This window comes from Skermanella rosea (genome assembly GCF_016806835.2).
Lineage (GTDB): Bacteria > Pseudomonadota > Alphaproteobacteria > Azospirillales > Azospirillaceae > Skermanella > Skermanella rosea.
In genome coordinates, this window is the sequence record NZ_CP086111.1 from 5196325 (window position 1) to 5253176 (window position 56852).

General features: G+C 67.9%; 49 protein-coding genes, 1 tRNA gene, 2 pseudogenes and 1 other annotated feature (2 of these 53 only partly in view). Of the genes and pseudogenes, 27 read left to right on the top strand and 25 right to left on the bottom strand.

All coding sequences use genetic code 11. The features are described from left to right. A protein-coding gene (locus JL101_RS24285) for a GNAT family N-acetyltransferase (protein WP_203103258.1) crosses the window boundary here: on the top strand, positions 1 to 256 show its 3' portion. It extends 20 nt beyond the left edge of the window; the window shows 256 of its 276 coding nt (coding positions 21–276); the start codon falls outside the window, past its left edge; the stop codon is at positions 254 to 256. Between the two features lie 27 nt (positions 257 to 283). Here JL101_RS24285 and JL101_RS24290 read toward each other — a convergent pair whose 3' ends face one another. Together JL101_RS24290 and JL101_RS24295 are read right to left on the bottom strand one after the other, a co-directional pair. Further along, entirely contained in the window at positions 284 to 1411 is a 1128-nt protein-coding gene (locus JL101_RS24290; protein ID WP_203103260.1) for a type III PLP-dependent enzyme, read from the bottom strand. 412 nt (positions 1412 to 1823) lie between these two features. Next, the gene (locus JL101_RS24295; RefSeq protein WP_203103262.1) at positions 1824 to 2993 is read right to left on the bottom strand and encodes a pyridoxal phosphate-dependent aminotransferase; all 1170 of its coding nucleotides are present in this window, start codon (positions 2991 to 2993) and stop codon (positions 1824 to 1826) included. Between the two features lie 167 nt (positions 2994 to 3160). Here JL101_RS24295 and mtnK point away from each other — a divergent pair, with 167 nt between their 5' ends. Then, positions 3161 to 4465, top strand: coding sequence for an S-methyl-5-thioribose kinase (mtnK, locus tag JL101_RS24300; protein WP_228435129.1), 1305 nt, complete (start codon positions 3161 to 3163; stop codon positions 4463 to 4465). Positions 4466 to 4775: 310 nt separating this feature from the next. Here the strand turns inward: mtnK and xth are convergent, their stop codons facing one another. Beyond that, positions 4776 to 5567, bottom strand: coding sequence for an exodeoxyribonuclease III (gene xth / locus JL101_RS24305; RefSeq protein ID WP_203103264.1), 792 nt, complete (start codon positions 5565 to 5567; stop codon positions 4776 to 4778). A 176-nt stretch (positions 5568 to 5743) separates the two neighbouring features. Between xth and JL101_RS24310 the strand changes: the two genes are divergently transcribed. Beyond that, positions 5744 to 6163, top strand: coding sequence for a CopG family transcriptional regulator (locus JL101_RS24310; RefSeq protein ID WP_203103266.1), 420 nt, complete (start codon positions 5744 to 5746; stop codon positions 6161 to 6163). A gap of 54 nt (positions 6164 to 6217) precedes the next feature. Next, positions 6218 to 7462 carry an extracellular catalytic domain type 1 short-chain-length polyhydroxyalkanoate depolymerase gene (locus tag JL101_RS24315; RefSeq protein WP_228435131.1) on the top strand — a complete coding sequence of 415 codons (1245 nt, stop codon included), beginning with the start codon at positions 6218 to 6220 and terminating at the stop codon, positions 7460 to 7462. Positions 7463 to 7475: 13 nt separating this feature from the next. Here JL101_RS24315 and JL101_RS24320 read toward each other — a convergent pair whose 3' ends face one another. Further along, entirely contained in the window at positions 7476 to 8666 is a 1191-nt protein-coding gene (locus JL101_RS24320) for a response regulator (protein ID WP_203103268.1), read from the bottom strand. A gap of 366 nt (positions 8667 to 9032) precedes the next feature. Between JL101_RS24320 and JL101_RS24325 the strand changes: the two genes are divergently transcribed. Beyond that, positions 9033 to 9929, top strand: coding sequence for an alpha/beta hydrolase (locus JL101_RS24325; RefSeq protein ID WP_228435133.1), 897 nt, complete (start codon positions 9033 to 9035; stop codon positions 9927 to 9929). A 46-nt stretch (positions 9930 to 9975) separates the two neighbouring features. Here JL101_RS24325 and JL101_RS24330 read toward each other — a convergent pair whose 3' ends face one another. Then, positions 9976 to 10548, bottom strand: coding sequence for an ABC transporter substrate binding protein (locus tag JL101_RS24330; protein WP_203103272.1), 573 nt, complete (start codon positions 10546 to 10548; stop codon positions 9976 to 9978). Then, positions 10458 to 10928 carry a type 1 periplasmic-binding domain-containing protein gene (locus JL101_RS24335; protein ID WP_203103274.1) on the bottom strand — a complete coding sequence of 157 codons (471 nt, stop codon included), beginning with the start codon at positions 10926 to 10928 and terminating at the stop codon, positions 10458 to 10460. Before JL101_RS24335 ends, JL101_RS24330 begins: the two co-directional genes overlap by 91 nt. A 368-nt stretch (positions 10929 to 11296) precedes the next feature. Between JL101_RS24335 and JL101_RS24340 the strand changes: the two genes are divergently transcribed. Beyond that, positions 11297 to 12022, top strand: a complete 726-nt coding sequence (locus tag JL101_RS24340) for a hypothetical protein (protein WP_203103275.1) — start codon at positions 11297 to 11299, stop codon at positions 12020 to 12022. Between the two features lie 73 nt (positions 12023 to 12095). On the opposite strand, the gene JL101_RS24345 is transcribed toward JL101_RS24340, so the two are convergent. Then, complete coding sequence (locus JL101_RS24345) at positions 12096 to 13049, bottom strand: ABC transporter substrate-binding protein (RefSeq protein WP_203103276.1); 954 nt, start codon at positions 13047 to 13049, stop codon at positions 12096 to 12098. A gap of 314 nt (positions 13050 to 13363) precedes the next feature. Between JL101_RS24345 and JL101_RS24350 the strand changes: the two genes are divergently transcribed. From JL101_RS24350 to JL101_RS24375, 6 genes are all read left to right on the top strand, one after another. Then, positions 13364 to 14608 carry an MFS transporter gene (locus JL101_RS24350; protein WP_203103277.1) on the top strand — a complete coding sequence of 415 codons (1245 nt, stop codon included), beginning with the start codon at positions 13364 to 13366 and terminating at the stop codon, positions 14606 to 14608. Further along, positions 14605 to 15750 (top strand): alpha/beta fold hydrolase, encoded by a 1146-nt coding sequence (locus tag JL101_RS24355; protein WP_203103278.1) that lies wholly within the window; start codon positions 14605 to 14607, stop codon positions 15748 to 15750. Before JL101_RS24350 ends, JL101_RS24355 begins: the two co-directional genes overlap by 4 nt. 5 nt (positions 15751 to 15755) lie before the next feature. After that, positions 15756 to 19391, top strand: a complete 3636-nt coding sequence (locus JL101_RS24360; RefSeq protein WP_203103279.1) for an ATP-binding protein — start codon at positions 15756 to 15758, stop codon at positions 19389 to 19391. Positions 19392 to 19461: 70 nt separating this feature from the next. Then, positions 19462 to 20037 (top strand): histidine phosphatase family protein, encoded by a 576-nt coding sequence (locus JL101_RS24365; protein WP_203103280.1) that lies wholly within the window; start codon positions 19462 to 19464, stop codon positions 20035 to 20037. A 176-nt stretch (positions 20038 to 20213) separates the two neighbouring features. Continuing rightward, positions 20214 to 21779, top strand: coding sequence for a methyl-accepting chemotaxis protein (locus tag JL101_RS24370; RefSeq protein WP_203103281.1), 1566 nt, complete (start codon positions 20214 to 20216; stop codon positions 21777 to 21779). 393 nt (positions 21780 to 22172) lie between these two features. Beyond that, on the top strand, positions 22173 to 22664 hold the full coding sequence (locus tag JL101_RS24375) for a MarR family winged helix-turn-helix transcriptional regulator (protein ID WP_202684024.1): 492 nt from the start codon (positions 22173 to 22175) through the stop codon (positions 22662 to 22664). A 2-nt stretch (positions 22665 to 22666) separates the two neighbouring features. Here the strand turns inward: JL101_RS24375 and JL101_RS24380 are convergent, their stop codons facing one another. The 4 genes from JL101_RS24380 to JL101_RS24395 form a co-directional block, all read right to left on the bottom strand. Further along, positions 22667 to 23470 carry a gamma-glutamyl-gamma-aminobutyrate hydrolase family protein gene (locus JL101_RS24380; protein WP_203103282.1) on the bottom strand — a complete coding sequence of 268 codons (804 nt, stop codon included), beginning with the start codon at positions 23468 to 23470 and terminating at the stop codon, positions 22667 to 22669. A 126-nt stretch (positions 23471 to 23596) separates the two neighbouring features. After that, entirely contained in the window at positions 23597 to 24013 is a 417-nt protein-coding gene (locus tag JL101_RS24385; protein WP_203103283.1) for a flagellar basal body rod protein FlgC, read from the bottom strand. An 86-nt stretch (positions 24014 to 24099) separates the two neighbouring features. Then, positions 24100 to 25836, bottom strand: coding sequence for a stimulus-sensing domain-containing protein (locus JL101_RS24390; protein ID WP_203103285.1), 1737 nt, complete (start codon positions 25834 to 25836; stop codon positions 24100 to 24102). Beyond that, positions 25829 to 26530, bottom strand: a complete 702-nt coding sequence (locus tag JL101_RS24395) for a response regulator transcription factor (protein WP_228435135.1) — start codon at positions 26528 to 26530, stop codon at positions 25829 to 25831. The genes JL101_RS24390 and JL101_RS24395 overlap by 8 nt, the downstream gene beginning before the upstream one ends. Before the next feature lie 168 nt (positions 26531 to 26698). On the opposite strand from JL101_RS24395, the gene JL101_RS24400 reads away from it, so the two are divergent. The 4 genes from JL101_RS24400 (at position 26699) to JL101_RS24415 (ending at position 29889) form a co-directional block, all read left to right on the top strand. After that, entirely contained in the window at positions 26699 to 27487 is a 789-nt protein-coding gene (locus JL101_RS24400) for a HugZ family pyridoxamine 5'-phosphate oxidase (RefSeq protein WP_203103287.1), read from the top strand. Between the two features lie 53 nt (positions 27488 to 27540). Then, positions 27541 to 29154 (top strand): phosphoenolpyruvate carboxykinase, encoded by a 1614-nt coding sequence (locus tag JL101_RS24405; RefSeq protein ID WP_203103288.1) that lies wholly within the window; start codon positions 27541 to 27543, stop codon positions 29152 to 29154. Between the two features lie 194 nt (positions 29155 to 29348). After that, positions 29349 to 29570 carry a ribbon-helix-helix protein, CopG family gene (locus tag JL101_RS24410; protein WP_203103289.1) on the top strand — a complete coding sequence of 74 codons (222 nt, stop codon included), beginning with the start codon at positions 29349 to 29351 and terminating at the stop codon, positions 29568 to 29570. A gap of 76 nt (positions 29571 to 29646) precedes the next feature. Continuing rightward, positions 29647 to 29889, top strand: a complete 243-nt coding sequence (locus JL101_RS24415) for a hypothetical protein (RefSeq protein WP_201074958.1) — start codon at positions 29647 to 29649, stop codon at positions 29887 to 29889. A 129-nt stretch (positions 29890 to 30018) separates the two neighbouring features. On the opposite strand, the gene infC is transcribed toward JL101_RS24415, so the two are convergent. From infC to JL101_RS24430, 3 genes are all read right to left on the bottom strand, one after another. Beyond that, on the bottom strand, positions 30019 to 30618 hold the full coding sequence (gene infC, locus JL101_RS24420; protein WP_203103290.1) for a translation initiation factor IF-3: 600 nt from the start codon (positions 30616 to 30618) through the stop codon (positions 30019 to 30021). 75 nt (positions 30619 to 30693) lie between these two features. Further along, positions 30694 to 32658, bottom strand: coding sequence for a threonine--tRNA ligase (thrS, locus tag JL101_RS24425; protein WP_203103291.1), 1965 nt, complete (start codon positions 32656 to 32658; stop codon positions 30694 to 30696). A 58-nt stretch (positions 32659 to 32716) separates the two neighbouring features. Beyond that, positions 32717 to 33991 (bottom strand): glycosyltransferase family 4 protein, encoded by a 1275-nt coding sequence (locus tag JL101_RS24430; RefSeq protein ID WP_203103292.1) that lies wholly within the window; start codon positions 33989 to 33991, stop codon positions 32717 to 32719. Positions 33992 to 34004: 13 nt separating this feature from the next. On the opposite strand from JL101_RS24430, the gene JL101_RS24435 reads away from it, so the two are divergent. Next, on the top strand, positions 34005 to 34775 hold the full coding sequence (locus JL101_RS24435) for an alpha/beta hydrolase (RefSeq protein WP_203103293.1): 771 nt from the start codon (positions 34005 to 34007) through the stop codon (positions 34773 to 34775). Here the strand turns inward: JL101_RS24435 and JL101_RS24440 are convergent. After that, positions 34762 to 35079: a hypothetical protein gene (locus tag JL101_RS24440; RefSeq protein ID WP_203103294.1), complete on the bottom strand. Its 318-nt coding sequence runs from the start codon at positions 35077 to 35079 to the stop codon at positions 34762 to 34764. The genes JL101_RS24435 and JL101_RS24440 overlap by 14 nt on opposite strands. 148 nt (positions 35080 to 35227) lie before the next feature. On the opposite strand from JL101_RS24440, the gene JL101_RS24445 reads away from it, so the two are divergent. From JL101_RS24445 to JL101_RS24460, 4 genes and pseudogenes are all read left to right on the top strand, one after another. Beyond that, positions 35228 to 35317 (top strand) — tRNA-Ser (locus JL101_RS24445). Positions 35318 to 36365: 1048 nt separating this feature from the next. Next, positions 36366 to 38011: pseudogene (locus JL101_RS24450) on the top strand (ISL3 family transposase). A gap of 325 nt (positions 38012 to 38336) precedes the next feature. Continuing rightward, positions 38337 to 40445: a hypothetical protein gene (locus JL101_RS24455; protein WP_203099620.1), complete on the top strand. Its 2109-nt coding sequence runs from the start codon at positions 38337 to 38339 to the stop codon at positions 40443 to 40445. A gap of 162 nt (positions 40446 to 40607) precedes the next feature. Then, the gene (locus tag JL101_RS24460) at positions 40608 to 40856 is read left to right on the top strand and encodes a hypothetical protein (RefSeq protein WP_203099621.1); all 249 of its coding nucleotides are present in this window, start codon (positions 40608 to 40610) and stop codon (positions 40854 to 40856) included. 169 nt (positions 40857 to 41025) lie between these two features. On the opposite strand, the gene JL101_RS24465 is transcribed toward JL101_RS24460, so the two are convergent. After that, positions 41026 to 42231, bottom strand: a complete 1206-nt coding sequence (locus tag JL101_RS24465) for a tyrosine-type recombinase/integrase (RefSeq protein ID WP_267133538.1) — start codon at positions 42229 to 42231, stop codon at positions 41026 to 41028. A gap of 310 nt (positions 42232 to 42541) precedes the next feature. Here JL101_RS24465 and JL101_RS24470 point away from each other — a divergent pair. Next, positions 42542 to 43224 (top strand): annotated as a pseudogene (locus JL101_RS24470) (IS3 family transposase); the annotation flags it as partial. After that, positions 42826 to 42942: a sequence feature (AL1L pseudoknot), on the top strand. It overlaps the preceding pseudogene by 117 nt. A gap of 22 nt (positions 43225 to 43246) precedes the next feature. On the opposite strand, the gene JL101_RS24475 reads toward JL101_RS24470, so the two are convergent. The 3 genes from JL101_RS24475 to JL101_RS24485 all read right to left on the bottom strand — a co-directional run bounded on the left by JL101_RS24475 (position 43247) and on the right by JL101_RS24485 (position 44242). Continuing rightward, positions 43247 to 43492 carry a BrnA antitoxin family protein gene (locus JL101_RS24475; RefSeq protein WP_202684010.1) on the bottom strand — a complete coding sequence of 82 codons (246 nt, stop codon included), beginning with the start codon at positions 43490 to 43492 and terminating at the stop codon, positions 43247 to 43249. After that, a complete protein-coding gene (locus JL101_RS24480) occupies positions 43452 to 43724 on the bottom strand; it encodes a BrnT family toxin (RefSeq protein ID WP_203099623.1) in 273 nt (90 codons plus the stop codon). Before JL101_RS24480 ends, JL101_RS24475 begins: the two co-directional genes overlap by 41 nt. A 143-nt stretch (positions 43725 to 43867) precedes the next feature. After that, positions 43868 to 44242, bottom strand: a complete 375-nt coding sequence (locus tag JL101_RS24485) for a hypothetical protein (RefSeq protein ID WP_203099624.1) — start codon at positions 44240 to 44242, stop codon at positions 43868 to 43870. A 428-nt stretch (positions 44243 to 44670) separates the two neighbouring features. Between JL101_RS24485 and JL101_RS24490 the strand changes: the two genes are divergently transcribed. Next, entirely contained in the window at positions 44671 to 46944 is a 2274-nt protein-coding gene (locus JL101_RS24490) for a heavy metal translocating P-type ATPase (protein WP_228435137.1), read from the top strand. Positions 46945 to 46952: 8 nt separating this feature from the next. Here the strand turns inward: JL101_RS24490 and cysE are convergent, their stop codons facing one another. After that, the gene (cysE, locus tag JL101_RS24495) at positions 46953 to 47819 is read right to left on the bottom strand and encodes a serine O-acetyltransferase (RefSeq protein WP_323374687.1); all 867 of its coding nucleotides are present in this window, start codon (positions 47817 to 47819) and stop codon (positions 46953 to 46955) included. Positions 47820 to 47969: 150 nt separating this feature from the next. Between cysE and JL101_RS24500 the strand changes: the two genes are divergently transcribed. From JL101_RS24500 to JL101_RS24510, 3 genes are all read left to right on the top strand, one after another. Further along, on the top strand, positions 47970 to 48635 hold the full coding sequence (locus JL101_RS24500; RefSeq protein ID WP_203099626.1) for a cation transporter: 666 nt from the start codon (positions 47970 to 47972) through the stop codon (positions 48633 to 48635). Between the two features lie 114 nt (positions 48636 to 48749). Then, positions 48750 to 50078: an O-acetylhomoserine aminocarboxypropyltransferase/cysteine synthase family protein gene (locus tag JL101_RS24505; RefSeq protein WP_203099627.1), complete on the top strand. Its 1329-nt coding sequence runs from the start codon at positions 48750 to 48752 to the stop codon at positions 50076 to 50078. 87 nt (positions 50079 to 50165) lie between these two features. After that, positions 50166 to 50876 carry a hypothetical protein gene (locus JL101_RS24510; protein WP_203099628.1) on the top strand — a complete coding sequence of 237 codons (711 nt, stop codon included), beginning with the start codon at positions 50166 to 50168 and terminating at the stop codon, positions 50874 to 50876. 34 nt (positions 50877 to 50910) lie between these two features. On the opposite strand, the gene JL101_RS24515 is transcribed toward JL101_RS24510, so the two are convergent. The 4 genes from JL101_RS24515 to JL101_RS24530 are packed head-to-tail and all read right to left on the bottom strand — an operon-like array spanning position 50911 to position 54590. Beyond that, positions 50911 to 51786, bottom strand: coding sequence for a TauD/TfdA dioxygenase family protein (locus JL101_RS24515; RefSeq protein ID WP_203099629.1), 876 nt, complete (start codon positions 51784 to 51786; stop codon positions 50911 to 50913). Next, complete coding sequence (locus tag JL101_RS24520; RefSeq protein WP_203099630.1) at positions 51783 to 52667, bottom strand: ABC transporter permease; 885 nt, start codon at positions 52665 to 52667, stop codon at positions 51783 to 51785. The genes JL101_RS24515 and JL101_RS24520 overlap by 4 nt, the downstream gene beginning before the upstream one ends. Further along, complete coding sequence (locus JL101_RS24525; RefSeq protein WP_228435138.1) at positions 52664 to 53536, bottom strand: ABC transporter ATP-binding protein; 873 nt, start codon at positions 53534 to 53536, stop codon at positions 52664 to 52666. The genes JL101_RS24520 and JL101_RS24525 overlap by 4 nt, the downstream gene beginning before the upstream one ends. 13 nt (positions 53537 to 53549) lie before the next feature. Next, the gene (locus JL101_RS24530; RefSeq protein ID WP_203099631.1) at positions 53550 to 54590 is read right to left on the bottom strand and encodes an ABC transporter substrate-binding protein; all 1041 of its coding nucleotides are present in this window, start codon (positions 54588 to 54590) and stop codon (positions 53550 to 53552) included. A gap of 287 nt (positions 54591 to 54877) precedes the next feature. Here JL101_RS24530 and JL101_RS24535 point away from each other — a divergent pair, with 287 nt between their 5' ends. Beyond that, on the top strand, positions 54878 to 55945 hold the full coding sequence (locus JL101_RS24535) for an SDR family oxidoreductase (protein ID WP_203099632.1): 1068 nt from the start codon (positions 54878 to 54880) through the stop codon (positions 55943 to 55945). Between the two features lie 27 nt (positions 55946 to 55972). On the opposite strand, the gene JL101_RS24540 is transcribed toward JL101_RS24535, so the two are convergent. Then, a protein-coding gene (locus JL101_RS24540; RefSeq protein WP_203099633.1) for an SLC13 family permease crosses the window boundary here: on the bottom strand, positions 55973 to 56852 show its 3' portion. 872 nt of this gene lie beyond the right edge of the window; only the last 880 of its 1752 coding nucleotides appear in the window; its start codon lies beyond the right edge, outside the window; the stop codon is at positions 55973 to 55975.

Here is a 56852-nt window from a genome sequence, read left to right on the forward strand (position 1 = left end):
CAACCAGACCCGGAGCCGGTACGAGCTGGACGTGGAAGGCAAGACCGTCTTCGCCAATTACCGCCGGGTCGGCTCCACCCTCCAGATCCCCTATGTGGAAGCGCCCCCGTCCCTGCGGGGAACGGGGGCGGCCGGGAGGCTGATGCGCGGCGTCATGGAGACCGCGCGGAGCGAGGGGATGAAGGTCGTTCCGATCTGCAGCTACGCCGCGGCGTGGATCCGGCGCCACCCGGAGTTCCACGACCTGCTGGCGTAATCAAACAACCTTTAGATGTAGTGCCCGTTAGATGTAGTACTGGGACAGCGGCGCGAAGCCGTTGAAGTTGACCGAGGCATAGGTGGTCGTGTAGGCGCCGGCCGCATGGATCCGGATCCGGTCGCCGATCGCCAGGTCGAGCGGCAGCTGGTAATCGGCCTTCTCGTACAGCACGTCGGCGCTGTCGCAGGTCGGGCCGGCCAGGATCACCGAATCGGTGGCCCCGGACCGGGTCGTGACGATCGGGTACTGGATCGCCTCGTCCATCGTCTCGGCCAGGCCGCCGAACTTGCCGATGTCCAGGTAGACCCAGCGGCGGTTGTCGTTGGCCGACTTGGTCGAGATCAGCACGACCTCGCTCTCGATCACGCCGGCATTGCCGACCATGCTGCGGCCCGGCTCCACGATGGTCTCGGGGATGCGGTTGCCGAAATGTCGTCGGAGCGAGTCCAGGATGGCGTTGCCGTAGGCTTCCGACTCGGGCACGTCGCTGCGGTAGCGGGTCGCGAAACCGCCGCCGAGATTGACCATGCTGAGCGTGATGCCGAGCGCCTCCAGGTCATGGAACATCTCGGCCACCGTGCGCAGCGCGGTGTCCCACTGGGTCGGGTCCTTCTGCTGGCTGCCGACGTGGAACGACACGCCGTAGGGCACCAGCCCCTTGCCGGCGGCGGCGATCAGCAGGGTGCGCGCCATGGCGGGATCGCAGCCGAACTTGCGCGACAGCGGCCATTCGGCACCCTCGCCCGAGGTCAGGATGCGGCAGAACACCCGGCTGCCGGGAGCCGACTCGGCGATCTTGTCCAGCTCGCCGATGCTGTCGAAGGCGAACAGCCGGACGCCCAGCTCGTAGGCCTTGGCGATGTCGCGCTGCTTCTTGATCGTGTTGCCGTAGGAGATCCGCTCCGCCGTGGCGCCCGCGGCCAGCACCATCTCGATCTCGGGCACGCTCGCGGTGTCGAAGGACGAGCCGCGCTCGACCAGCAGCGACAGGATCTCCGGCGCCGGGTTGGCCTTGACCGCGTAGTAGATCTTCGCGTCGGGCAATGCGGCGGTCAGCGACCTGAAATTCTCGTCCACGATATCGAGGTCAACCACCAGGCACGGAGTTGCAGGCTGCTGCTCCGCGAAAAAACGAGCAATCTTCTCGTTCATCTCAGTCTCCCGAGAACCAGAAAGGAGTGATGTGATGGGTGTGTGGAGTACGGTCAGGCCGCCGTCGGCGCCGATGCGCAGACTGAACCTTCAGACCCGGTGGGGCCTGCACACAATCGACCGAGATGCGTGAGATGCGGCGGATGGGCGTGCGGCCCACCGACAACAACATGAAACATCGTATCCTCCAAGACGCCGCCTTGCTTAAGGGACGGTCGGGGGTTACACGTTCGTCGTTGCATAACCCCACTTGGAAGAACCGTGGGGGCCAGGGGCACGTGCTAGCGCGGAGCGATCTGATACACTGAAACCACTCCGCGCAAAAGGGTAAAATCGGCCTTCGGAGAAAAAAATTCCAGGGCGAAGCATCTTCGCGCCGGCGCTGATGTTTCGCCGCGTTGGGACCGGGTTTTCAGGCCGAGGCCGCATGCTCCGCGATGCGCCGGGCCGCCTCCTCGATCCGGCCGTCGGGAGCGGCCAGCGAGATCCGCAGGTGCCCGGCGGCGCTGGGGCCGAAGCCGTCGGACGGCAGGACCGCCACTCCCTGCCCCTCCAGCAGGCCGTAGGCGAACTCGTCGGAGGTGCGGCCGGTGCCCCGGACGTCCAGAAGGACGAACATGCCGCCCTCGGGCCGGGACGCGCGGAGGCCAGGGACGTTTTCCAACAGGGAAACCATGATGCCGGCCCGGCGCCGGTAGGCCTCGGCCATCTCGCCCACCTCCGGGCAGTCCGCCGTGAGCGCCGCCAGCGCGCCGTCCTGGATGAAGGGCGGTCCGCCGTAAAGCATGCACAGCACCAGCCGGGACAGGTGGCCGGCCAGTTCCGCCGGGCCGATGATCCAGCCGAACCGGAAGCCCGGCACCGCGTGCGACTTGGACAGGCTGGACACCACGACGGTGCGCTCCGCCATGCCCGGGAGGCTGCGTGGGCTGACATGGGGTCCCGCATAGGCCAGGTCGGCATAGACCTCGTCCGACAGCAGCCACAGGTCGTGGCGCCGGCAGAACTCGGCGGCGGCCTCGACCTCGGCGCGGGTCATCACGGCGCCGGTCGGGTTGTGCGGGCTGTTGAGCCAGAGCACCCGGGTGCGCGGGGTGACGGCGCGCTCCAGGTCGTCGGGATCGAGGTGGAAGCCCCGCTCCGGACGCAAGGCCACGTTGACGATCGACGCACCCGCGGCGCCGGCGACCGCCTCGTAGGTCGCGTACATCGGTTCCGGCGCGATCACCTCGTCGCCCGGCCCGGCGAGGCACTGCATCGCGCAGTAGAGGCCGGCCTGGGCGCCGGGCACCACGACCACGTCGTCCGCCGGGGTCGGGACGCCGGTGCGCTCCTGGTGGCGGGCGGCGATCGCGGCGCGGACCTCGGGATAGCCCGCCATCGGCGAATAGGTCGTCCGGCCCGCCCTCAGCGACTCGACCGCCGCGTCGATCACGCGGGCCGGCGGGGGCATGTCGGGGTCGCCGACGGTCAGCATGATGACGTCCCGCCCCTGCCGGGCCAGTTCGCGGGCGCGCCAGTGGATGCTCCAGGCGTCCGAGCCCTTGCCGGAGATCCGGCCGACCAGGGGAGAGAACCGCATCGCCAAGGTCCCTTCACGGCGGGGGGTTGAAAGCATGGGGAAGCAATAACCGAACCGGGAGATTTCTCAATCGCTCATAGCGCGAAGCCGGGTTGCGGTTGCCAAGCTTGACCGGACGCGGGAAACTCCTCCCCGAAAAGAAGAAAAGCCGGACAGGAGAAGGCCCCGTGACGCTGGACCCCGACACCTCGAGGAATCGCCCCCTGGAAACCCCGCCCGGATACCGCGCCCTGGACGATTCCAGCCTGCCCGGATACCTGGCGCGGATCGACGCGGTCGCCGCCCGCCTGGGCGGCGGGCCAGCGGACTGGCAGGTCCGCGAGGTCGGCGACGGCAACCTGAACCTGGTGTTCATCGTCACCGGCCCGGCCGGCGGGGTCGCGGTCAAGCAGGCCCTGCCCTATGTGCGGCTGGTCGGCGAGAGCTGGCCGCTGCCGCTGAGCCGCGCCTTCTTCGAGCACGAAGCGCTGACGGCGCAGCGCGCGGCGGCTCCGGCCCAGACGCCCGGACTGTTCCATTACGATCACGAAATGGCCTTGACGGCGATGGAGCTGCTGCGGCCGCACGTCATCATGCGCAAGGGTCTGGCGGCCGGCATCCGCTACCCGCGTTTCGCCGGCGACATAGCATATTTCATGGCCCATACGCTGTTCGGCACCTCGGATCTGGCGCTGCCCGCCGCCGAGAAGAAGCGGCGGATGGCGGTGTTCTGCGGCAATACCGCCCTGTGCCGGATCACCGAGGATCTGATCTTCACCGATCCCTACCGGGTCGCCGAGCTGAACCGCTGGACCTCCCCCCAGCTCGACGGGATCGCCGCCGAATTCCGTACCGACACGGCCGCCAAGGCCGCCGTTTCGGAGCTGAAAGGAAAGTTCCTGACCTCCGCCGAGGCGATGATCCACGGCGACCTGCACACCGGGTCGATCATGGTGACCGAGTCGGACACCCGGGTGATCGATCCGGAGTTCGCCTTCTACGGTCCCATGGGGTTCGACGTCGGGGCGGTGATCGGCAACCTGCTGCTGGCCTTCTTCGCCCAGGCCGGCCACGAGACAGAATCCGACCGGCGCGACGGTTACCGGGCCTGGATCCTCGACCAGGTGCGGGAAGTCTGGATCCGGTTCGAGGCGACTTTCCTGGAGCTGTGGCGGGAGCACCCGACCGGCGACCTCTATCCCGCCGGCCTGTTCGCCGATGCCGCGGGGCAGGCGGAGCTGGAACGGGTCCGGACCGCCTACATGGCGCGGCTGTTCTCCGATTCGGTGGGGTTCGCCGCCGCCAAGATGATCCGTCGCATCCTGGGCCTCGCCCATGTCGAGGAGTTGGAGACCATCGCCGATCCGGACCTGCGCGCGGCCTGCGAAACCCGGGCACTGCGGCTGGCACGCGACATGCTGGTCAACCGGAGCAGCTATCCCGCGATCGGCGACGTCACCGCCGCAGCATCCTCCCTGGAGAAACAGGGTTAATCCACTTGCGGAACAACCTGTTGCCGTACCGTAACTACCTCTGGCGCAAAGGATTTTCCCCAAGCCCCGTTTTCAGGGGGCCAAGTCGTTGTCACGACACCTAAATTTCGCCACTTTCCGCCCCTATATCCGTCCCATGCGAAGGGTCCCTACAGCGCGGTCACCAAGACCGACGAACAGCCCTTCACGCAGGCGCCCTCATTAAAGGGCGTCTCCAGCCTGGCCCCGGCTGGATCTATCGGCCACCGCATGAGCCCCCCGCGGTGGCCGTTTTCTTTTCCGGCTCCGGAAGCGGCCCCGGCCGGCTCCCCTACACGTCCAGGTCGATCAGCACCGGCACGTGGTCGGACGGCTTCGGCTCCCAGCCGCGCGCATCGCGCAGGACCTCGTGGCCGCGCAGGCTGCCGGCCAGCGGCTCGGTGACCCAGATATGGTCCAGCCGCCGCCCGCGGTCCGCCGCCGACCAGTCCTTCGCGCGATAGCTCCACCAGGTGTAGAGCTTCCGGTCGTCCGGCACGAAGCGGCGCACAGCATCCACCCAGCCGACCGACCGCTGCATCGCGGTCAGCCGCTCGACCTCCGCCGGAGTGTGCGAGACGACGTCGAGCATCTGCTTGTGCGACCAGACGTCGTGCTCCAACGGTGCCACGTTGAAGTCGCCGACCACGACCATCGGCCGGTCCGGCGTCCGCTCGGCCGCCCACCACGCCGTCATCTCGTCCAGGAAGCGCAGCTTGTGCTCGAACTTGGGGTTGACCGCCGGATCGGGAACGTCCCCGCCCGAGGGGATGTAGACGCTGTGGATCTCGATCCCGTCGACCACGGCGATGGCGTGGCGGCAGTCCTGACGCTCGCACCAGTGCTGCACGCAGCCGCCGGAGAGCGGCCGGCGCGACAGGATCGCGACGCCGTTGTAGCTCTTCATGCCGTGGATCCGGGCATGGACGTAGCCGCGCTCCGCCAGGGGAGCCAGGGGAAAGGTCTCGTCGACCGTCTTGGTTTCCTGAAGGCAGATGACGTCGGGGTTCTTCTCGTCGATCAGGCGCAGCAGGAGGTCCAGCCGCAGCCGGACGGAGTTGATGTTCCAGGTGGCGATTCGCAAGGCAGGCTCGGGACGGACACGGGACGGGAAAGGGTGGCTCGGCACCATACAGCATCGTGCCCCGGCCGCGCCGGAATAATCCGCCCCCGGCAAGGCGCATCGTTCGCCGTCCCTTGACATTCCATGCCGCCCACCCGAACTACCATCCCACTGGATGGCAAATGGATGGAAGAGAGATGGCAAACAACGTGCAGGACATTCGGCCGAAGGGGCCGGACAGCGAGAAGATCACGATCAACCTGGGCTACGTGGACCTGGGGCACGTGGACCTGCTGGTGCAGGAGGGGTTCTACTCCAACCGGACCGATTTCATCCGGACCGCCATCCGCAACCAGATCGAGCGCCACGCCGACGTCGTCCGGCAGGCCGTGACCCGCAAGAGCGTGGACCTCGGCCTTCGGCACTTCACCCGCGCGGATCTCGAAGCGGCGCGGGACGCCGGACAGATGCTCGACGTCCGCGTCCTGGGACTGGCGACCATCGCCCAGGACGTCACGCCGGAACTGGCCCGCGCCACCATCGCCTCGCTCACCGTCCTGGGCGCCCTGCATGCCAGCGCCGCCGTCAAGTCGGCCCTGGCCGACCGCATCAAGTAACGCCTCTCCGGCCCGACTCCCCGGACCGACCCCCGGGAACAGAAAGCACACGACATGAACAGCAGATTCTCCTCCGGCATGCCTCCCGAATTCGCCGAGGCGACCCGCCTGACCGGCGCCGGCAAGCTTGCCGAGGCCACGGCCCTGATCCAGCGACTGCTGAACGGCACCGGCGGCGAGGCGCCCGCCGCCTCCGCGCCGGCATCCTCGTCCGCCACCGTGATCGACATGGAGCCGGTGCATCTCGACGGGGAGAAGCCGCGGCCCGCTCCCGGGCCGTCCGCGAAATTCGCGGGCAGGCTGCATCCGCGCCCGCGCTCCGGCCCCCTGCCCGGTCTGGCCGAAACCCTGCGCGGCCTTGCCGCCCGGGGCATGCCGGCCGGCTTCGACATCGGCGGCGGGTTCCCCCGGCCGGCCTCCGATCCGCTGCCGGATGGCGCCTCCTTCGAGGCCAGATCCCATGCCGGCCCGGCCGGGACGCGGGACTACAAGCTCTACGTGCCCGCCAACCGCACCGGCCGGCCCATGCCGCTGGTCGTGATGCTCCACGGCTGCACCCAGTCGCCCGACGATTTCGCGGCCGGGACCCGTATGAACGCGGTGGCGGAGGAGCTTGGCGTCCTGGTGGCCTACCCGGCGCAGCCTTCCTCCGCCAACGCGCAGAAATGCTGGAACTGGTTCAAGCCGGAGGACCAGGGCCGCGACCGGGGCGAGCCCTCGCTGATCGCGGGGATCACCCGGCAGGTCATGCGCGACCACCCGGTGGATCCGGAACGCGTCTATGTCGCCGGGCTGTCCGCCGGCGGGGCGACCGCCGCGATCCTGGGCGCGGCGTATCCCGACCTCTACGCCGCGATCGGTGTGCATTCGGGCCTGCCCAGCGCCGCCGCCCGCGACCTGCCCTCCGCCTTCGCCGCCATGCGGCAGGGGGCTCCGGGGACGGGCACCGGGAGCGGCGGCAGGGCGGTGCCCGCCATCGTCTTCCACGGCGACCGGGACGGCACCGTCCATCCCAGCAACGGCGACGCGGTCGCGGCCCAGGCTGCGGCGGGTAAGGCGGGGCTGCGCGCGACGGTCGAGCGGGGCCAGGCGCCGGGCGGGCGGGCGTTCAGCCGCACCGTCCACGCGGACCCTTCCGGCCGCGTGCTGTGCGAGCATTGGACGATCGCCGGGGCCGGGCACGCCTGGGCCGGCGGCAGCCCGTCCGGGTCCTATACCGATCCGACCGGACCGGACGCGACGCGGGAGATGCTGCGCTTCTTCCTGTCGCACCGGAACGACCGGGCGGGGACCGCCTGAAGCGGGAGGAGGTTCAGCCGCGCAGCCGAAGGGCGACGATCGTGACGTCGTCCTTCGGCGCCCCTGCGCCGGTGAACGCGGCGGCATCCTCGCGCAAGCTGGCGGCGACGACTTCCGGCGCGGCGGACAGCAGGCTTTCCAGTACGCCGCGCAGCCGCTGTTCGCCGAAGGTGGCTCCGGCGGCATCGGTGGCGTCCGCCAGGCCGCGGGTATAGACCACCAGCCCGTCGCCGGGCTGGAGCGACAGTTCGCCGCCCGAAGCCCCCTCTTCCGCCCCCTCTCCGCCGAGCGGCGGGCCGCGGCGGCCGGCGAGCGGCAGCACGCCCAGAACGCCGCTCAGCACCACCGGGGCCGGCATTCCGGCATTGGCGTGGCGAAGGGCTCCGCCCCCGGGCGGGAACAGGCCGACGAACAGTCCGACCGGGAATCCCCCGTCGAGTTCGCGGCCGACCGAGGCGATCACGGCGGCCGGATCCGCACCCTTCTCCACGGCGGCGCGGGCAAGCGCCCGGACGCGCGCGGCGGTCAGCACGGCGGCGACCCCGGAGCCGCCGCCCGCCAGGCCGGAGACGGTGCCGACCAGGAAACAGGTGCCGCCGCCGGGCGCCGTCAGGACGTCGTGGAAGTCTCCGCCCAACCCGGGTTCCGCGCCGCCGGCGCCCGGTTCCGCCAGCACCGCGGCGTCCACCGGGAAGCCGGGACCGGAGGGCGGGAATCCCTGCCGGGCCAGGGCGGTCCGCAGCGCCCGCGCGGTCCGCCGGTCGAGCGCCTGGCTCTCGCGGGCGACCGCCGCCTCCTGCCGGAGCCGGCGCCGCTCCAGGCAGGCATCCACCCGCTGCTGAAGCTGCATCACGTTGAAGGGTTTCGCCAGGTAATCGGTGGCCCCCATCTCGATGCACTGGATGGTGTCTTCCATGTTGGTGATCGCCGAGATCACCACGACGGGAGTGTTGGCCAGCAGCCCTTCCTTCTTCAGGCGGCGCACCACCTCCGTCCCGCCGATCCGGGGCAGGTTGAGGTCGAGCAGGATGAGGTCGAAGCTGTTGGCTTTCGCCAGGTCGAGCGCCTGGCGGCCGTCGTTGGCGACGGTCAGTTCGGTGAAGCCGGCCTTGCGCAGGTAAAGCTCGATCAATTGCTGGCTGAACTCGTCGTCCTCGACGACGAGCAGACGCTCATTCCGGGATGCGGTGACGGCTTGGGCCATGGGAGGAAACCTCAATCATGCGTGGTCACCGGCGGCATCGGAGCCTGTCCCCCGGCCTTGCCATTAGGGCGGCGGGCCGCCGGTTGCTGAAAAAGACGAGAATGAAATTCATGGTGTTGCGGCAAAGCTTCCGAAGCCGACACTACTTTGCAACCCAAGTTAATCAGTATTCTAAGTGATATTTCGTATAGGTGCAATGGATTTCACCGCCTCCCTCTTTAATCCTCCCTACCATGCCAACGCAACCATGGCTAATGTGCGATACCCGGCATGATGACCCGGAGCAGCGCGTTGGGCCGGGACTGCGCGGAGAGGGGAACGGAAATGAAGCGATTTGGATCGAGGTTTGCTGCCCTGGCGACATCCATGGGATTGCGCTCAGGCGTCTGGGCCGGTGCCGCACTCGCCGCATCGCTCGCGGCGGCGCCGGCGATCGCGGGTACCGTGCTCGAACAAAGCCTGGCCTCGCCGACGCTCGGCCGCGACTACCGCTTCACGGTCTACCTGCCGGACGGCTACGCCGACTCGTGCCTGTCCTATCCGGTGCTCTACCTGCTGCACGGCGCCAACGGCGACGAGCACGACTGGCTGGTCAAGGGCAAGGCCGAATCGACCCTGGACTCGCTGATCGCCGAGGGAGCCATCGCGCCGATGGTGGTCGTGATGCCCGGCCACAAGCAGATGTGGTGGGTGGACGCCAATGCCGAGAAGTCCCAGACCGTGCTGATGACCGAGTTGCTGCCCGAGGTCGAGCGCCGGTTCCGCACCATCGCCGACCGTTCCGGCCGCCTGGTGGCGGGCCTGTCGGCAGGCGGCCTTGCCGCGGCGCGCCTGTCGTTCGAGCGTCCCGACCTGTTCGCCGCGGCCGGCGCGCTGAGCCCCGCGGTCTATGAACCGCTGCCCCCGGCCACATCGTCCGCGATGAAGGACCCGCCCTTCCAGAAGGACGGCAAGTTCGACCCGGAGACGTGGCAGCGCCTGGGCTGGCGCATCCTGTTCGATGCCTACCGCGCCCAGCCGCTGGTGGTCCCATTCTACATCAACAGCGGCGACATCGACCGGTTCGAGATCGCCTACCATGCCGCCGTGCTGTTCCGGGACCTGCACCGCCACCAGCCGGGCAAGGCGGTCTTCCGGGTGGTCGCCGGCGACCATGAATGGCCGGTCTGGGCCAGCACGCTGGGCGACGCGCTGAAGTACCTGTCGGGCCATGCCAGCGCCCCGGTCGAATCTCCGCCCGCGGCGTGCCCGCCGAAGAAGTAACGGCGGGCCGTGAGGGAATGGCCGACTCGGGGTTCGGCCATTGCCTTCACTTCTCCAGCAGGGCGTCGTCCGGCGGCGCGATGCCATGGGCGGCTGCGGCGGCGCTGGATATCATGAGCCGCGGCTGAGGGAGCACGACCGGGGTGGTCCGGGGATCGGCTCCCTTCAGGATGTCGGCGGTCAGGTCTGCCGCCGCCTTCCCCATGTCCTTGACGGGGGGCGAGTAGGCCGCCAGCCAACCGCGTAGGATGAAAGTCTGGGTGCCGCCGAACAGGCGGATGCGATCGCCGATTGCCGCTTGGATGTCGGCGGCCTTGGAGGCGATGTAGCTATCGGCGCCGGAATACAGGGCATCGGCCTTGAGCCGGCCCGATCTGATCTCTTCCATCACCTCCTCCAACGAGTTTCCGGTGGCGGCGGCCCGGCGCCGTATCACCTCGACCCCATGGTTTCTGCCCCAGTCCACGATCTGGTCGGCGATCAGGTTGGAGTTCGGCTCCTTGGGATTGAAGAGCACGACGAGGGACTTCAGTTTCCCCAGGCGGGAAAATGCATCGAGTTGATCCGGGATCGGTACACCGTTGATAACGCCCGTGACGTTGGTGCCCGGCTGATCCATGGATTTGACCAACTGACCGGATACGGGATCGAATACCACGTTGACACGATCGGCACTCGGTCCTTGATGAACTGTGTCGCCGTCCGTGTCACTGTCGTTCCGAAGGAATAGACGATGTCGATCTTGCCTGACGCGATATCGTCTTCCATGCTTCTGAGGTGAGTCACGACGGCATTGCGATCCTGCTGGGCGTCCAGTTGCACGAGCTTGGCATTGATCCCCAGGGTTTGGAGTCGATCCAGATAAGCCTCTTCCGGCTCCGTGATGCCGCGCCAAAGAAGCATCACGATCTTCGGTTCAGCAGCATGACTGTCCGGCGCAAGTTTGGGGTTCAGCACCTGCATACAGAGCAGTGCCATCAGGGTACGCCCTAGCTTCATCCTTGCCTCCAGGATTTTCCGAGTCTCCGCAGGGTAACGCGATCGGCTCAGACGCCTGTATAGCAGAGAGCTCCGGCAAGTTGAAAACAATAAAAAACCTTCAATTATAAGTATTTAGGAAACGAAAACTGCATTACTAGATTGAAATTTTGTTTCTACCCGAACTGAACATTTACAACAGTCACGCCTGTTTAACTTTCTCTGCGGATTATCCCGTTTCAATGAAAAGCTCAGACAACTGGTACTTTCCGATCGTTGCACCGAAGCGAAGCAGTGACTGCCCCGTCGTCCAGAGGACCCGGCACAACCGCTTCCGACGCGCTTTCACGACGCTCGAAGTGGCCAAGGTCATTCATGGAGAATAGTTCATGTCCGATTTGATGAGATTGGCAAGGCACCACGCTCTTTACCGGATACTCGCGGCGCCGATCCGCTCCTGGCCCCACCAGCACCTCTTCATCGAAGATGTCTTTCCCAAGGAATTCTATGCCGAACTGCGCCGCCGCATGCCGGCACCGGAGGCATACGAATCCCTCTCCAAGACCGGAAAGGTCGCGGATGGGGACTACGACATGAGGGCGGGGTTCCTGCTGAAAGAAGACCACCTCGCCCGCGTACCGGGAGAGGTCGCGGCGTTCTGGTCCGGCCTCTTCAACGAAGTCTTCAACAAGGAATTCGCCGACGCGCTGCTGACGCGGCATGCCCCGGACATCACCGCGCGGCTCGCGCGCGAAGGTGCCCCATGGCCCGAAACCATCCGCCGGGACATGCTCCTGGTCCGCGACTCAAGTTCCGACGGCGTGAAGATCCACACGTCCGATCCGAAGAACCTGCTGACGCTGCTGTTCTACCTGCCGGAGGATGATCGTCACATCGAGTGCGGCACGACCCTGTACCTGCCGAAGGATCGTGGCTTCCATTGCTGGGGTGGGCCGCACCACGATTTCGAGCAGTTCGACCGCGTCGCGACCATGCCATACAAGGCCAATTCACTATTCATGTTCGTCAAGACAGACGATTCGTTCCACGGCGTCGAGCCGATCCGCATCCCGAACCTTCGTCGGGACCTGCTGCTGTTCTACATCCACCGCTGACCGGACAGGCAATGGGGCCGGCGGCGATCTGCCATCCGGCCCCATCCGAACGTTCGCGAAGGAGTTCAGGCGATCAGTTCTCAAGAACCGCGTCGGCCGGCGGCGTGACGCCGTGCTTCGCCGCCGCAGCCTTGGAAATGAAGAACTTCGGCGTCGGCAGCACGACCGGCAGTGTGCCCGGATTCGCGCCCTTGAGCACCTTCGCCATCAGTTCGGCGGTCGATGTCCCCATGTCGTTGACCGCAGGCGTGTAGGCGGCAAGCCAGCCCGCCTTCACATAAGTCTGGGTTCCGCCGAACAGCGGGACCGTGCCACCGACGGCGGCCTGGATCTCGCCGGCGACCGAAGCCAGGAAATTGTCGGCACCGGCGAAGACCGCATCCGGCTTGACGGCGCCGGAGGAGATTTCCGCCAGAACCTCCTGAAGCGAGTTGTTGCCCGGGGTGACCCGGCGGGACGTTACGTTGACGCCGTGCTTCTCGGCCCAGTTGCGGACCTCGTTCTCGACGATGTTGGAGTTGGGCTCGCGGGAGTTGAACAGCACCAGAAGGGTCCTGACCGGCTTCAGCTTGGTGAAGGCGTCGAACTGCGCCGCGATCGGCACCCCGTTGGTCACTCCCGTGACCGTCCCGCCCGGCTCGTTGAGCGACTTCACCAGTTTGGCGCCGACCGGATCGAACACGATGTCGAAGACGACCGGCACGCGGTCGCGGATCACGCCGGTGGCAACCTGCGTGGCGACCGTGCCGTAGGTATAGACCGCGTCGAAAGACTTGTTCGCGATATCAGCCTCAAGCGCCTGCATGCCGGCGGCAAGCGTGCCGCGATCCTGGTTGGCATTGACTTCGCGATAGGTGGCCTTGATTCCCAGTTCCGCAAGCTTGGCCTGGAAAGCCTTCTCGGAATCGGTGATTCCCTTCCACAGGACGAGCAGAACACTCTTATCCTCCGCCGCCGCCGGAACGGCGGAAAGCGGCAATGCGACGACTGCGCCCAGCAGGGCGGCAAACAGGAGCTTCGCCTTCATGATGCAACCCCTAATAACATATCAAGGTATCTGATTCTACTCAGAGTCGCATAAATGGTAGCTTGGCTGCCCGAAAGGGGCAATTCAAAAATCTCATGCGCGAAAAAAAAGGTTGTAAGTTATATAATTATACCATAAATTTAAGTTAGAATATTTCATGCTCTTAATCCTGTATAGTTGTGTGGTTCATGATCCCCCCAAAGCTTTTGAGCGCTTCTGGAATGACCACTCCACCTGAAGGCGATCCACCCGCTGAAGGGGAGCGCCTGAATGCTTCCTGCGCGATGTCCGGGCGTCACAGGCGTGAACTCCGCATGATCTGCGGAGCGTTCTTCCTTTTCGTCACCGCCGATGCCTTTTCCAACGCCTTCCTTCCCGTGCATGCCCGCAACCTTCCGCTGGCGTGGCCTGGCCTTTCGCCGGAAATGGCGAGCGGCCTGCCGGTGTCCGCCTTCTGGCTGATGGTGGCGGCCGCCCAGTTGACAACCGGCCTCTGGGAGCGGGGCCGCCCTCACCGGACGCTGATCCTGGCCGCCATGGTCCTGTCGGGCACCGGCCTCGCGCTGACCGGCTTGGCCGGAACGGTTCACGAATTGATCCTGTGGCGGGGGGTCAGCGGGTTCGGATACGGCATCGTCATGATCCTGGCCCAGGACGGCATCCTGCGGACGATGGGGCCGGAAGCGCGGACCCAGGCCTCGGGAAAGTATCTCAGCGCCTTTTTCGCCGGGACGATCTGCGGCACCCTGACGGGCAGCGCCGTCGCCGCCGCGGCTGGGTTCGGCAACGCCTTCTTCGCCGCCGCCGCCGTCACGGCCTGCGCGCTGATCCTGACGCTGTTTCTGGACAACCACCGCGAGACGGCCCCGCGACAGCCATTCCGCCCGCTGGTGCTGCTGCGTAATCCGCTGCTGGTAGCCCTGGTCGCCTTCGCCGCCGTGCCGTCGCGCCTGCTGATCGCCGCCTTCCTTTACTATCTGCTGCCGCTGTACCTCCACGACGCCGAGGCGTCGCCGACCGAGACGGCCCGCATCGTCATGATCTATTCCCTGATCCTGGCGCTGACCGCGACGGCGTGGTCGCGGCTGGTCGACCGCACCGGCCGGCCGATGCTGTTCACGTCGGCCGGCATCGTCCTGTCGGCCGCGTCGATGATGGTCATTCCCGTCTGGGGACCGGGGGGCGACGGCGCGGCGCTGTCCGGAATGGCGGCCGCGGTGGCGGCCGTGGCCCTGCTCGGGACCGCGCAGTCGATCGGCATGTCGCCCCAGGTGACGGTGCTGTTCCGGGTGGCCCGCGCGGAGATCGACCGGTTCGGCCGCACCCCCGTGCTCGGCATCTACCGCGTGTGCGAGCGGGTCGGCCTGTTCGTCGGCCCCATGGCGGCGGCCTGGCTCGTCGGAGGCTACGGCTACGGTCCGGCGCTGGCGGCGCTCGGCGTCCTGGCGGCGCTTTCGGCGGCGGCGCTGCTGGCCGCCTTCGCGCTGGCCCCCACTCCCCTGCCGGAGGGCCCCGCGGCCCGTCCGGACGAAGCATCCGAGCAGGAGACGACAGTATGACTTCGGCTATCCATGAAGGTTTCGCCCCCGACGACCTCGCGGTGATCCCCGACGGCTCCGGCAACGAGGGCGGCTTCTCCCTGCTGTCGTGGGGCGACGCGATGACTTGGGAAGAATACGATCTGCTGGCCGGGCGGACCGCGGCGCCGTTCGAAGGCCGGTTCGACCAGTGCTTCTACAACTACATCCATCCCAAGCGGCTGCAGGGGCACTGGCCGGCCCACCAGGTCAAGGATACCCCGATCCGGCTGGCCTTCACCGACTGGGGCGACCCCGACGGGCCGCTGGTGATCTGCGTCGGCGGCATCGCCAACACGGCGCGGCGCTGGGACTACCTGGCGCTGGGGCTGTGCGAGGATTTCCACGTGGTCTGCCTGGACTGGCCGGGGCGCGGCATGAGCGGCTGGATGCCGACCCAGGGCGACTACACGATCGAGACCAACGTGGAGGCGATGATCCAGCTGCTCGACTACCTGGACTGCCCGCGCGCCAGCATCATCGGCTCCTCGCTCGGCGGCAGCGTCAGCATGGCCCTGGCGGCCCGGCGCCCCGACCTGGTGGAGCGGCTGGTGCTCAACGACATCGGCCCCTACATGCCGGCCGAGCGGCGGCGGCGCCGGGCCGAGGCGGTCGCCCGCCACTATGTCTTCCGGCGGCCGGCCGACCTGTTCCGGCGCCTGGGCGCCTCGGCCAAGAACGAGGGTCCGGTCACCGAGGACGAGCTGCTGCACAACACCTTCTTCCAGACCAAGTGGTCCGACGGGCACGGCGGCCGGATCTACCGGCACGACCCCAGGGCGCTCCAGGCCTATGCGGAGGAGGCCCAGGTCAGCCTGGACCAGCGGGAGGACTGGGCCCGGCTGGAGCTGCCGGTGCTGGTGCTGCGCGGGATGGTGTCGGACGCGCTGCTGCCCGAGACGGTCGAGGAGATGACCGCCAAGCCCGACGTGACCGCCGTGTTCGTGCCCAACACCGGGCACACCCCGGCGCTCAGCGACGTCAACCAGATCCATTTCGTGCGCGAATGGCTGCTCGGGCGCGGCCCGGACCATCATTTCACCTGCCTCAACCCGCCGGCGACCCCGCGCCACCTGTTCGCCGGCGCGCCGGTCCCCGCGGTCCAGCCGACCCAGAGGGCGTGAGCGCCATGACGGCTCGACCGGCCGTCCAGCAGGCGCCCCGCGGGGCGGACGCCGTCCCGGGCGACAACGGCGCCGGCGAGGTGCCGGGCGTCGAGGGGCTTCGGCTCAAGATCGACTCGGTGCTGGGCAACCTGCCCGGGCACGACCTGACGGTCGAGAGCGACACCCCGGTCGAGCGGATCGAGGAGCTGTTCGCGGCCCACCCCACGCTGCCGGGCATCCTGCTCAGCCGGAGCGGGCGCCATGCCGGCATGGTGCCGCGCGGCCGGTTCACCGAATGCCTGGCCCGGCCGCTGGGGCGCGAGTTCTACGCCGGCCGGCCGATCGCGCAGATGGTCAGCACGGAGCGGATGCAGGCGCTGCGGCTCGACTCCAACGACCGGCTGGAGATGGCGGCGCAGATCGCCCTGCTCCGGCCGGGCGGCCAGTCGTACGAACCGGTCGTCGTGGCCTTCCCGGACGGCCGCCACTGCGTGCTCGACATGCAGGTCATCCTGCTCCAGCTCGCCCGCTTCTACGACATCGCCACCAGCCAGAACCGCGGCCTGCTGGAGAACGTCCAGGCCTATGCCGCCCGGCTGGAAAGCACGCTGGACGAGTTGCGCCGGACCGAGGAGCGGCTGGTCCTGGACATCCAGGTGCGCGAACGGACCGAGCAGCATCTGCGCGACAACCGCATCCGCCTGCTGCGCCAGACCACGGCATTGCAGGAGATCGCGAAGCTGGACGCGATGCGGCTGTCCGACTTCGACCGCGCGCTGACCAACATCACCGGCGTGATCGCCATGACGCTTCGGATCGACAGCGTCAGCATCTGGATCATGGAGGAGGGCGCCGACGGCCCGGCGCTGACCAGGGTCGCCCAGCACCAGGCCTGCCGCGCCGCGGCGGGCGACGAGACCGGCGGCGGCGCGCTGCCGCTGAACGACTATCCGCTCTACCGCCGGGCGCTGATGCGCGACCGCTCGCTGGTGGTCGCCGACGTCGAATCGGACATCCGCGTCGCCGAGCTGCTCGACCCGGTGCTCCGCCCGTCGGGCGTCACCTCGCTGATGCATATCTGCGTGCAGGTCGAGCAGCGCCAGGTCGGAGTCGTGCGCTGCGAACACCGCGGCGCTCCCCGCACCTGGGCCGACGACGAGGTCAACTTCGTCGAGGCGGCGATCAATTTCGTGGCGCTGGTCACGATCGGCCGGGAGCGCAAGCAGGCGGTCCAGGCGCTGCACGACAGCGAGCTGCGCCTGCTCCACCTGCTGGAGACCAGCCCGGTCGGGGTCTGCATCATCGACCGCCAGGGCCGCATCCATTTCTCCAACCCCAGCCTGTGCGACCTGTTCGGCCGCAGCCGCGACCAGCTGCTGACGACCGACTTCGAGGGGCTGTACCTGGACCCGGCGCAACACGGCGATTGCCTGGAGGTGTTCGACGCCAACGCCTGCGTGCGCGGCGTCGAGACAGCGTTCCGGCGGGCCGACGGCGAGATCCGCTGGACCATCATGTCGTGGGAGCCGTCGGTGCTCGACGGCCGTGGCGTGATCGTCGTGTGGCTGTTCGAGATATCCGGCCTGAAGGAGGCCGAGTCGTCCCTGCGCCAGGCGAAGGAGGAGGCCGAGGCCGCGACCCGGGCCAAGTCCACCTTCCTCGCGACCATGAGCCACGAGATCCGCACGCCGATGAACGGCGTGCTGGGCATGCTCGACATCCTGAGCCGCAGCCGGCTGGACAGCGACCAGCGGCGCTCGGTCGCGGTGATCCGCGAAAGCGGCGTGTCGCTGCTCAGCATCATCGACGACATCCTGGACTTCTCCAAGGTCGAGGCCGGGCGCCTGGACCTTGAGCAGGTGCCCATGACCCTGACCGACACGGTGGAGGGCGTCGCCGCGACGCTGACGCCGGCGGCCTGGCAGAAGGGGCTGCGCCTCGTCACCTTCATCGATCCGGCGATACCGCGCTGGCTGATCGGCGACCCGATGCGGCTGCGCCAGATCCTGTTCAACCTGGTCGGCAACGCCATCAAGTTCACCACGGGCGGATCGGTCACGCTGAGGATCGACCTGGACGGCGTTCGCGACGGCAGGGCCAACGTCCTGGTCCGCGTCATCGACACCGGCATCGGGCTGACCCCGGAGCAGGCGGCCCGCCTGTTCCAGCCCTTCACCCAGGCGGAAAGCTCGACCACCCGGCGGTTCGGCGGGACCGGGCTCGGCCTGTCGATCTGCCGGCTGCTCGCCCAGCTGATGGGCGGCACCATCGGCGTGGACAGCGTCCCCGGCAAGGGCAGCGCCTTCCGGGTCGAACTGTCGCTGCCGGTGGTCGAGGGCGCCTGGACCGAGCACGCCATGGGCCTGGTCGACCTCGACGGGGTCGGGGTGGTCGTGATCGTGCCGGAGGAGGACGAGCGCGCCGTCGCCATGCGCTATCTCCAGGCCGACGGCGCCGCGGTCGCGGGCTTCGCCGACGCGGCCTCGGCGGCTTCCTGGATGACGGCGACGAAAGCGGCATCCCCGGACCGCACCATGGTGATCCTGCTCGACGCGGGTGCCGCGGCCGGCTCCGCCCTGCCGGCGGTGCCGCGCGTGAAGCTGGGCTCCGACGCCAAGCCGTTCCGGCGCGGCGGGCTCAACCGGATGGTCGCGGTCGCCGCCGGACGGCTGTCCGAGGACAGCGCCGACCAGCCCGACGCCGGGATGCTGGAGGAGCAGGTCACGCTGGCTCCCGGCGGGCCGATCCTGGTCGCCGACGACCACCCGATCAACCGCGAGGTCATCGTGCTCCAGCTGGCCCAGCTCGGCTGCGAGGCCGACGCGGTCAACGACGGCGTCGAGGCGCTGGCGGCCCTGGACCGGCGGCCCTACGTGCTGCTGCTGACCGACTGCGACATGCCGGAGATGGACGGCATGCAGCTGACCATGGCGATCCGGGAACGCGAGACCGCCGGCGGCCCGAGGCTGCCGATCGTCGGCATCACCGCCAACGCCCATGCCGGCGACGTGGAGCGCTGCATCGCCGGGGGCATGGACGACTGCCTGACCAAGCCGGTCGAGACCATGCGCCTGGGCCGGGCCCTGGCGCGCTGGCTGCCCGAGGCGGACGCCGAGCCCGACGACGATGACGGCGATGGCGATGGCGGTGATGGCGGCGGCGATGGCGGCGACGGGGAGGCCCGGGCCGACGGCGGGTGCGACGACGCCGACCGCGACGCGGACTTCGGCGATGGGGGCGACGCCGAGGACGGCGACGCGGAACCCGCCGGGGCGGCGCCGCCGGCAACCTCCCCGGCCCCCTCCCCGGCCTCCTCCTCGGCCGCAGAGCCGCCGATCGACACCCGGGGCTTCCGCGAATTGCTGGGCGACGACCATGAGGCGATCCGCGGGCTGCTGGGGCGCTACCTCCAGGCCAGCGCGCCGGTCCACGACGCGCTGGCCGGGGCGATCAGGTCCGGCGAGCCGGCCGACGCCGTCAAGCGCCACGCCCACAAGCTGAAAGGCGCCTCCGGGATGGTCGGCGCGGCGGCGCTCGCCGGCGTCTGCGAGGACCTGGAGCGGGCGGGAGCCGCCGGGGACGCGGCGGCGATCGCCGACCACGGTCCGCGCCTCGCCGAGGAATGGAGCCGCGTCGCCCGCTTCATCGAACAGTTCTGATCCGGGCGGCGCAGCGTGGCCGGCCGGTCGATATCCCAACCTCCCGATCAACGCTGCGAAGGGAAGCGAGATGGCCGACATCGTCGAGGCGGGGCGCGCCCTGCTCTTCATGCGTCACGGCGAAACCGAGTTCAACCGGCGAAAGGTGCGCTGCGGCGGGGACGTGGACATCCCGCTGACCGAACTGGGCGAGGGGCAGGCCCGCGCGGCGGGCGAGCTGCTGCGGGCGTCGGCCGGCTCGATCGACGCCATAGTCGCGAGCCCGCTCCGGCGGACCCGCCGCACCGCCGAGATCGTCCGCGAGGTCGCGGGCATCGCCTGCCCGGTCACCTTCCACGACGGGCTGGTCGAGCGCCGGCTGGGCGGCTGGAACGGGCTGGACATCGCGGCCACCCAGCCACTGCTCGACGCCGGGGAAGATCCTCCCGGAGGCGAGACGGAGCCAGATTTCCGCAACCGGGTAGGCGCCGCCCTCGCGGACATCCTGGCCCGCCGGGACAACCTGCCGCTGCTGATCGGCAGCAAGGGAGTGGCGCGCGTCCTCTCGATCCTGCTTGCGGCGGATCAGCGCGGGCCGGCGCGGAACGCCGAGGTGCTCCGGTTCGACCTGCCTGCCCGGGGATGGTCGGGAACGCCGGTTCCGTGAGGATTTCCGCGGGCCGCCTGCGGCGACACGGGCACGACCCGGAGAGGTGCCGATTATCGTGTCACGGAACATTTATATTGGTGATATTAAAATTTCAGTGGCAATTTCAGATTTATGCTCTCCTGGGGACGCTCTAAGCGGTCAGGACGCGCAAAGCGAGCAAGGGGATTCATGGAATGCTGAGCTTCTACAACCGCAGCCTGATGATCAGGGTTATCGTACCGATCGTCATCCTGCTGACGGCCATCGCGCTCGGCACCACCGTAGGCGTCGCCTACATGAACATGACCAAGGCGCAGAACGCCCTGTCCGAGCGCGCCCAGATGGTCACCAAGGTGCTGGTCGGCGGCGCCGGCGAAGCGGTGTGGAACATGGACGTCGGCGCGGGCGAGGCGACCCTGGCCGCGCTCGAATCCGACCCCGACTACCTGGGCAGCGCCATCTCCGACAAGGACGGCCGGGTCTTCGCCAGCCACGGCGCCGCCGCGACCGACGATGACGGCGCGATCGTCCGGCGGGCCGACATCGTGCGCGGCAGCGGCTCGCGCGAGGAGACGATCGGCTCGGTCGAGGTCCGGCTGTCCCCCCAGCGCATCTACGACGACATCCGCGACCAGACGATCCACATCGCGGGCGTCTGCGCCGCAGCCCTCCTGCTGGTCTGCGGCGTGCTGGTGCTGATCGTCCGCGGGCTGACCCTGCCGATCGTCGACATGACCTCGGTCATGACGACGCTGGCTTCGGGCCGCACCGAGGTCGAGGTGCCGGCGACCAGCCGCAAGGACGAGCTGGGCCGCATGGCCGCCGCCGTGGTGACCTTCCGCGAGAACGCGATCGAGAAGGCCCGGCTGGAAGCCGAGCAGATCCGCCTGCGGGCGGAGGCGGAGGTCCAGCGCCGCCAGGCGCTCGCCTCGGTCGCCGAGAGCTTCGACACCGACGTCGGCCAGCTGCTGGCGAGCGTCAACCGGACCGCCGGGGAGATGAGCCACGCCGTCGGCGACGTGGCGGCCAGCGCCGGGGACAACGCCAGCCTCACCCGGGAAGCCGCCTCGGCCACGACCGAAGTCACCTCCAACGTCGAGACGGTCGCGGCCGCCGTCGAGCAGCTCGCCGCCTCGATCTCCGAGATCTCCAGCCAGGCCCACGCCTCCCACAACGTCTCGGGCAGCGCCAACGAGCGCGTCACCGGCACCGTGGAGCGCATGAAGAAGCTGGTGGACGACGCCAACCGCATCGGCGACGTGCTGACCCTGATCTCCAGCATCGCCGGCCAGACCAACCTGCTGGCGCTGAACGCGACGATCGAGGCGGCGCGCGCCGGCGAGGCGGGCAAGGGCTTCGCCGTCGTCGCGACCGAGGTGAAGAACCTGGCCGGCCAGACCGCCAAGGCGACGGACGAGATTTCCCGGCTGGTCGGCGCGATCCAGGCTTCGACCGGCGACGCCGCGCGGGAGATCGACGGCATCGCCGGGGTGATCGTCAGCATCAGCGAGATCAGCGCCTCGATCGCCGGCGCGGTCGAGCAGCAGAACGCCGCGACGGAGGAGATCAGCCGCGCCGTCCAGCAGGCGGCGGGCGGTACCCAGCGGCTCCGGTCCAACATGGAGGGGGTCGCGCAGTCGGCCCAGCGCAACGGCCAGGCGGTCCACCGGCTGCACGAGGGGATCCGTAGCCTGGAGGACAGCTTCAACGCGGTCCAGGTCCAGATCGACCATTTCGTCGGCCGGCTGACCGCGGGATGACGGCCCCGCGGGAACGCCCGGCCAAGGGGGTGGCCGGGCGCTGAAGCTCCGCTGCGGGAGCCCGGATGCGGCAGGGGAAACCGGTGGCCGGGCGACTGCCTCCAGGGGAAGAGGCCTCACTTCGTCCAGCAAGGTGGCGGAGCGGCCGGTTCCGACCAATGCGTAAGGCGCATACCAGGTATGCGTCAAAATGTGCACGTCCCCCTGCGACATGGTAGCGGTTGCAACCCGCGCGCAAGGTGCGTTACGAGGGCATCACCATCCTCTTATTTTAGCGATATGCGATAAACCATACCGGAAGGCCTTTCATCCGACCGACGCGGGGACCGGACCGGCACCCCGCTCCGCGCACCGGCGCCTCGACGCGCCGGGAGCCACATCGAGGGAGCAAACTTGCCTGACACCGCGAGACCACAAGTCCTGAAGCGTCCGCGCGCCCGGGATACCCGCCAGCCGAAGCTTGCCCTCGGCCTGCTGCCCGATCTGGTCGGCTACAACCTGCGCAAGGCCCAGATCGCCGTGTTCCAGAACTTCCAGAGCGCGGTGGCCCCCCACGACATCACGCCCGGACAGTTCGGCGTCCTGATCCTGATCTGCGAGAACCAGGGCCTCAGCCAGTCGGAGCTGGGCACGGCGGTCGGCATCGACCGCTCGACCATGGTCGCCGTGATCGACCGCCTGGAAAGCCGCGGCTGGGTCGTGCGCGCGCCCTCGCCCAACGACCGCCGGTCCTACGCGCTGGAACTCAGCGCCGAGGGCGCCGCCCTGGTGGAGGAGTTGATCCCCCGGGTCCGCGCCCATGAGCGCGCCATGGTCAAGGACTTGAGCAAGGCGGAGCAGTCCGTCCTGATCGACCTGCTGACCCGGATCGCCCGGACCGGCTGAGCTCAGGCCCGCGGACGATCCGCCCTCCGGGCGCGATCCGCGCAGGCCGCGCCGAAGGCCCGGAACAGGGCGGTGCTGTCCGGGCATTCCCAGAAGCGCCATTCCGGGTGCCACTGGACCGCCAGCGCGAAGGCGGCGGCCCCGGTCACGCTGACCGCCTCGATGATCCCGTCGGGCGCCACGGCCTCGACGCTCAGCCCGTCGGCGAGGCGGTCGATCGCCTGGGCATGGATCGAGTTGACGCGGATTTCCCCGGTCCCCGCCCCGTCGCCCGCCCCGTCAGCCACGATGCCCGCCAACACCCCGCCCGGCGTCAGGCGCACCGGATGGACCTTCGCGTATTGCTCCTCCACCGGCCTTGTATCGTCGGCGCGGTGGTCGAGGCGGCCCGGCAGTTCCTGGACCCGCTGGTGCAGGGTGCCGCCCAGCGCGACGTTCAGCTCCTGGATGCCGCGGCAGATCGCCAGCACCGGCACCGCCGCCGCGATGGCCGCACGGATCAGCGGCAGGGTGGTGGCGTCCCGGTCCGGATCGTGCAGGGTGCCGGCGATGCTGGCCGGCCCGCCGTACCGCGCGGGTTCCACGTTCGACGGGCTTCCCGTGACCAGCAGCCCGTCGAGCCGGGCCACCAGATCCTCCAGGTCGAGCGAGCCGCCCAACGCCGGAATCACCATCGGCAGCGCCCCGGCGCCGTCGGAGACCGCACGGATATACTTGTCCCCGGCGATATGGAACGGATGGTGCCCCAGGGGACGGATGCAGGCGGGAATGCCGACGAGCGGGAGGGGCTTGGAAGCCGCGGACATGGGCGGATCACTCCGGGAAAAACGACTCGGAAAGGGCACAAGGGGGGATCATTTGGCGAACAGGGTCCGAATCGGGAACCAAAACGGAATGACCGGGCTGTCCGACCGCGCCCGGACCGGTCACTCCTAGGCCTGCATCCTCAGCAGGTCGCGCGTCATGTCGTCGGTCGCGCGGACCACGGACAGGTTGGCGGAGTAGGCGCGCGAGCCCAGGATCTGCTGGCCGAACTCCGCGCCGACATCGACGTTGGGAACGCCGACCATGCCCTTGGCGTCGGCGTCCGGCGACGACGGATCGTATTCGGCGACGAGCGGCGTGGACAGCGGCTTCACGCCGCCCCGGACGCCGGCCCCCTGCCCCTCCGGGCCGCGGACGTCGCCCTGGGTGGCCTCGACCGGGACATAGGGCGACCGCGCCCCGTCCGCCGCTCCGGCCGGCCCGGCTTCCGGAAGCCTGCCGGTGGTGCGCGCGTTGGCGATGTTCGACGCGCTCGCGTCGATCCGCCGGGTTTCGACCGCCGCGCCCGAAAGCGCGATTCCCATGATGCCGCTCATCGCCGCCGCCTTTTGCAACCATCCACACGATAATCGCGAACGGCCGCCCGCGGCAAGGTCCGGATGGGCGCGGCTCAGGCGCGCGGCAGGCGCACCGTGAAGACCGCGCCGCGGACCGCGTCCAGCCCGTCGCGGCGGTTGCGCGCGAAGATCTCGCCGCCGTGGGCGTCGACGATCTGCTTGGAGATGCTGAGCCCCAGGCCGGAATGGGTGCCGAACTTCTCGCCCGCCGGCCGTTCCGTGTAGAACCGGTCGAAGATCGCGTCCAGCTTGCCCTCCGGGATGCCGGGGCCGTCGTCCTCCACCGTCACCTCGACCCGCTCGCCCTCCGGGGTGCCCCGGACCACGGCCGCCCGGACCGTCACGGTGCCGCCCGGCGGCGAGAAGGAGACGGCGTTGGCGATCACGTTCTGGAAAACCTGCACCAGCCGCCCCTCCAGTCCGGGCACCGTCAGGTCGCCCGCCGGGGGCAGCTCCAGCACGACGCGGGGAGCCTGGCGCTCCGCCGCCGTGGTCTGGTGGATGTCCGCGAGCATGCGCAGCATGCGGCCGATATCCACCGGCTCCGCCTCGGCCCGGCTCAGCTCGGCGTCCAGCCGGGACGCGTTGGAGATGTCGCTGATCAGCCGGTCCATGCGCTGGATGTCGTCCTCGATGATCGACATCAGCCGGCGCTGCTGGTCCGGATCGCGCACCCGCGCCACCGTCTCGACCGCGCTGCGCAGGCTGGTCAGCGGGTTCTTGATCTCGTGGGCGACGTCGGCGGCGAAGCTCTCGATCGCGTCCATCCGCTGCCACAGGGCCGCCGTCATGTCGCGGAGCGCGCCCGACAGGTCGCCGATCTCGTCGCCGCGGCGGCTGAAGTCCGGGATCTCGTGATGCCTTCCGTGGCCGCGCCGGACATGGTCGGCCGCCACCGCCAGCTTGCGGATCGGCCGGGCGATGGTCCCGGCGAGATAGAAGGACAGCAGCACCGTGACCGCCAGCGCCACCGCGAACACCTTGAGGATGTCCAGGCGGACCGAGCGGATCGCCGCGTCGATCTGGGCGCCGCCGCGCGACAGCATGACCGCGCCCAGCACCTGCTTGAAGCGCTGCACGGGCACCGCGACGGTCAGCATCATGCCGTGGTCGTGGGTGGTCCAGACGCTGGCGCTCACGTCGCCGGACAAGGCCCGGACGACGTCGGCGTACTTGTCCGCGACCTGGACCGGCCCCTCGCGGAACACCGGGAACTTGTCGCGGGACGGCAGCGCGTTGACGATGTTGTCGTACAGGTCGATCGCGAAGCGCGTGATCGGGCCGCCCTGGACCGGCGGCGGCAATTCCTCGATCTGCACGACTCCGCCGGGACCGATCAGCACGCGGCTGTCGGCGACCAGCGTGCCCGACGGATCGAACAGCCGGGTGCGGGTGTCGGTCGTCTCGACCAGCCGGCGGACCATCTGGCGCGCCAGGTCGTGGGACAGTTCGTTGGTCTCGTCGCCGCCGCGGGTGACCGCGGCTTCGCCGATGGCGCCGGCGAAGATCCGGGCCTCGGTGCGCAGCGCCTCCAGCTCGCTCTCGATCAGCCGGTCCTGGTAGCGCCCGAGATAGAGCAGCCCGCCCACCAGGATGGCGAGCGCCAGCACGTTGACCGCCAGGATGCGCAACGTCAGCGGCGAAAGGGTCCGCCGGTACCGGCGCGGCTGGGCCCGGTCGGCCCCGTCGCGCCGGCGGGCCTCCGCCGGGTCGGCCCGGGACTGGGAAGGGGATCGCGACCCGGTCGGGACCGCCGACCGCACCCGGGAGGCCACGCCGTCGTCAGGCATCGCGGTATCGGTAGCCGACGCCGTACAGGGTCTCGATCTGGCCGAAGTCGCCGTCTATCGCCTTGAACTTCTTGCGAAGCCGCTTGATGTGGCTGTCGATCGTGCGGTCGTCCACATAGATGTGCTCGCCATAGGCGGCATCCATCAGCTGGTCGCGGCTCTTGACGTGCCCGGGGCGGGCGGCCAGGGCCTTGACCAGCAGGAATTCCGTGACCGTCAGCTCGATCGGCTGGCCCTTCCAGGTGCAGGCATGGCGCGCCGGGTCGAGCACCAGGTCGCCGCGCACGATCACCGCGCTGGGCTCGCCCCCGGCCGACTTGTCCCGGCGCATCTGCTCCCGGCGCAGCAGCGCCCGGATGCGCTCGATCAGCAGGCGCTGGCTGAACGGCTTCTTGATGTAGTCGTCGGCGCCCATGCGCAGGCCCAGCACCTCGTCGACCTCGTCGTCCTTCGAGGTCAGGAAGATGACCGGCAGGCCGCTGACCTGGCGCAGGCGCGACAGCAGCTCCATGCCGTCCATGCGGGGCATCTTGATGTCGAGCACGGCAAGGTCGACCGGCTTCGCGGTCAGGCCCCGCAGGGCCTCGTCGCCGTCCGCATATGTCCGGACCTCGAAGCCCTCGGCTTCCAGCGCGATCGACACCGACGTCAGGATGTTGCGGTCGTCGTCAACCAGCGCGATAGTTTGCGGCAACGTTTGCCTCCTCTGCACCTCGAAGTGGAGCATCCGTCGGGATGCGGAAAATCCCTCTTCCGCGCCGGCACTGTGGTTTGCCAATATGGCACCATTGCGGCGCGAAAAAGGGCTGGCTCACCCCATCGACAGGGGTTCGGCCGCCCCGGAAAGAGGCGGGTTGCTTCGATGAATACCAGCACCGGACCGGGCCAGGCCCCGGACCCCGCCCCGAGTCCCCGACCCGGCCCGGATCCCGCCGTCGCGGCCCGCCGCGTGATGCGCGCGGCCGACCGGGCCACCCTGTCCACCGCCCAGCGCGACGGGGCCGGCTGGCCCTATCCGTCGCTGGTGCTCACGGCGCTCGACCACGACGCCTCTCCCCTGCTTCTCCTCTCAGATCTGGCGGACCACACCGCCAACATCAAGGTGGACCCGCGCGTCGGGCTGCTGTTCGACGGGACGGCCGGCCTGGACGAGCCCCTGGCCGGCTCCCGGGTGTCGGTGCTGGGCCGGGCGGAGCGGAGCACGGACCCGCGTCATCGTGTCCGTTTCCTGGCGCGACACGAAAGCGCATCCTTGTACGCCGGATTCGGTGATTTCGCGATCTACCGGATCACGGTCGAACGCGCCCACCTGGTGGCGGGTTTCGGCCGGATCCGGTGGATCGCGGGCGACGACCTGCTTTTTCGTCTCCCAGATATCGAGACACTGGCGTTGCGGGAGGCGGATATCGTACAGCATATGAACGAGGACCACGCCGACGCGGTCGAGCTGTACGCGACCGTGCTGCTGGGCCGGGAAGGCGGCGGCTGGAAGCTGACCGGCATCGATCCCGACGGATGCGACCTGCGCCTGGGGGGCCGGACGGCCCGGATGGATTTCGGCCGCCCCGTGTTCAATGCGGAGAGTGCCCGGAAGGAACTCGTGGATCTGGTCCGGCAGGCACGCCGGACTCGAGGGGAAACTCAGGCCTGACGACCTAAGGCCGACTGTAATCCGGCAAACCGGACAGAAAATACGTGGAGAGAATGACCGTGAAGCAATTCGGACCGACCATCAGCAGCAACGGCCTTGACTATCTGGGCCTGTCCGGCCTCAAGGCGGCGCACTGGAACTACAGCGCGGCCGGGCTCTATGAACAGGCGCTGGTGAGGGGCGAGGCGACGCTCGCCAAGGGTGGACCGCTGGTGGCGATCACCGGTCAGCACACGGGCCGTTCGCCCAACGACAAGTTCATCGTGCAGGAAGATTCGACCAGCGGCGACATCTGGTGGGGCAACGTCAACAAGCCGATCACCGAGGAGCAGTTCGACCGGCTCCACGGCCGGGTCGCAGCCTATCTGCAGGGCCGCGAGGTGTTCGTCCAGGACCTCTACGCCGGCGCCGACCCGGAATACCGCCTGCCGGTCCGCATCGTCACCCAGCACGCCTGGCACAACCTGTTCGCCCAGAACATGTTCATCCGCCCCTCGGCGGAGGACCGGATGCATTTCGCGCCGGAGTTCACCGTGCTCCAGGTGCCCGACTTCAAGGCCGTGCCGGAGCGTGACGGCACCCGGTCCGACGTCTTCATCCTGTGCAACTTCGCGAAGCGCCTGATCCTGGTCGGCGGCACCTCCTATGCCGGCGAGATCAAGAAGGGCATCTTCAGCGTCATGAACTACCTGCTGCCGGCCAAGGGCGTGCTGCCCATGCACTGCTCGGCCAATATCGGGCCCCAGGGCGACACGGCGGTGTTCTTCGGCCTGTCCGGCACCGGCAAGACGACGCTGTCGGCCGACGGCAGCCGCACCCTGATCGGCGACGACGAGCACGGCTGGTCCGAGACCTCGGTCTTCAACTTCGAGGGCGGCTGCTACGCCAAGGTGATCCGCCTGAGCGCCGAGGCCGAGCCGGAGATCTACGCCACCACCAGCCGGTTCGGCACGATCCTGGAGAACGTGGTGATGAACCCGGACACCCGGGTGCTCGACCTGGACGACGGCCGCTACACCGAGAACACCCGCGCCTCCTATCCGCTCGACTTCATCCCGAACGTCAGCGAGACGGGCATCGGCGGCATCCCGCAGAACATCGTGATGCTGACCGCCGACGCCTTCGGCGTGCTGCCCCCGATCAGCAAGCTGACGCCGGACCAGGCCATGTACCATTTCCTGTCCGGCTACACCGCGCGCGTCGCCGGGACCGAAAAGGGCGTGACCGAGCCGCAGGCCACCTTCTCGACCTGCTTCGGCGCCCCCTTCATGCCGCGCCACCCGGCGGTCTACGCCAAGCTGCTGGGCGACAAGATCGCCAAGCACGGCTCCAACGTCTGGCTGGTCAACACCGGCTGGTCGGGTGGCGCGTACGGTACGGGCAAGCGCATGTCGATCGGCCACACCCGCTCGCTGATCCGCGCGGCGCTGGAGGGCAACCTGGCCGACGCGCCGCACCGCCCCGACCCCAACTTCGGCCTGTTCATCCCCGAAGCCTGCCCGGACGTGCCGGCCGACGTGCTCCAGCCCAAGAACACCTGGCACGACAAGCGCGCGTACGACGAGACCGCCCGCGAGGTCGCCAAGCGCTTCGAGGCGAACTTCAAGCAGTTCGCCGACGAGGTCGAGCCGGGCGTCCGCGACGCCGGGATCAAGGCGGCGGCGTAAGGCCGGGAGGTCACCAAGGACAGAAAAGGCCGGGGAGCACGCTCCCCGGCTTCTTTCGTTTGATCCGCATGACTTTGATCGTCATCGATACCAACGTCTTCGTTGCCGGATTGCGCTCGGCCGGCGGGGCCGCTCGAGAAGTCTTGCGGCGGACGCTACAAGATGACGCCGGCCGAATGCCTGGAGCTTCTGCAATGAGTACGCTGACGATCCGTTTGACCGACAATACCGCCGAACGGCTGGAGGCGCTTGCCCGCAGCCGTGGACTCAGCGTGAACAGCCTGATCGAGGAGAGGAGCGTCCAGGCGCTGGCGGCATGGGACGCCGAATGCCGTTTCAGATCGATGGCGGCCGAAGGAGATACAGCGCAGGCCCTATCGATCCTGGAGCGGCTTGATCATCAGTCCGCCGAATAGGCTAGACGCCCTACCCGGAACAACCACACCCCACACGTGTTCATGAAGCAACGCAGACAATTCGAAAGGTTGCTTCATGTTTTCCCTGACCGGTTCGGGTCTTCGACGTGCCGCCCTGGGTGCCTTCCTGGTCCTGGGCGTTCCCATGCTCGCGGCTTGCGACAACGAAGGCCCGGCGGAACGTGCAGGCGAGTCGATCGACAACAGCGTCAGCAACGCCGCCAAGCAGACCGGCGAGGCGATGGAGAATATCGGCAACGCCATCCAGGACAAGAGCCAGGAAGTGCGCCGGGACATGAACGACGACAAGCCCAACTGACCGGCCCAGGCCGTCGGACCATACTCCTGGAAGATCAGGCCCTGAAAACGCGAAAGCCCGCCGAACGGCGGGCTTTCGTACGTTTGCGGCCTGGGAGCGGATCTCCCCAGGCCCAATCCGGTCAACGCGTCATCGGGGAGCCAGGACCATGATCATCTGGCGACCTTCCAGCTTGGGCATCTGCTCGACCTTGGCCATTTCCTGGAGATCGTCGCGCACCTTGACCAGCACGTTCATGCCTAGGTCCTGGTGAGCCATCTCGCGGCCGCGGAAGCGCATGGTGACCTTCACCTTGTCGCCTTCCTCAAGGAACCGACGGGCGCTGCGCATCTTGACGTCATAGTCGTTGTCATCGATGTTAGGACGCATTTTGATTTCCTTAACCTCGATGATCTTCTGCTTCTTGCGCGCCTCGTTGGCCCGTTTCTGCGCCTCGTACTTGAACTTGCCATAGTCGAGGATCTTGCACACCGGCGGATCCGCATTCGGGGAGACCTCGACGAGGTCGAGCCCTGCTTCTTCCGCGGCGATCAACGCCTCGCGGAGCGAAACGACTCCGACCATTTCGCCGGCGGCATCCACCAGGCGGACGGAGCGGACATTGATTTCCCGATTGACCCGCGGCCCATCACGGGACGGTGTGGAGTCGGCATTTGGTCTGGCTATGGAATAGTCTCCCTCGTTGGAACCGGCGCCCGGCGTTTCGGTCTGTCCCGGGCGGGGGTTCATGACCCGCCGGGACCCAGGCGACCGGAATTGTAGTCATCCCAGGCCGCGAACGACCTGACCTGGATCACTCCAGGATTAGAATGGTGATTCCGGCGCGAGATTGCCAAGGGGCGACCTCGCTTCGGCCACAATTGTATTGACAGCGGCGTCGAGAGCAAGAACTTCCTGATCCTTGCCCCCCAAACGGCGTAATGCCACGGTCCGCTCCTCGGCCTCGCGCTTGCCCACCACCACCATCAGGGGCACCTTCGCGAGGCTGTGTTCGCGGACCTTGAAGTTGATCTTCTCGTTCCGGGTGTCAAGCTCCACCCTGACTCCGGCGCGCCGAAGCTCGTTCGCCACCTCGGCGGCATAATCGTCCGCCTCGTTGGTGATGGTCGCCACGACCGCCTGGAGCGGGGCCAGCCAGAGCGGGAACTTGCCGGCATAGTGCTCGATCAGCATGCCGATGAAGCGCTCCATCGACCCCAGGATGGCGCGGTGGAGCATGACCGGCCGATGCCGCTGGCCGTCCTCGCCGACATACTCCGCGTCCAGCCGCTCCGGCAGGACGAAGTCCACCTGCAGGGTGCCGCATTGCCAGTCGCGGCCGATCGCGTCGCGCAGCACGAACTCCAGCTTCGGGCCGTAGAAGGCACCTTCGCCGGGGTTCATGGTGTAGGGCAGGCCCGCGGCCTCGATCGCCTCGCGCAGCGCCGCCTCGGCCCGGTCCCACACCTCGTCGGTGCCGGCGCGGGTCTCCGGACGGTCGGAGAACTTCACCGACACGTCGGTGAAGCCCAGGTCCTTGTAGACGCTCAGCAGCAGGTCGCAGAAGGCGATGCTCTCCGACGTGATCTGCTCCGGCGTGCAGAAGATGTGCGCGTCGTCCTGGGTGAAGGCGCGCACCCGCATGATGCCGTGCAGGCTGCCCGACGGCTCGTTGCGGTGGCACGAGCCGAACTCGGCCATGCGGAGCGGCAGGTCGCGGTAGCTCGTGATCCCCTGCTTGTAGATCTGGACGTGGGCCGGGCAGTTCATCGGCTTCAGCGCCAGCACCTTCTCGTCATCGGCGTTGGCGGTGAACATCGCTTCCCGGAACTTCTCCCAGTGGCCCGAGGCCACCCAGAGCGCCCGGTCGATCAGCTGCGGCGTCTTGACCTCGACATAGCCGGACCGCTGCAGCCGCGCGCGGACATAGTTCTCCAGCGTGCGCCACAGGGTATAGCCCTTGTCGTGCCAGAAGACGCTGCCGACCGCCTCCTCCTGGAGGTGGAACAGGTCCATCTCCCGGCCGAGCCGCCGATGGTCGCGCTTCTCCGCCTCCTCCAGCTGGTGCAGGTGGGCCTTCAGCTCCTTCTCGTCGCGCCAAGCCGTGCCGTAGATGCGCTGGAGCATCTCGTTGCGATGGTCGCCGCGCCAGTAGGCGCCCGCCACCTTCATCAGCTTGAAGCCCTGGCCGAGCCGGCCGGTGGACGGCATGTGCGGCCCGCGGCACAGGTCCAGCCACTCGCCCTGGCGGTAGACCGTGATGGTCTCCGTGTCCGGCAGGTCGCGGATGATCTCCGCCTTGTACTTCTCGCCCCGCTCCTCGAAGAAGCGGATCGCCTCGTTCCGGTCCCACGCCTCGCAGGTGAAGGGCGCGTCGCGGGACACGATCTCGCGCATCTTCGCCTCGATCTTCTCGAGGTCGTCGGGCGTGAACGGCTCCGCCCGGGCGAAGTCGTAATAGAAGCCGTTGGCGATCGCCGGGCCGATCGTGACCTGGGTGCCGGGATACAGCGTCTGGACGGCTTCCGCCATAACGTGGGCGGCGTCGTGGCGGATCAGGCCGAGGACGTCCGGATGGTCGCGGGTGACGATCTCGACGGCGGCGTCCGAGGTGATGCGGGTAGTGAGGTCGCGGAGATTGCCGTCGACCTTGACGGCAAGCGCGTCCTTGGCCAGCCGCTTGCCGATCGACTCGGCGATCTGCCGGCCCGTCACCGGGGCATCATAGTCGCGCACGCTGCCGTCCGGCAGGGTGACGGCGACTTTCTGGATCTGTTCAGCCGTCTGCATCGTCAGAAAACAATCATCCCAATAAAGATGCCGCACTCTAGGCGCATTGCCGGTCGAGTCAAGCTTGGCGCGGCCCGCCGGCACCGGCGCCTCCGCCGCCGCTCCCCGCCGCCCGTTCCGCCATCAGCTCGCCATAGACGGCCAGGGTGTCGCGGCACATGCGGTCCCGGGTGAAGCGGCTGTTGACATAGGCCATGGCGCGCTCGCCCAGCACGGCCCTCTGGTCCGCGTCCAAGGCCAGCGCCTCGCCCAGCGCCTCCGCCAGGGCGTCGGCGTCGTTCGGCGGGACCACCCACGCCGTCTCGCCGGCGACCACGGTCTCGCGCACGGCGCCGTGGTTGGTCACGATCACCGGCCGGCCCATGGCCTGGGCCTCGACGATGACCCGGCCGAAGGCCTCCGGATCGCTCGACGCGGAGACCACCACGTCGGCCAGCATGTAGGCGGCCGCCATGTCGTTGCAATGGTCCACCAGCCGGACGACGCCCTCCAGCCCCAGGCGGCGCACCTGCTCCTCCAGTTCCTGGCGGTAGCCGGCGCGCCCCTGGTCGGACCCGACCATCAGGCAGCACACGTCCTTGCGGCCCAGCCGGGCGAGCGCGTCGATCAGCACGGTCTGGCCCTTCCACCGGGTCAGGCGGCCCGGCAGCATGATCACCTGGTGCCCGTCGGGCAGCCGCCACGCGCGGGCCAGCTGGATCACCCGCTCGGGGCTGACCCGGTCGGGCGCGAAGCTGTTGGAGTCGATCCCGCGGTGGATCACCCGGATGCGGTCCGGGTCGATCCGGTAGTTGGACAGGATATGGTCGCGGATGAACTCGGAGATGGCGATCACCCGGTCGCCCCGCGCCATGACCGAATTGTAGAAGCGCTTCGACTTGCCCGAGAAGTTGTAGGGGGCATGGAAGGTCGTCATGAACGGCACGCCGGTCCGCCGCGCCGCGCCATAGGCGCTCCAGGCCGGCGCGCGGCTGCGCGCATGGACGATGTCGACCCTGTGCTCGCGGATGATCCTGCTGAGCCGGTCGACGTTGCGCCACAGGGTCAGGGGGTTCTTGCTGTCGAGCGGCAGCGTGAAGTGCGGGATCCGCCAGCGCTCCAGCTCGCGCGCCATGGGTCCGCCGGCCGACGCGACCAGCGGCGTCCCCCCGGCATGGTGCAGCGCCGCCGCCACGTCGATGGCGCCGCGCTCCGCGCCGCCGGTGACGAGGGCCGGCAGCACCTGAAGGACGACGGGCCGCCCCGGCGCCAAGCCCGACTCGTCCCGCCCGGCCTCCTCCGGCCCGGAGTTGTCGTGCGGCCCGGCCGTGGTAGTGTTGTATGCCCCGCTCATGGAATCTTTCGATATGACCGATCTGAACGCTTCGCCCGAAAATACCCTGGCGCATGAAGGCGCCACCATAGCCTATCGCCGCACCGAAGGAAGCACTCCCGGCGTCATCTTCATGGGAGGATTCAAATCCGACATGACCGGCACCAAGGCGGTCGCCCTGGAAAGCTTCTGCCGCAGCCGCGGCACGGCGTTCGTCCGGTTCGACTACCAGGGCCACGGCACGTCGAGCGGCCGGTTCGAGGAAGGCTCGATCGGCCTGTGGTCGCGCGACGCGCTGGCGGTGTTCGACCGGCTGACCGAGGGGCCGCAGGTCGTCGTCGGCTCCTCCATGGGCGGCTGGATGATGCTCCTGACGGCGCTCGCCCGGCCGGAGCGCGTCGCCGGCCTGATCGGCATCGCCTCGGCGCCGGACTTCACCGAGGACCTGATCTGGTCCACCCTGGACGAAACCGACCGCGCCACGCTGATGGAGACCGGCGCCTTGCTGAAGCCGTCCGACTACGGCGATCCCTACCCCTATACCCGCCGCCTGATCGAGGACGGCCGGGACCACCTGCTTCTGCGTGGGACGATCCCGCTGGCCTGTCCGGTGCGGCTGCTCCACGGCATGCGCGACGCCGACGTGCCCTGGCGCACCAGCCAGCGCATCGCGGAGCGGCTGGCCGGCGACGACGTGAGGATCACCCTGGTGAAGGACGGCGACCACCGCCTGTCGCGCGACCAGGACATCGCGCTGTTGTGCCGCACCGTCGGCGAGCTGCTCGACGGGCTCAAGACCTCCTGAGCGACCCCAGCGCCAGCAGCGCCAGTCCCGTAACCGCCAGCACCAGCGCCGCCGGCCACAGCAGGACGGTCAGCAGCACGGGATCCCACAGCTCCGGCACCAGATAGCGCTGCACCACCGCCTGGGTCAGGTTCAGGCTGCCGGGATGCAGGCGGAACCACAGCTCGCCCGCGGCGGAGAGATGCGGGCTCCCGCCGGCCGCCGCCATCTGGCTCCCCATCTGGCTCCATTGCCATAGGTCCCAGCCCAACGCCGCGAGCCCCGCCAGCAGCAGCACCCCGCCGATCACTCTCAAGACGACCACTCGTTCCTCACCGCTGATTGACGCCGTGCCGGAACATGCGCCGCCACCCCGGGAGGCGCAACCGGACCCTTCTTCACTTTCCCGGGAGCCGACGTGAACGAAGTGCTTGAATCCGCCCCCGCCGTTGAGTATTTTCCGCGGCCTTGATGGAGGGGTGGCCGAGTGGTTGAAGGCGCACGCCTGGAAAGTGTGTATACCAGAAATGGTATCGCGGGTTCGAATCCCGCTCCCTCCGCCATCGCCTTGCATAAATGATTGATAATTCTGGGTTTTTTCGACCCAACACAGATTGTCCCATCCGCTGATCCATCCACAAGTCCCCGCATGCGCGGGGGAGCCTTGACCGATGCGATTGCGCACATGGCAGGGTTGGGTCCATCCCCGCATGTACGGGGGAGCCAAGAGCGCCTTCCGGGCTTCGTCAACTGTCTTGGGTCCATCCCCGCAGGCGCGGGGGAGCCCGAACATTTCCTGCAACTTGGCCTCGTCGTCCAGGTCTATCCCCGTATGCGCGGGGGAGCCGCCTCGACAGTTCCCCGGGCCGAACGTGTCATTGGTCTATCCCCGCAGGCGCGGGGGAGCTTTTGGCATGTAGTACCGCTTCACCCGCCTGCCAAGTCTATCCCCGCAGGCGCGGGGGAGCCTCAGGGCGGTAGGGCTGGGCTTGCCAGATGGCGGGTCTATCCCCGCCTGCACGGGGGAGCCCTGCGCGGAGCCGTGCAGTTCCAGATTGCCCGGGGTCTATCCCCGCCTGCACGGGGGAGTCGGCTGGGCGCGGCACATCGCGTGCCACAGGTAGGGTCTATCCCCGCCTGCACGGGGGAGCCCCCGCTCGCGTTATCGAGAGCACGGCTATCCCGGATCTATCCCCGCATGCGCGGGGGAGCCATATCCAGCGCATCCACGAACAGCATCTCGCCGGGTCTATCCCCGCATGCGCGGGGGAGCCCAGCGTCTGGGCGTGCCGGTGGAGGACGTGGCGGGTCTATCCCCGCATGCGCGGGGGAGCCCAGCGTCTGGGCGTGCCGGTGGAGGACGTGGCGGGTCTATCCCCGCATGCGCGGGGGAGCCCAGCGTCTGGGCGTGCCGGTGGAGGACGTGGCGGGTCTATCCCCGCATGCGCGGGGGAGCCCTGTCAGGCGTCATGGAAACTGGGTTCTTCGTTCTTTTGTGTGCACGTCCTGGAGTTGTATTAACGGCTTAAGCCAGCGAACTAGCAGGGGCTGATGCCATGGTGCACCGGCCGTCTTATATGAAGATGGCACTCTCAACAATGACGCTGTTTTCTGTTGATCACCCTCGACTTTTCCGAGTTCTTTCCAAGCCTCCACATCATCGATCGGATCGATCCTCACCGCCCCCGAATGACGCTCCGGGTGCAACTGGACCATGTGGACGCCGCCTGTCCGGCATGTGGCGCCCGGTCGGCGCGGATCCACAGCCATTACTGGCGCAGTCTCGCCGATGTCCCCTGTTTCGGACGTCCGCTTATTCTGCTGGTGCGCATCCGCCGCTTCCGCTGCGTCAACGCCGCCTGCCGCCAACAGACGTTTGCCGAGCGTCCGGCGGTGATTGCCCGCCCCAGGGCTCGCCACACTGATCACCTGCGTGCCCTGCACTATGCCGTCGCCCTGGCGCTGGGCGGCAATGCCGGAGCGCGCATGACGGGTACGATGGCGATCCCCGTCGGCGCCACGACGCTGCTGCGCCGCATCCGCGAGGCGGTTCCCGATCCAGCGCCGGAAGTCCGTGTTCTCGGCGTTGATGACTGGGCTTGGCGCAAAGGCCAGAGCTACGGCACGATCCTGTGCGATCTGGAACGGAGCCGCGTCATCGACCTGCTGCCTGACCGCAAGGCGGTGACCCTGGCGGCTTGGCTGCGGCGCCACCCCGGCGTCGAGATCATCGTGCGCGACCGCGCCGGCGCCTATGCCGACGGGGCTCGTCAAGGAGCGCCTCGGGCCGTTCAGGTTGCGGACCGGTGGCATCTCCTGCGCAACAGCGGTGATGCTCTGCGCGGAGTGCTCGATCACCATCACCGTCATCTGACCGAAGCCGCCCGCGTCGCGGCAATGTCGGCTCCGGTCGAGACGGTCGCCAACGACAATTGTGCCGATGGCGCGGATGGAGTCGGGATGTCGTCTCCCAACAAAGCTGAACGTCGGTCACTGGAGGCGCGTGGCCGGCGAGAGGCCCGCTTCGAGGAAGCGGTTCGGCTGCGCGCGCAGGGGATGTCGATCAAGGCGGTGGCCAGAATGCTCGGCGTCGAGCGCAAGACGGTCCGGCGCTGGCTGCGCGCCGGGCGGGCTCCGACCTGGCTCCACGCCGACCGGGGCCGGAGCATTCTCGACCCGTTCCGGGATTACTTGGAGACGCGCTGGGATGCCGGATACCGCAACGGCGCCGGGCTATGGCGGGAGATCCGCGATCGGGGCTTCGCCGGACAGGACGGTGTCGTCAAGCAATGGGCCGCCCGGCGCCGCCGGGAGGATCAGCTTGCCAAACGGACTTCTCCCGCCAAGTCCTCGGCGAAGCCGGCACCGCCGCCCACGACGCGCAAAGCCGCGCGGATGCTGATGAGCGAACCGGACAAGCTGGATGCGGAGGAGCGCCGGTTCACGACGGCGCTGCTTGAGCTGTCGCCGCCGATCGCCCAGGCGGTCGATCTGGCGAAGGCATTCTCGACTATGATCCAGCCGTCGAGCTGGCCGGCCAGCTCGACGGCTGGATCAGCGCCGCCGAAGAAGGCGGCTTCAAACGCTTTGCCCGGAGCCTCCGTCAGGATGTCGAAGCCGTCCACGCCGCCTTGACGCTACCCTGGAGCACCGGTCCGGTCGAGGGCCAGATCAACCGGCTGAAAGTCGTCAAGCGCACCATGTATGGCCGCGCCGGTTTCGATCTCCTACGCAGCCGCGTCATGGCAGCTGCTTAGGTGAAAACATACCCTGAAATTCCTCCATAGGCTGTGCACACAAAAGAACGAAGAACCCAGTTCCTGCTGTCGCTTGACAGCGATGCAGGTGGCGGCGTTCGATCGGGCAGGGCTGGCACCGGGGGACGTGCGGGGTCGCGAGGGGTGCACCGCCCTTCGGCAGTTTCCATAAATCCGATAGGGTGCCAGTGACGACACCCGTTACGCGACCTCTGGCTAAACCGGGCTAGGACCCTGTATTAGTCGACACAGCAGGTGCGCCTCCGTGCACTCGTTCGAACCCTGTCTAAGCATTGTAGATTTAGCCAAATTCAATGGACCAAGCGTGACTGAAATCATAATAGGTTTAGTGCGACATACTCTGGTCAGGTTGCTGGTTGCCGGAGCGGCGTCGCTCGCGATCTCCGTCGCATTTTGCGCAACACTCGTCACGCTTCCCGGCGCGTCGGCGGAATTCCTCAACTCCGATGCGCTTTATCTACCGGCCCTGTTCAGAGATCTCGACGCGGCTGGGCTGAGCGCGGTGGCAAGCTGGAACCTCACGCCCAGCCCGTATGTCTTTCCTGACATGCTGATCTACGCGGCGGCCGATGGGTTGACTGGCAATTTCCGGCAGGAAATTTTTCTGTACGCGGTCCTGCAGATTTGGCTGTTCTTCATTGCCGGCTGGCTGGTCTGCCGTGAACTGACCACGACGGCCTTCGCACCCTACATGGTCGCCTTCTGGTTGATGATGTCCGCCATAGTGTTTGGCGGTTACGCGGTTGCCGGTCCCTATACACTGCGCTGGTACATCTACGGTTTTCTCTCTGGACACCATTTCGGTGCCTTGATTGTCTCTCTGTTCGCCTTCCAGCTCATGATCGCCTGTGTCCTTCGGCCCGCCGCCGCGATGGCCGTCGTGTCGGCTGCGGTACTAGCGGCACTGATAGTCGCCGCGATCTTGTCAGACTTGATCTTTGTCCCCTACTTCTGCATCCCGGCACTTGCCGTGCTCGCGTGTCTGGCGATGGCACGCGAGCTTCGCCGGCGGGCCATTGTGATCGGCCTCTTGGTTACCGCCCTGACGGTTGCCGGCTATGTCCTGAACGGGGTGGTCAACCGGGCGGCTGCCGTTTACCTGACAAGCATCAGGTCAGGCAGCGAAACCCTATGGGCATTTTGGTCGGTTCTGGTCCGCGATGCCGGGGCCGAGCAGATGCTAGGTGCGTTCGTCTTGGCCGCCGTCGCGGTGGTGACAGTCGCGGCGCTGAATGGCGCCATAATGCTATTACGCGACCGGTCGCTTGCTCTGCTGGCACGCCAGCAGCTGCTGCCCTTCACGATCTTCGTGGCGACCGCGTCCATTGTCATTGTCATCGTCGTGATCGGCACACGGGTCTTCGTAAACCTGATGACTATCCGCTATGTCCTGCCTTTCGCGTTCCTACCGCCGCTGTGGCTCGCAATCCTGCTGGCCGGCTGGGTAGGTGGCGTCGGCGTCACAGGTGGCCGACGCGGCCTCGCCACGGTGATGGTCCTGGGGCTGCCCTGCGCCCTCTGGTCGGCTTGGTGGTTCACCCGCACGCCGCTGAACACCGTGTTCCAAGTCCCACCGACGCTGGCCTGCTTCGACGGCGCAGACCGAACCGGCGGTCTTGCTGGATATTGGCAGGCAAAGCCGTTGATGCTGTTCTCGGACGACAGGGTGCGTGCAGTCCAGGTTGATCCCACCGGCGCCCCGATGCTGTGGATCAATAACAACAGCTGGTACACCGAGGATGACGGCTCTTTGCCGCGTTTCTCGTTCATCCTGATGGACGAACTGAACGAGCAGGCTATTCACGCTCGGTACGGCGTACCAGACCGCGTTGAGACCTGCGGTGCCAGTCGGATTTGGCGCTATGGTGACCCCCGTAACGTTACCATAGCTCTGCTTCAGAACAGCCCGCTCCAGACCGCTCTGACCATCCCTGCCGACATCCCGCCCTACCTGCCCGGCCAGGTTCTCGATTTCTCGCTCGGCCATGACACTGGCCGTCCCTACCGGGCTGGCGGCTGGTCGACCACGGAACCCTGGGGCATCTGGTCGAGCGCGCCGGAGGCGCGGCTCATCCTGCCAGCGGGCCGTATGATGGGTAGTACCCTCCGGCTGCGGGTCCAGGCACAGAGCTTTCTCGCCGACGCGCTGCCTCGCCAAGAGGTCGAGGTCGTCGTGAACGGGCAGCCCGTCGGCAAGTGGGAATTTACTACGAAAAGCCCGGCCGGTGAACGCACAGCAGTAATCCCAGCCGAGGTAACAGGGCTGCACGACCCTCTGCAGGTCGATTTTCGAGTGCCCACCGCAGCGTCGCCAGCGTCGCTCGGTATGTCGGCCGACGCGCGCCAGCTCGGTATTGGCCTCCAATGGCTGCGGCTCGATCTTGTTGGTCCTGAGAAGACCCTCCCCGACTGATCTGGTGGAGCAGCAATAGCGGATCACGGCGACCACCTGCAGGCGTGGTTGCAAATCATGGATGGTGACAGCCTCGAATAGCACCTTTTCCATATTGTTTGTTCAGCGGCCGGCAGGACGGTGTCGCCCCGATCAGGTTCGCCGGCGGCCTGGATGGGACCCATGAACGTCGATGCAGGGGTCGTCGAGCATCCGTGCTTCCCCTACTCGTCATCAAGCCATCAGTCGCGCCGGGCAGGATGGTCGGTGTGGCGGGTGATCTGGCCGGGCGAGTGCTTCGACCAGTTCGGCCGGACATCGACCTGCCTGGAGCCGCACGCCGAACAGCGGAACCTGCCCTTTACCTTCGGAAACGGTGTCGTCGGGCCGTGGCGGGCAAGCACCAAGTCCATCGGCAGGAAGGCATTGTGATGGCAGTTCTGGCACGAAGCGATCAGTTCACCGGGGTCGGCCGCCAGGTCGGCCAGGTTCGGCGGCAGGGGGTATGGTTCCTCCGTTAAGGCCAACGCGCAGACCCTCCCGAGGGGCCGACAGGTGGGTAACGCATTCATGATCTTGTTCCCTTTCGACCCTGGTTCAGTTAAACGACTTCGCCCTTCGTCGCCGGCATGGTTCCGCAGTACGTCGCCCACGCTTCCATCAGCTTTCGCCGCTTGCCGAACAGGTCACCCCGCCGGTATGCGGCCTCCACCTTGTCCGAAACGGTATGCGCCAGGGCCATTTCCGCGACGTAACGCGGGAAATGCGTCTGTTCGGCCGCCCAATCCCGGAACGTCGAGCGGAAACCATGGGCGGTCAGGTCATCCCGCTTCATGCGCTCCAGCAGCTTCAGGAGAGCCATGTTCGACAGCCCCTTGCCGGGGCGCCCGCCGGGGAACACGAACCCGTCCAGTTGCCCCTGAACCAGCTCCGCTGCAGCCTGTTGCTCCCGGATCAGCTTGATCGCGGGCGCCGAGAGGGGAACCCGGTGCTCCCTGCCGGCCTTCATCCTACTTGCTGGAACGATCCATACGCCCTCCGCCAGATCGATTTCGCTCCACCGCGCGCCGATCACCTCGCCGGTCCTCCCGGCCGTCAGGATCAGGAACTCCAGCGCCCGCGCTGTATGGCCCGGCTGGGACCGCAAGGACGTCATGAAGGCGCCGACCTCGGTATAGGGCAGCGCCGGATGGTGCTGGACCTTCTGGACCTTGGCGCGCAATGGGAGGAGGTGATCCAGGTGGCCGCGCCAGCGGGCCGGATTGTCGCCCCGCCGGAACTCCCGCACGGTGGCCCAGTCCAGCACCGCCTCTACACGGCCACGTAGCCGGCTTGCAGTCTCGGTCTTTGTCCTCCAGATCGGCTCCAGCGCCTTCATCACCAGCTCGGTATCGATCGCCTGAACGGGCAGGTCGCCGAAGACCGGGTAAGCATAAGCCTCCAGGGTCGAGCCCCATTGGGCGGCATGCTTCTCGTTCTTCCATCCCGATCGATGGGCATCGATGTAGCCGGCGGCACATTGCCGGAAGGTCATGGCCTTTGAAGCAGCCAGCTTCTCGGCCAGCTTGCTGGCCTGACGGCTTTCCAGTGGGTCGCGCCCGTCGAACCGGTCAGACCGGCAGGCAGCCGCCTTTTCGCGCGCGACGGCCAGGGTAACGGCATGAAGCGGCCCGAGCCCCATGTCGCGGCGCTTGCCGTCGATCCGGAAGCGAAATACCCATGACTTCGCGCCGTTCGGCCCGACCCGGAGGTACAGTCCCCCGCCATCAGCATACATGCCCGGCTTCGTCGCCCGCGCCACCGCCATCGCCGTCAGCCGCCCCATCGTACGTGCCATACTTGCTTCGCCCTGTCATCTCTGGAACATGTTCGGAACCCTGTCCCATCCTTTGTACCATCCAAGTATGGCGGATTGCAGGGGTTATTGGCGAACAAGGAGAGACATTTCGGCGTCAACAGATTGAGATAGGTAGGGTTTTTGAGACGTTCACGGACATCGAGGAACAGCAGTTAGGCGGACGCTCCCTCCGCCATCGCCGCGAAAATCCTAAGCGGCACCTGAACTGAACCGCACCGGGTTTACCGGAGGCCCCATTTCTTGAGAGACTGGGGTCATCATGACGAAACAGGCATCACCCAAATACGCCCCTGAAGTCCGCGAACGCGCGGTGCGGATGGTGTTCGATCACGAAGGCGAGCATGCGTCGCAGTGGGCGGCGATCAGCTCGATCGCGGCGAAGATCGGCTGCACGGCGGAGACGCTGCGGGGCTGGGTCCGGCAGGCCGAGCGCGACCAGGGGAAACGGCCCGGCCCGACGACGGACGAGCAGGAGCGGATCAAGGCGCTGGAGCGCGAGGTCCGGGAACTGCGCCAGGCGAACGAGATCCTTCGCAAGGCATCGGCGTATTTTGCCCAGGCGGAGCTCGACCGCCCGTTCAGGAAATGATCGCCTTCATCGACGAGCAGCGCGCCGTCCACGGGGTCGAGCCGATCTGCAAAGTGCTGCCGATCGCCCCGTCGACCTACCGCGCTCATGCCGCCCGGCGGACCGACCCGTCCAAGGCTCCGGCCCGCTGGCGAAGCGATGCGGAGCTGAGCGGGGCTATCCGGCGGATCTGGGATGAGAACTTCCAGGTCTACGGGGTCAGGAAGGTCTGGCGGCAGCTACAGCGGGAGGGAATTGACGTGGCGCGTTGCACGGTGGCCCGGCTGATGAGGCTCATGGGTCTGAAGGGGGCAATGCGCGGCAAGGCGGTGCGCACCACGATCAGTGACCGGTCGGCGCCGTGCCCGCTTGAAACACCGCGGCTCATCCGCAAAGTCAAAGGCCAAGCGCGTTTCTCAGAAGATCATTGGCCCGCGTCTGCCAACCCGGTCCATCCTGTCTGAGCCGCTCGACTACATCCGCATCGAGGCGCAGGTTCGTGGCGACCTTCGGTCTGTCCTTGACAGGAGGGCGACCGCGCCGGGCTTTTGCGAACTTCTCCCGCCATTCCGGTGTGGAAAGGTCCGGCGCATCGTCCGGATCACTCCAGGTCGGGTCCGTAGAGTTCCTGCTCCCGTTCATTGGCTTTCCTCATGCTGATAACCCGGCGCGCCGGACCGCGCGGGGTCCATACGATCACCACCATGCGGCCACCGAGCCTGCCGATGCTGATGAACCGGGGCTCGCCATAATCCTTCCGATCATCGGCAACCGTCAGGGTCGGACTGTCGAAGACCTCCCCGGCATCGGCCATGTCGAGTCCCCGTTCGGTAAGGGTCACGGCGCGCTTGTCCGGATCGAACTCGATCTTCATCCGAATAATGTATCTACGCAAATCGGGAGGGTCAATGACGTCAACCGCGACGGAGGGACTTCCGCCACCGGCTTCCCCCGGCCCGGCACTCCGGCACCCGGTGGACCATGTCGGAACGGGCATCGCCGATCCCGTGGACGCTCCTACCAGGTCAGGGCCTGCACCTGCCTGATCACGTCGATGTCGTCCAGCTTCCGGTCGGCCTGCGCCTGACTGAAGATCAGGAGCAGCTGGTTGAGCTTGCTCGCCAGGGGGCCGGCGGTCGGGCGGGGGAAGGTCATGCCGGGGATGGCGTCGGACAGCCTTTGCCGGATCTCGCGGATCTCCACGACCGCCTTGTCGTCCAGCGCGCCCTGGGCGGGAGCCGTCAGGCTCGCCGCCCGGATCAGTTGTTCCGCCACTTCCCTGTCGTTCATCGGCCGGTGGCAGGGAGCGGGTGGGAGGTCGGCGGTGGCCGCTTCCGGCTGCGTGGCTTCCTGGGGAGAGAGGAACTGGAGAAGAGGGCCGAGATGGGTCATGAGAATATCGGCCGAATTGACAATAACTCCGGACCGCCCGTTGACCGACTGAAGTTTCGCGCCATGCTTCTCGATCAGGATACGCGCTTTCGCCATCGAGCACGCAGCAACGGGTTTCGTGATGTCTGTCACGACATAGACGGGAATATGCCTGATCGAAGAAAAGCCCACGGTGACGCCCTCTTGTGTTGCGCCCCTACTGTGACAAAGAACTTTTTACGAGAGATTAAAGACAACTCGGCGACAGATGGAGACCGGTGGCAGGGATCCACGCCGGCATGCCGGCGCCAATCTGTTTCCATCGCCGTCATCCGTGGCCGAGAAGGAAGAAGGCGCCATCGGACCGCGGCCGCGGCAAAAAGCCCTTGACCTTCCCACGACTGGAAGCCCCATCCATATGGGGTTACAGAAAAGCCGAGAGGTCAGCCATGGCTTACGCCGCCACCCGAACCGACACCGTACCCGACGCCGCGCAGGCCGAATTCGACCTGTCGATCGAGGGCATGACCTGCGCGTCGTGCGTGGGCCGGGTCGAGAAGGCATTGCGCCGGGTACCGGGCGTCACCGAGGCGTCGGTCAACCTGGCGACCGAGCGGGCGCACGTGGTCGGCAGCGGCCTCGACGGGGAAACCCTTGTCGCCGCGGTGGACCGCACCGGCTTCCGGGCCGCCCCGATCGCCGCCGAGGAACCGGGCGCCGGCCGGAAGGCGGCGGACGAGGCGCGCGACCGGTCCCGGCACGACCTGACGCGGGTGCTGATCGCCGCGGCCCTGTCGCTCCCCCTGGTCATCGGGATGGTCGGCGACCTGGCCGGGCTGGACGTCATGCCGCCGGGCTGGCTGCAGCTTGCGCTGGCGACGCCCGTGCAGTTCTGGCTGGGCTGGCGGTTTTATGTGGCGGCCTACAAGGCGGTCCGCGCGGGCGCCGGGAACATGGACCTTCTGGTCGCCATCGGCACCTCGGCCGCCTGGGGGCTGAGCACCTATCTGCTGCTTGACCAGTACCTGGCGGCTCCGGGACCGACGGGCCACGGCGGCCACGCGCCGCACCTCTATTACGAGGCGTCGGCCGTGCTGATCACCTTCATCCTGCTGGGCAAGTGGCTGGAGAGCCGGGCCAAGGGCCAGACCGCCGCGGCGATCCGGGCGCTGATGGACCTGCGGCCCGACACCGCCCGGGTGCGCCGCGACGGCGTCGAGCGGGAAGTGGCGGTCGAGCGGGTCCGGGTCGGCGACATCGTGGTGGTCCGCCCCGGCGAGCGCATCCCGGTGGACGGAAGGGTGCGGGACGGCGAGGGCTCGGTCGACGAAAGCATGCTGACCGGCGAGAGCCTGCCGGTGGAAAAGGCGCCGGGCTCGGCGGTCACGGGCGGGTCGATCAACGTTGACGGCATGCTGGCGGTGGAGACCACGGCGGTCGGATCGGAAACCATGCTCGCCCGCATCGTCCGCATGGTCGAAGGCGCCCAGGCGTCGAAGGCGCCGATCCAGCGGACGGTGGACCGGGTCAGCGCCGTCTTCGTGCCGGTCGTGCTGGTGATCGCCGCCGCGACCTTCGCCGCGTGGTGGACGCTCGGCGGCGACCTGGAGGCGGCGATCCTGACCGCCGTGTCGGTGCTGGTGATCGCCTGCCCCTGCGCGCTCGGCCTCGCCACCCCGACGGCGATCATGGTCGGCACCGGCTCCGCCGCGCGCCACGGCATCCTGATCAAGGACGCCGAGGCGCTGGAACGCGCCCATGCGGTCACCACCGTCGCCTTCGACAAGACCGGCACCCTGACCGAGGGCAAGCCGCGGGTGACCGACCTGATCCCGTCAGCCGGCTTTGGCCGCGGCGACGTGCTGCGGCTGGCCGCCTCGCTCCAGCAGGGCAGCGAGCATCCGCTGGCCCGCGCCGTGCGCGACCTCGCCGACGCGGAGGGCGCCGCGGCCGTGCCGGCGACCGGCTTCAAGGCGCTCGCCGGGCGCGGCGTCTCGGGCCGGGTCGAAGGCCGCTCCCTGCTGCTCGGCACCCGGCGGTTGCTGGCCGAGACAGGGATTGCGCCGGGATCGCTGGCTGAGATGGCGGACACCCTGGAAGCGTCCGGCCGCACGGTGTCCTGGCTGGCCGAGGCGGCGCCGGAATCCCGCGTGCTGGGGCTGGTGGCGTTCGGCGACACGGTCAAGGCGGGCGCCCGGGAGGCCGTCGCGGCGCTGCATGCCCGCGGGATCGAGGCGGTGATGGTCACCGGCGACAGCGCGGGCGCCGCCGGCGCCGTGGCGCGGGAGCTGGGGATCGACCGGGTCTTCGCCGAGGTGCTGCCCGGCGACAAGGCCGACGTGGTGGCCCGGCTGAAGGCGGAGGGGAAGACCGTCGCCATGGTCGGCGACGGCATCAACGACGCGCCGGCCCTGGCCTCGGCCGATGTCGGCATCGCCATGGCGACCGGCACCGACGTCGCCATGCACACAGCGGGCGTCACGCTGATGCGCGGCGACCCCGCCCTGGTGGCGGGTTCGCTCGACGTGTCCAGGCGGACCTACGCCAAGATCCGGCAGGGGCTGTTCTGGGCCTTCGCCTACAATGTCGTCGGCATCCCGCTGGCGGCGCTGGGCTATCTCAGCCCGATCCTCGCCGGCGGCGCCATGGCGCTCAGCTCCGTCAGCGTCGTCGCCAACGCGCTGACCCTGCGGGGCTGGACGCCGAAGCGGAACGGACGATGACCGGAGCGCTAAATGCTGTAATCGGGTTCCGGCAGGCTCTGGTCCATCGCCAGGGCCGCCGCCGGGCCGCTGCACCAGCCAACGACCTTGGCCGGCACGCCGACCACCGTGGCGCACTCCGGGACCTCCTTCAGCACCACGCTGCCGGCGCCGACCTTGGCGCCCCGGCCGATCACGATGTTGCCCAGGACCTTGGCGCCGGCCGACAGCAGGACGCCGTCGCGCACCTTCGGGTGCCGGTCGCCGTGCTCCTTGCCGGTGCCGCCCAGGGTCACCTCCTGGAGGATCGAGACGTTGTTGCCGATCTCCGCCGTCTCGCCGACGACCAAGCCGGTGCCGTGGTCGATGAAGACGCCGCGGCCGACCGGCACCGCCGGATGGATGTCGATCGCGAACACCTCCGATACCCGGCTCTGCAGGAAATGGGCGAGGCTGTGGCGCCCGTGGGTCCACAGCCAATGGCCGATCCGGTGCCACTGGAGCGCGTGGAAGCCCTTGAAGTAGAGGAACGGCGTCAGATAGCTGTCGGCGGCCGGGTCGCGCTCCAGGATCGCGATCAGGTCGGCGGCGCCGGCCTCGACGATGTCCGGGTCTTCCGACAGGGCCTCGTGCGCCAGCCGCTCCAGCCGCTCGGACGGCATGTTGCGGTCGCCCAGCTTGTGGGCGAGCAGCGCTCCCAGCGCGCTAGCATAATCGTCGTGGAACAGGACCGCGCCATGGATGAAGCCGCGCAGGATCTCCTCCTCCGAGGAGATGCGGACCGCGTCGGCGCGCAGAAGTCCCCAGACCATGTCGCTGGCGCGCGAGGTCGGCCGTGAAGCCGCTTCATCCCCTGGTGCTGCGAATTCCGGTACTGCAAACTGTACTTCACTCATGGACCCGTTGCTCCCAAGCGCGACGACATCATGACCGGACCGCGCCGCGACGGCCGACATAGGAACGGAAAATAAGGTCTTCCGGTCCTGACGCAATGTCGATCGTCACAGCCGATAGAAAAGTCGTTACACCCAATGAAGAGGATTGCCATGGCTGCCGGTTGCTGCAACGGCGGATGCTCCTCCACCAAGCCTCCAGTGGACAAGACCTATCGCCGCATCCTTTGGACAGCCTTGGCGATCAATGCCGGGATGTTCCTGACCGAGCTGGCGGCGAGCGCCGCGGCCGATTCGGTCTCGCTGCTCGCCGATTCGGTCGATTTCCTAGCCGACGCGGCGAACTACGCGATCTCGCTGCTGGTGCTCGGCATGGCGCTCCGGTGGCGCGCCCGTGCGGCCCTGCTGAAGGGCGTTTCGCTGGGAGCGGTCGGGCTGCTGGTTGCGTTCCAGACCGCCTGGAACGCCCTCAACCAGACCGTCCCGGAAGCCGGGATCATGGGGGCCATCGGGGCGCTGGCGCTGGCGGCCAACATCGCCTGCGCGCTGCTGCTCTATTTCCACCGCGAGGGCGACAGCAACCGACGCTCCGTCTGGATCTGCTCGCGGAACGACGCCATCGCCAACCTGGCCGTCATGGCCGCGGCCCTGGGCGTGTTCGGCACCGGCACCGGCTGGCCCGACATCGCCGTGGCCGCCATCATGGCGACGCTGGCGGTCTGGGGCGCCGCCCAGATCATCCGCCACGCCCGGGAGGAGTTGGCCGGCATCGCTCCGGCGATCCCGGAAGAGAAAATACACAACGTACCTGCTGAATAGGTTCAATTCACAAATAAGATACCCAGCCGGCCGGCGCTCCTGTAGCTTGGGCCTCCATGACCCACCGGGGACCAAGGATCCCGTGGGCAGGCCAGAAGAGAGGAACCGCAAGCCATGAGCGCCACCGGCAACACCCCCGATTCCCCGAACCCCGGCGCCCCGCACCCGGAAACCCTGGTGCTGCATGCCGGATACCGGTCCGACCCGGCGACCGGCGCCGTCGCCGTGCCGATCTACCAGACCACGTCGTACCAGTTCGAGCACACCGAGCACGCCGCCAACCTGTTCGCCCTGAAGGAACTGGGCAACATCTACACCCGCATCATGAACCCCACGACCGACGTGCTGGAGAAGCGCATCGCGGCCCTGGAGGGCGGCGTGGCGGCACTGGCGGTCAGTTCGGGCCAGGCGGCCTCGGCCCTGGCGGTGCAGAACCTGGCGCAGGCGGGCGACAACATCGTCAGTTCGACCAACCTGTACGGCGGGACCTGGAACCTGTTCGCCAATACCCTGAAGCAGCAGGGCATCGAGGTCCGGTTCGTCGATCCGGCGGACCCGGAGAATTTCCGCCGCGCCACCGACGACCGCACCCGCGCCTATTACGCCGAGACGCTGCCCAATCCCAAGCTGACCGTGTTCCCGATCCGCGAGGTCGCCGACATCGGCCGGCCATTGGGAATCCCGCTGATCGTGGACAATACCGCCGCCCCGATCCTGGCCCGTCCCTTCGACCACGGCGCCGCGGTCATCGTCTATTCCACCACCAAATATATCGGCGGCCACGGCACCTCGATCGGCGGCATGATCGTGGACAGCGGCAGCTTCGACTGGGCCGCCGACCCGGAACGCCAGCCGCTGCTGAACCAGCCGGATCCCAGCTACCACGGCGCCGTCTGGGTCGAGGCGGTCAAGGGGATCGGCCCCGTCGCCTACATCATCAAGGCGCGCACCACCCTGCTGCGCGACCTCGGCTGCGCGCTCAGCCCGTTCAACGCCTTCCAGATCCTCCAGGGGCTGGAGACGCTGCCGCTCCGCATCCGCGAGCACAGCCGGAACGCGGCCTCCGTCGCCGAGTACCTGTCCAAGCATCCCAACGTGACCAAGGTGATCTACCCCGGCCTCCAGCAGGGGAACGAGCGCCGGTGCGCCGACGCCTATCTCAGGGGCGGCTATGGCGGCCTGGTCGGTTTCGAGCTGCAGGGCGGCCGCGAGGCGGGCCGGCGCTTCATCGACAGCCTCAAGCTGCTCTACCACGTCGCCAACATCGGCGATGCGCGCAGCCTGGCGATCCACCCCGCCAGCACGACGCACTCGCAATTGTCCATGGAGGAGCAGTTCGCCACCGGCGTCAGCGAGGGCTATGTCCGCCTGTCCATCGGCATCGAGCATATCGACGACATCATCGCCGACCTGGAACAGGCCCTGGGGCAAGCCGGCGGTTAATGACTCTATAATCTCGATTGATTAAGTCGTGATTAGGTGGAATGATGGTCGGAGTTGAGAACGGACAACCACGGAGGAGGCATGCCGATGGATGCGACGATCATTCCCCTGACGTCGCGCCGGAGCAGTCAGCCGGGCGCGGAACCTGACTTCAACCCCGACCGCCATCTGGCCCTGGAGCCGCCGGCTTGGTCGCTGGACCTGTCCGCCGACGGGGCGGCGGGACGGCGCCACCGGCCCTCGATCGCGGCCCCTTTCCGGGTGCTCAGCCGGGACGGCATCGCCGCGGCGGCGCGCCGGGGCGGCTCCGCCAGGTTCCTGGCCGACCTGGCGCGCCATCCCGCCGTCGCCGGTGCCGTCGGAGGGCTGATGGGAACCCACGTGATCCCGGCGCCGGTCCGGACCGGCGAAAGCTTCGACCTGATCCTCAGCCTGGCCGACGACAGCGCGTGGCCGGCGGGTTTCGCCATGCTCCAGCTTCCCGGCACGGTGCTGCGCCAGACCGCCCGGCTGCCGGCCGCCTATGCCCGCCTGACCTATGTCCCGGAGGACGCCCCCGTGACCCTTCGCGACCTGGAAGCGGCTCTCGGCGATGCTGAACGGGCACGGGTCGCCTGGATGCGCCACAAGGCGCTGGTGTCCCACCGCAAGCTGGGGCGGCTGCTGGACAGCCCCGTTGCCGAATGCGACCGCCGGACCCTGGCCCGCGACCTGTGGGACGCCCTGTCCGACGCGGAGCAGGCCCTGGAATCGCTCTCGTCGGAATCGGAAGGTCTGGAGATCTTCTACGCGAACTGAAACCGGCCGGGGGATCGCCCCGGCCGTCCGCAACTCAAGCCTTGTGCCGCGCCCGGATCTGGGTGCGGTGCATCAGGCGGCGGTACTGGTTGTCGAAGCTGTCGCGGCGATGCATGGTGACCCGGTTGTCCCACATCACCAAGTCGCCCTTCCGCCAGGAATGCGCCCAGGTGAATTCTGGCTTGGCGACGTGGGCCCACAGCTCGTCCAGCAGGGCCTCGCCCTCCCCGATCGGCAGGCCGACGACGAAGGCGTTCAGCCGGCGGCCCAGGTACAGGGCGCGGTCGCCGCTTTCCGGGTGGGTGATCACCAGCGGATGGACTGTCCCGGGCGAGGTCGCCAGGTCGGTCGGCTTCTCGTAGCCATAGCGGATGAAGCCGCCGCTGTTGGTCGTGCTGTCATGCTTCAGCGACAGGCCGTCTACCCGGGCGCGCAGGTCGTCGGGCAGCGACCGGTAGGCCAGCACCGTGTTCAGGAACCAGGTGTCTCCCCCGGCCGGCGGGACTTCCAGCGAATAGAGCACGCTGCCCAGCGGCGGATCGGGCAGGAACGACATGTCGGTGTGCCAGGACGCCTCGCCGGCGCCGAGCGCCCCGATCGCGACGCCGTTCTCGACCACGTTGGAAATCACGTAGATCTCCTCGTAGCCGGGCACGAACTGCTTGCCGTTCTCGTTGGGCGGCGCCTTGTCCAGGGTACCGAATCGGCGGCTGAAGGCCAGCAGGTCGTCGTCGGACAGGTGCTGGCCGCGGAACACGATCACGCGGTGGTCGAGCAGCGCCTGGTTGACCCGCTCGTACTGGCGGTCGTCCAGGCCGCGGGACAGGTCGATGCCCCTGATCTCGGCGCCCAGCACGGGCGAGACCGGGACCACGTCGATGTCGTCGAGAAGCGTCGAGCTCGGGCTCATCGCTGCATTCCCCATTTTCTGACGGTATGGATTTCGAGGGTTCGGAAGACCACGCTCTCGACCAGCAGGCCGATGATGATGACCATCAGCAGCCCGGCGAAGACGCTCGGGATCTCCAGCTGGTTGCGGTTTTCATAGATGAACCAGCCGATGCCGCCGGCCCCGGAGCTGACACCGAACACCAGTTCGGCGGCAATCAGGGTACGCCAGGCGAAGGCCCAGCCGATCTTCAGGCCGGTCAGGATCGACGGCAGCGCCGCGGGCACCAGGATCAGCAGGACGTAGCGCAGGCCCTTCAGGCCGTAGTTCTGCCCGGCCATGCGGAGGGTCTCGCTGACGCCCATGAAGCCGGAATGGGTGTTGAGCGCCATCGGCCACAGCACGGCGTGGACCAGCACGAAGGTCAGGCTGCCCTCGCCCAGGCCGAACCACAGCAGCGCCAGCGGCAGCAGGGCGATCGCCGGCAGCGGGTTGAACATGCTGGTGAGGGTGCTCAGCAGGTCGTTGCCGAAGCGGGTGGTGACCGCCAGCATGGTCAGCACCGACGCCGCGGCGATGCCGGCGGCATAACCCACCACCAGGACGCGGAGCGAGGTCACGCAGCGCTCGATCAGCGTCCCGTCCACCAGGCTGGTCCAGAGCGTCGCCAGCGTCTCCGACAGGGTCGGGAACATCAGCGGGTTCTGGGTCCAGACGGCATAGCCCTGCCAGGCGGCGCCCAGCAGGACCAGGATGAAGATCCGCCGGGCCAGCGTGTTCCCGGTCAGCCGCTCCCAGGCCGACAGCGGCCGGCTGATGTCGCCGATCACGCCGGCGTCGGTCACGCCGCGCTCGAACTCCGGCCGGACCGAGGGGACCAGGCGTTGCGGATGGGCGGTCATGGACGGGCGGCCCTGGTCACGGACGGGGCTCCCGGGGACGGGGCTCCCCGGAATGGGGCCGGCTGCTGCTCGGCGAACAGCATGGTGTGGATGCGGTTTTCCAGGGCCGCGAAGCCCTCGCTCTTGTCGTGGCCGAAGGCGTGGGAGTTCAGCTCCGCCTTGACCTGTCCGGGATGGGGCGACAGCACCAGGATGCGGTTGCCGACGATGATCGCCTCCTCGATGGAGTGGGTGACGAACAGAACGGTGAAGCGCACGTCGTCCCAGAGCTGGAGCAGCTCCTCCTGCATGCGGCGGCGGGTCAGCGCGTCGAGCGCCGCGAAGGGCTCGTCCATCAGCAGGATTTCCGGCTCGGTCGCCATGGCGCGGGCGATGGCCACCCGCTGCTTCATGCCGCCCGACAGGGTGTGCGGGTAGGACTCCCGGAAACGGTCCAGCCCGACCTTGGCGATGTAGGCGCGCGCCCGCTCCTCCGCCTCGCGCGCCGGAACGCCGCGGGCGCGCAGCGGGAACACGACGTTCTGCTGGACCGTCTTCCACGGCAGGAGCTGGTCGAACTCCTGGAAGACCACCATGCGGTCGGGACCGGGGCCGCGGACCGGCGCGCCGTTCAGCCGGATGGTGCCCTCGACCGGCTTGAGGAAGCCGGCGACGGCCTTCAGCAGGCTGCTCTTGCCGCAGCCCGACGGGCCCAGCAGCACGAAGCGGTCGCCCCGGTGGACCTGGAAATCTACCTTGTAGGTGGCGGTGACGAGACGCGACTCCGTCTTGTACTGGAGCGTCACGTTGTCGACGTCGAGAAGGACTCCGGGGTCGGCGTCCTGCGGGGCGAAGGGGAGAACCCGGCCCATGGCTTTCGATGCCTCCATCTGTGTCTCGGGCTCAGCTTCCCGCACGGTCGTGCAGGTCGGGGAAGAACAGCTCCTGCCAGGTTTCGGGCTTGTTCTTCAGGGTGCCGATGCGGGACATGAAATCGGTGTATTTCAGGATGTTCTGCGGCGTCGTGGAGTACTGGATCTCCGGATCGGCGATGATCCGCTGGACGAACTCCGGCGCCAGCTTGGAGTTGTCGAGGCGGATATAGATCTCCGCCGCCTTGGCCGGGTTCTCCCGGATGAAGGCGCTCGCCTCGTCCATGGCCGCCAGCACCGCCTTGGCCGTCTTCGGGTTGTTCTCGACGAAGCGGCCGGTGGCCCACAGCGCGCTGAACGAACCGGGGCCGCCCAGCACGTCGTAGGAGCTGAGCACCCGGTGGACCTTGTCGCTCTCGAGCTGCTGGTACTGGAACGGCGGGCTGGTGAAGCTGCCCGTCACCTCGGTCCGGCCCGACAGCAGGGAGATCGTCGCCTCCGGATGGCTCAGCGACACGGTCATGGTATCGAGCTTGGCATGCCGGCCTTCGCCGAACGCCTGCTCCGCGGCCATCTGGAGGATGATCGCCTGGTACGACAGCTTGACGGTCGGAACCGCGATCCGGTCCTTCTCCGTGAAATCGGCGAGGGATTTCACATCCGGCCGGTTGGTGTTCAGGTAGGCCGGCTGGGAGTTCAACGTCGCCAGCGCCCGCACGCCGATATTGCCGCGGGTCTTGTCCCACAGGATCAGGAACGGCGGGATGCCGGCGGCGGCCAGATCGGCGCTGCCGGACAGCAGCGCGTCGTTGACCGCGGAGGGGCTGCCCAGCGGCGCGTAGGTCGCGGTCACGTCGCCGAGCCCCGCCTGCTTCGCGTGCTTCTCGACCAGCTTCAGGTCCTGCGCCACGTAGAGCTGGAGATATCCCAGGCCGAGCTGCCGGGCGAACCGGACGGTCGAGACCTCGGCCGACGCCTGGGCGGCGACGAGGCACAGGGCCGCGGCGATGCCGCCGGCGACCAGCCTGCGCACCGACCTGCTTCCCGACCCGACAAGCCTGTTGATCGCCATATCACCGCCTCCGCCTATTTAACACTACGATTTGATAAAAACTTGCAGCCTGTCACGGCTAATTCCGCATACTGCGATACATAACCATATTTGTTACATTGAAGATCTGTCAAACTGATTCACCTCTGGCACGGCATAGCAGGTTTGCACCGTACAATCTTAGGATTTTCCACAATTAACTGAAGACGGTCCTGTCCCCACAGGCGGTTCTCGATCGTTACCCACGGAGAGGCGCGCCTGCGGACAGCGGGCGGCGCCCCGAAGGACAATCGATCGGAGTGCATACCATGTCGAAATCGGCGCTTATCGTCGGCGCGGGCGGCATCGTCGGCGGAAACCTTGCCGAACGGCTGCTCGACCGGGGCTGGACCGTCCACGGCCTGGCGCGCCGTCCGTCGTTCCGCCGGCCCGAGATCAGGGCGGTCGCGGCCGACCTGTCCAAACCGGACGAGACGGCGGCGGCCCTGAAGGGCCTGGACGTCAGCCACGTCTTCATTTCGGCTTGGTCGCGCCAAGCGACGGAAGCCGAGAACTGCCGCGTCAACGGCGGGATGGTGCGCAACCTGCTGGACGCGGTCGGCTCGGCTCCTGGCTTGCAGCATGTCGCCCTGGTCACCGGGCTGAAGCATTACCTGGGGCCGTTCGAGGCCTATGGCGCCGGCGCCGTGCCGGAAACCCCGTTCCGCGAGGAGCAGGGGCGCCAGCCCGTCGAGAACTTCTACTATGCCCAGGAGGACGAGCTGTTCGCCGCCTCGGAGCGCCGCGGCTTCACCTGGAGCGTCCACCGGCCGCACACCATCATAGGCTACGCGGTCGGCAACGCCATGAACATGGGCGTGACGCTGGCGGTCTACGCCACCCTCTGCCGCGAAGCCGGCCTGCCCTTCGCGTTCCCCGGCTCGCCGACTCAGTGGAGCGGCCTGACCGACATCACCGACGCGCGCCTGCTCGCCCGCCACCTGGAATGGGCCGCCACGTCGGAGGCCGGCCGCAACGAGGACTTCAACGTGGTCAACGGCGACGTCTTCCGCTGGAACTGGCTGTGGCCGCGCCTCGCGGCCTATTTCGGGATCGAGGCCGCTCCCTACCGGGGCGAAGCCCGGCCGCTCGAACAGGCGATGGCGGAGGCCGGCCCGATCTGGCGCGGGATCGCGGAACGCCACGGCCTGGCCGAAGCCGACCTGATCCGGCTGGCCTCGTGGTGGCACACGGATGCCGACCTGGGCCGCCCGATGGAGGTGGTCACCGACATGACCAAGAGCCGCAAGGCCGGATTCCTGGACTACCAGAGCACGCCGGACAGCTTCTTCGACCTGTTCGCCCGCCTGAAGGAGGACAGGATCATTCCGGGCTGATCCGTCCCTCGGGGCCGGACGCTCCCGTCAGAACGGCCAGACGCGCGGGATGACCAGCAGGGACAGGGCTATGACGATCAGCTCCAGCGGCAGTCCGACGCGCCAGAAGTCGCCGAACCGGTAGCCGCCCGGCCCCAGGACGATCGAGTTGTTGTGGTGGCCGAAGGGCGTGAGGAAATCGCACGACGCGCCGATCGCCACCGCCATCAGGAAGGCGTCGGGCGACACGCCGAGCTGCCGGGCGATGCTGATCACCACCGGAGCCATGATCACCACGGTCGCGGTGTTGTTCAGCACGGGCGTCACCGCCATGGTGGCGACCAGGACCACCGCCAGCATGCCCATGGCGCCGGCCTGGGGCGCCAGCATGATCACGGCGTCGCCGATCCTGTCGGCCAGGCCCGTCGTCTGGACCGCGGTTCCGAGCGGGATCATGGCGCCCAGCAGCACGATGACCGGCCAGTCGATGCTGTCGTACAGGGCCATCGGGCGGATGATGCGGGTGGCGAGCATCAGGATGACGGCGCAGGTGAAGGCCACCGCCGCCGAGGCCAGGTCGAAGGCGGCGACCGCCACCGCCGCGCCGAACAGCGGCAGGGCCAGCAGGGTGCGCCGCGGCTCGAACTCCAGCTTGCGGTCGGCCAGCGGGACGCAGCCCAACTCGGCCATGGCCTCGGCCACGGTGTCGCGGTCGCCGTCCAGCAGCAGGATGTCGCCGGCGCTCAGGTTGGCGTCGCGCAGGCGCCCCTCGAACCGGCGCCCCTGCCGCGACACGGCCACGAGGTTGACGCCCCAGCGCTCCCGCAGGTCCAGCGACAGGGCGCTGCTGCCCTGGATCAGGGCGTTGGGCACGACGATCGCCTCGGTCAGGACGAGCTGCCGCCCGCCGCCGCCCTGGGCCACCAGG

Bases quoted from the DNA above. Each gene is read 5' to 3' on its own strand.
- JL101_RS24400 (WP_203103287.1), top strand. From the start codon at position 26,699: ATGAATACCAGCACCGGACCGGGCCAGGCCCCGGACCCCGCCCCGAGT.
- JL101_RS24335 (WP_203103274.1), bottom strand. From the start codon at position 10,928: ATGAAGCTAGGGCGTACCCTGATGGCACTGCTCTGTATGCAGGTGCTG.
- JL101_RS24500 (WP_203099626.1), top strand. From the start codon at position 47,970: ATGGCTGCCGGTTGCTGCAACGGCGGATGCTCCTCCACCAAGCCTCCA.
- JL101_RS24350 (WP_203103277.1), top strand. From the start codon at position 13,364: ATGATCTGCGGAGCGTTCTTCCTTTTCGTCACCGCCGATGCCTTTTCC.
- JL101_RS24485 (WP_203099624.1), bottom strand. From the start codon at position 44,242: ATGACCCATCTCGGCCCTCTTCTCCAGTTCCTCTCTCCCCAGGAAGCC.
- JL101_RS24325 (WP_228435133.1), top strand. From the start codon at position 9,033: ATGGGATTGCGCTCAGGCGTCTGGGCCGGTGCCGCACTCGCCGCATCG.
- JL101_RS24390 (WP_203103285.1), bottom strand. From the start codon at position 25,836: ATGCCTGACGACGGCGTGGCCTCCCGGGTGCGGTCGGCGGTCCCGACC.
- JL101_RS24475 (WP_202684010.1), bottom strand. From the start codon at position 43,492: ATGAACGGGAGCAGGAACTCTACGGACCCGACCTGGAGTGATCCGGAC.
- JL101_RS24435 (WP_203103293.1), top strand. From the start codon at position 34,005: ATGACCGATCTGAACGCTTCGCCCGAAAATACCCTGGCGCATGAAGGC.
- JL101_RS24525 (WP_228435138.1), bottom strand. From the start codon at position 53,536: ATGGAGGCATCGAAAGCCATGGGCCGGGTTCTCCCCTTCGCCCCGCAG.
- JL101_RS24355 (WP_203103278.1), top strand. From the start codon at position 14,605: ATGACTTCGGCTATCCATGAAGGTTTCGCCCCCGACGACCTCGCGGTG.
- JL101_RS24330 (WP_203103272.1), bottom strand. From the start codon at position 10,548: ATGGATCAGCCGGGCACCAACGTCACGGGCGTTATCAACGGTGTACCG.
- JL101_RS24465 (WP_267133538.1), bottom strand. From the start codon at position 42,231: ATGGCGGTGGCGCGGGCGACGAAGCCGGGCATGTATGCTGATGGCGGG.
- JL101_RS24320 (WP_203103268.1), bottom strand. From the start codon at position 8,666: ATGGCCCAAGCCGTCACCGCATCCCGGAATGAGCGTCTGCTCGTCGTC.
- JL101_RS24490 (WP_228435137.1), top strand. From the start codon at position 44,671: ATGGCTTACGCCGCCACCCGAACCGACACCGTACCCGACGCCGCGCAG.
- JL101_RS24410 (WP_203103289.1), top strand. From the start codon at position 29,349: ATGAGTACGCTGACGATCCGTTTGACCGACAATACCGCCGAACGGCTG.
- JL101_RS24520 (WP_203099630.1), bottom strand. From the start codon at position 52,667: ATGACCGCCCATCCGCAACGCCTGGTCCCCTCGGTCCGGCCGGAGTTC.
- JL101_RS24345 (WP_203103276.1), bottom strand. From the start codon at position 13,049: ATGAAGGCGAAGCTCCTGTTTGCCGCCCTGCTGGGCGCAGTCGTCGCA.
- JL101_RS24340 (WP_203103275.1), top strand. From the start codon at position 11,297: ATGTCCGATTTGATGAGATTGGCAAGGCACCACGCTCTTTACCGGATA.
- JL101_RS24295 (WP_203103262.1), bottom strand. From the start codon at position 2,993: ATGCGGTTCTCTCCCCTGGTCGGCCGGATCTCCGGCAAGGGCTCGGAC.
- infC (WP_203103290.1), bottom strand. From the start codon at position 30,618: ATGAACCCCCGCCCGGGACAGACCGAAACGCCGGGCGCCGGTTCCAAC.
- JL101_RS24535 (WP_203099632.1), top strand. From the start codon at position 54,878: ATGTCGAAATCGGCGCTTATCGTCGGCGCGGGCGGCATCGTCGGCGGA.
- JL101_RS24405 (WP_203103288.1), top strand. From the start codon at position 27,541: ATGACCGTGAAGCAATTCGGACCGACCATCAGCAGCAACGGCCTTGAC.
- JL101_RS24415 (WP_201074958.1), top strand. From the start codon at position 29,647: ATGTTTTCCCTGACCGGTTCGGGTCTTCGACGTGCCGCCCTGGGTGCC.
- JL101_RS24310 (WP_203103266.1), top strand. From the start codon at position 5,744: ATGGCAAACAACGTGCAGGACATTCGGCCGAAGGGGCCGGACAGCGAG.
- JL101_RS24290 (WP_203103260.1), bottom strand. From the start codon at position 1,411: ATGAACGAGAAGATTGCTCGTTTTTTCGCGGAGCAGCAGCCTGCAACT.
- JL101_RS24510 (WP_203099628.1), top strand. From the start codon at position 50,166: ATGGATGCGACGATCATTCCCCTGACGTCGCGCCGGAGCAGTCAGCCG.
- cysE (WP_323374687.1), bottom strand. From the start codon at position 47,819: ATGAGTGAAGTACAGTTTGCAGTACCGGAATTCGCAGCACCAGGGGAT.
- JL101_RS24365 (WP_203103280.1), top strand. From the start codon at position 19,462: ATGGCCGACATCGTCGAGGCGGGGCGCGCCCTGCTCTTCATGCGTCAC.
- JL101_RS24505 (WP_203099627.1), top strand. From the start codon at position 48,750: ATGAGCGCCACCGGCAACACCCCCGATTCCCCGAACCCCGGCGCCCCG.
- JL101_RS24530 (WP_203099631.1), bottom strand. From the start codon at position 54,590: ATGGCGATCAACAGGCTTGTCGGGTCGGGAAGCAGGTCGGTGCGCAGG.
- JL101_RS24360 (WP_203103279.1), top strand. From the start codon at position 15,756: ATGACGGCTCGACCGGCCGTCCAGCAGGCGCCCCGCGGGGCGGACGCC.
- JL101_RS24430 (WP_203103292.1), bottom strand. From the start codon at position 33,991: ATGAGCGGGGCATACAACACTACCACGGCCGGGCCGCACGACAACTCC.
- JL101_RS24385 (WP_203103283.1), bottom strand. From the start codon at position 24,013: ATGGGAATCGCGCTTTCGGGCGCGGCGGTCGAAACCCGGCGGATCGAC.
- JL101_RS24380 (WP_203103282.1), bottom strand. From the start codon at position 23,470: ATGTCCGCGGCTTCCAAGCCCCTCCCGCTCGTCGGCATTCCCGCCTGC.
- thrS (WP_203103291.1), bottom strand. From the start codon at position 32,658: ATGCAGACGGCTGAACAGATCCAGAAAGTCGCCGTCACCCTGCCGGAC.
- JL101_RS24515 (WP_203099629.1), bottom strand. From the start codon at position 51,786: ATGAGCCCGAGCTCGACGCTTCTCGACGACATCGACGTGGTCCCGGTC.
- JL101_RS24370 (WP_203103281.1), top strand. From the start codon at position 20,214: ATGCTGAGCTTCTACAACCGCAGCCTGATGATCAGGGTTATCGTACCG.
- JL101_RS24315 (WP_228435131.1), top strand. From the start codon at position 6,218: ATGAACAGCAGATTCTCCTCCGGCATGCCTCCCGAATTCGCCGAGGCG.
- JL101_RS24480 (WP_203099623.1), bottom strand. From the start codon at position 43,724: ATGAAGATCGAGTTCGATCCGGACAAGCGCGCCGTGACCCTTACCGAA.
- JL101_RS24460 (WP_203099621.1), top strand. From the start codon at position 40,608: ATGAACGTCGATGCAGGGGTCGTCGAGCATCCGTGCTTCCCCTACTCG.